This window comes from Lactobacillus kalixensis DSM 16043, from assembly GCF_001434335.1.
GTDB lineage: Bacteria > Bacillota > Bacilli > Lactobacillales > Lactobacillaceae > Lactobacillus > Lactobacillus kalixensis.
Genome location: NZ_AZFM01000010.1, coordinates 1 through 57,671, shown reverse-complemented (window position 1 = coordinate 57,671; position 57,671 = coordinate 1). Strand labels below are relative to the sequence as shown.

Sequence of the window (57,671 nt, the reverse complement as noted above, 5' to 3'; positions counted from 1 at the left end):
TCGCAGGCTTGTTTGATCCTAAGAAGACCGATGTTGTGCAATTGACCAAGTCATACCGTTCAACTAAGGAGATTACTGACTTCACCAAGCAAATTTTGCGTCAAGGTGAAAAGATCGAAGCCTTCAACCGTAAGGGACCACTTCCTGCAATTTATGGTCGCAAGACTGATCAAGAAGCTTTAACTGCTCTTCAAGAAATTTTGAAGGAAAATGACGCTAACAACTTTACTACTGCCATTATTACTAAGGACTTGGCAGGGGCTAAATATGTCAAAGAAGAGATGGAGAAGTTAGGTCAAAAGGTTAACTTGATTGCGACGGCTAACCAGCGCCTGATTCCAGGGGATTTAGTTGTGCCATCATACCTAGCTAAGGGACTTGAATTTGACGCCGTTGTTATGTGGGATGCTTCTAAGAAAACGTACCACAATTTAGATGAAACCCAATTGGTTTATACCATCACTTCAAGAGCAATGTATAAGCTCGATATCATCTATACCGGTGAAAAGAGTCCACTGCTTGATGTAAAATCTGAAACTTATACTGAAAAATAATTGACAAGCTTTTAATAATCGTTTAAGATAATTTCAAACTTGAAAAAACGATGAAGTAGAAAAAGTAGTTTAGGTAAAGTTAACAGAGAGTCCTCGGTTGCTGTGAAGAGGATAACAGCCTAAATGAACACACATCTACTAGTTGTCTTCCTGAATCTTAGTAGGGAAGCCCGGGATAGCCCGTTATAGCTAAAGGTTTATTAATAAACTTAGCGAGGCAACTGACGTGAGGCAGTTGTGAAGACGAGGTGGAACCGCGACGCAGATCGCCCTCTTAGATCGATTGATCTAGGAAGGCGATTTTTTTTATTAATAAACCTAGCGAGGCAGTCTGTGCAAATAGACTGTGAAGCTGAGGTGGAACCACGATAATCTCGTCCTCTTGGAGTAATCCAGGAGGACTTTTTGTTTAGAAAAATATTTATGAAAGTAAGTGGGTGTCTTAATGGAATATGTAATGCAAATTATGCCAGCACTGTTGTCTGGTAGTTTAATGACTTTGAAAATTTTCTTTTGGACCTTAATTTTGGCTTCGCCACTAGGTGTATTAGTGGCACTAGGTGAAATGAGTAAGTTTAAGCCGTTAAAATGGCTAGTAGAATTTTATGTTTGGATTATGCGGGGGACACCCTTGCTACTTCAATTAATCTTTGTTTTTTATGGTTTGCCAATCGTCGGTATTGTCTTTCCAAGATATTACGCTGCACTTTTTGCCTTTGTACTAAACTATGCCGCATATTTTGCAGAAATTTTCCGGGGCGGCTTGCAATCAATCAGCGAAGGTCAATTTGAAGCAGCTCAAGTACTTCAATTAAGCCGCGTTCAAACAATGATTCACGTCGTGATTCCGCAAGTGGTAAAAATTGTCTTGCCATCAATTGGAAACGAAGTTATCAACTTAGTTAAAGATTCTTCATTAGTTTACGTCATCGGTTTAGGCGATCTTCTTAGAGCCGGAAATGTGGCAATGGCCCGTGATGTTACCTTAGTTCCATTGATTTTAGTTGGGGCAATCTATTTACTCTTGATCAGTATCTGCGTTTTCGCACAAAAGAAAATCGAAAAGCACTTCAGTTATTACAAGTAGAGGTGAAGAACTATGTTAGAAGTTAAAAATTTAGCCAAGGCTTACGCTGGTAGACAAATTTTAAAAGATATTTCCTTTACATTGAAAGATGGCCAAATTATGACCATCGTTGGTCCATCAGGTGCAGGAAAGACAACTTTACTTAGAATTATTGCTGGGCTTGAAAGTAAAGATAGTGGTGAAATTCTAATCGACGGTAAAGAAGACTTAACTCAAGTCGGAGTCGTTTTTCAAGATTATAATTTATTCCCTAACTTGAATGTGTTAGAAAACATCACTTTAGCGCCAAAACTTGTTCTTAAAAAGAGTAAGGAAGAAGCTGAAAAAGAAGCAATGACCTTACTTGATCGGTTGCAAATGAAAGGGCGCGAAAAGCAATACCCATTCCAATTATCAGGCGGGCAAAAGCAGCGTGTGGCGATTGCTAGAGCTTTGGCGATGAAACCGAAAATTTTATGTTATGATGAACCAACTTCGGCTTTGGATCCTAACTTGCGTGTAGAAGTTGAAAAGTTGATTGTTAGTTTGAAAGAGACAGGCTTAACGCAATTGATTATTACTCACGATTTGGCTTTTGCGGAGAACGTTGCCGATCAAATGCTCAAGGTCAAGCCGCTTAGCGAGGCATAGTATGAAAAAAATCAAGATAATTTTGCTCATTCTTTTGACAGCTATCAGCGTATCGGCTTGTCAAAGTGTGCAGAGTAGAGCTAAAACTCAAGATAATTGGAAAAGAAGTGAAAGACAAAAAAGAATTGTTGTCGGTTTAGATGATTCCTTTGTTCCCATGGGCTTTGTTGAAAAAAACGGTACTTTAACCGGATATGATATTGATTTAGCTAAAGCAGTTTTTAAACGTTATGGCATCCACGTTGACTTTCAAACTATCGATTGGTCAATGAATGCAACAGAACTTCAAAACGGTACGATTGATCTAATTTGGAATGGCTATAGCATTACTAGTCAGAGAAAGAAGAAGGTCGCTTTTTCTGAGCCATATTTGAGAAACCGCCAGGTTTTAGTTGTGAAGAAAAAGAGTGGGATCAAAACGTTTGCTCAGATGAAAGGTAAAACTCTAGGGATGCAAACTGGTTCAACTGCTGAGCAATGGTATGAAAGTAAACAAAAGGTCATCCATGCCCAAAGTACGGTCTTGTATGATCAGATTCCGAATAGCTTTTTAGATCTAAATGCTGGACGAATTCAAGGAATATTGCTAGATGAAGTCTATGCCAACTATTATTTAGCTCATCTTAAAGATCGCGATTCTTACCGGGTGATTGAAAATAAGGACGTACCGCGCGACTTATTTGCAGTAGGGATGCGTAAGGGCGACAAGACTTTAAGAAGAAAAATAAATTCCGCATTAAAAGCCCTCCAAAAAAATGGCGAGCTTGAAAAGTTAAATGAAAAATGGTTTGGCAAAGATAGTAATTATCTAGGCAAGTAGGGTCTTCTTAATGACCGGTGTGATCAAATTAAGCAATTTTTGATTGCCGTAGTCAGTTAGGTGTAGCCCGTCAGCTTGATAAAGTTTGTCCACATCTTTTTCACCATCTGTTAATTTCCACAAATCGATGAAAAGTAAATTGTTCTTTTGAGCAATAGTTTTCGCCAATTTGTGGATTTTTTTGTGGTTTTCAGGGATGAAATTTGCGGCAGTTTCACTATTTGGGTTAGCTTTCCAAGGACCCACAATGATAATTTTTCGGTTTTTACAAAAATCGATCATTTTTTGGAGGTTTTTGGCATAGTTTTCTGGAGTAATTCCCCACACGGTCGCGTCATTAGTGCCATATTCAATTACGATTAGGTCAAAATCTGGCGGCAGTTGCGCTAAATAGTCTAGTCCTTCCACAGTAGTAGCGCCACTTTTGGATAAATTATCCACCTGTGCAAAATTATTTAAACGTTCATTTAAACCGGCTGTAATGACAGTGGTATTATGATGATTACGAAAACCATTGAATAAAGAATCACCAAAAAGGATAATTTTTTTCATATCTTAACTTCTTTCTACTATAATTAACTAGATTGATAATTTAGAAATGGGCAATAATTATGAAGAACTATTTGACGATTGAGCGAGATGAGTGGGCTAAATTGGCGCCTGATCATAAAATTGAAATTACTAAAGAAGAATTAGCTGATATTAAAGCCTTGGGTGATGTGATCGATCTAACTGATGTGCATGAGGTATACACAAGTTTAATTTCATATTTACACATTATGTATAAAAATAAAAGAGAAAAGCAGCAGGCTACGATGAACTTTTTAAAAGAGCATGTTAGCGTTTCTCCTTTTGTGATTGGAATTTCTGGGTCAGTGGCTGTAGGAAAATCTACGACTGCGCGACTTTTGCAATTGCTGCTGAGTAGGGCTTATCCAGAATTAAAAGTACATTTAATGACGACAGATGGCTTTTTATATAATAATGCGGAATTAAAAAGACGCAATTTAATGTCACATAAAGGTTTTCCAGAAAGTTATAATATGAAATTGCTAAGTGACTTTCTTGAGGATGTATTCAGTGGTAAGAAAGATATTGTCTATCCACTATATTCCCAGGAATTAAGCGATATAGTTCCAGGAATATACGGTCATGTGAAGCGCCCTGATATTTTAATTATGGAAGGAATTAATACCTTACAATTGCCAGAGAGTGGTCAAGTGGTGACTAGTGACTTTTTCGACTTTTCAATTTATATTGATGCGGATGAAGATAAAATTGAAAGTTGGTACATGCAGCGCTTTGAAAAAATTATGGCTATTAATAAGAATAAGCCAGATAATTACTATTATGAATTAGCTAATGGTCCAAAAGAAAAGGCGTTACAATTAGCTGAAGAAACCTGGCAGATGGTTAACTTGGTTAACCTGCGGCAATATATTGCTCCTACTAAGTCACGTGCTAATCTGATTCTACACAAGACAGATCATCATTTAATTGATCGTATCTTACTTCAGCGCTTTTAATTTGGTATACTAGATAATATGAAAACGATCTATTTATTTTTGATAAAGAAATTTGCCTTGCCTCCAGCGTATTAAAATTGAAAAAACTAGTCACAATTTTATACACAAAGGAGAAAAAAACATGGTGCAAGCAATTAATTTGAAAAAAGGTATGGTATTTAGTCAAGATGGTAAGTTGATCAGAGTATTGGCAGCTAACCACCACAAGCCTGGTAAGGGTAACACTGTTATGCAAATGGATTTGCGTGACGTTAAGAGTGGTGCCGTTGTTCACAAGACTATGCGTCCAACCGAAAAGGTAGACTTGGTAGAAATCGCAAAGAAAACTGCGCAATACCTTTATAACGAAGGTGACATCTACACTTTCATGGATACCGAAACTTATGAACAATACGAAGTTTCAAAAGATCAAATTGGTGATGATGTTAACTACTTGATTCCTAACATCAATGTTGATTTGGAATTCACTGATGCGGGTGAATTGATCGGTATCGAATTGCCAGCAACTGTTGTCTTGACTGTTAAGGAAACTCAACCTGAAATTAAGGGTGCTACTGCTGCAGGCGGTGGTAAGCCAGCAACTATGGAAACTGGGTTGGTGGTAACTGTTCCTGACTTTATCAAGGAAGGCGAAAAGTTAGTTATCAACACTGCTGAAGGTACGTACAAGTCACGTGCTAATGACTAATTAGTTTAATATAGAAAAAAACACCAGTATTGGGATTAATTTAACCCAAGCTGGTGTTTTTTCTAAAGCAAAATCAAAATAAGTGCGATCAAAGCTGGCAACATTTGTATTGCGAATATTTTTTTAGTTGCAGTAAAACCACCGAAGATTGCAACTACAACGATAAAGCTGAGAAGAATTGCCCAGACGTTAGTCAAAACAACGCCAGAAAACATGAAGTAGGAAAGAATAATTACTAATCCAAGCATGGCGTTATAAATCCCTTGGTTAGCCATTGAAACTTTAGCTTCTTTTTGCTTAACAAAATTAACAGTCATATCAAATGCTTTAGCTTGAGTCTCAGGCTTACCAAAAATTTCAAGTCCAGCAATTCCGAGGTGTTCGATTGCAACTATGAAAGTTAAAATCACACCGATAATATGTAATGTATTCATTATTACCCTCTCAATTTATAAATTATAGGAATTAACTATACCATTATTTTAGGCAAATGAAAAACCATCACTTAATAAAGTAATGGCTCATACGCTTAATCAACTTCGATTACTTTTTTGGTAACCGCATCAATCTTAACATCAGTATCGTTTGCGCCGTTTTCAACTTGTACTTCCCAAACTAAGCGACCGTCATCATATTCTAAAGTCCACTCAGTGGCGGTGCCTTTAGCGTGTTTTTCTGCAATTTGACTGGCCTTCTTGCGGCTAATAACGTTGTCTAAGTTAATTGGCTTTTGATTACGTTCATCAAGTTCGAGTTTTTGAGAAAAGCTGCGCAGAACCTTCCCAGTTTTCGCATCAATTGAAACTATGTATTCTTTGGAGTGGTCGAAACCTTCAATTTCGTAGACGTATTGCTGGTGCTCCTTCTTCAAAGATATTTCCTTTAATTCAGTTGCCTTGAAAGTTTTCTTGTATGTGTCAATAGCTTCTTTTTGACTGATTTTGATTGCCGGTGTCTTTTTAACAGAATTAGATGATGATGTAGTCTTATTTTCTTTAGTATTTGTAATTTTTGACTCTGGCTTAGTTGCTACGTTATCTTGAGAGTTAGTATTTGAGCAAGCAGCAGTAGTTAATAAAGCGGTAAAAATAGCACCGATAGAAAGAATTTTATTAACATTAGTTTTTTTCATATATGTACCTGCTTTCTGTATTTATATTTAAAAGTTGATACATATATTATATAAAAATATTGACGCTGTGTCATAACAAGCTGAATAGTTTATTAATTCTTAATTTTAGTCAAAAAAAGGCCGGTAAAACCAGCCTCAATTTCAATTATTCACCTTTGAAAGTGCCGTTTTCTACTTCACGGATGAAGTCAGCTAAGTGCTTGTAGTACACATCTGGATTATCAACCATATGGTGGTGGCCTCCATCAGGAGTGGTAACTAAGCGTGAGTTAGGAATTTCCTTTTGCATAGTCTTAGCAGTATCAATTGGCATAGTTTCGTTTTCACCAAAAGTGAGCAAAGTAGGAACCTTAATCTTGTGCAATTGATCTCTGAAGTGCCAGTCCTTAAGCTTACCAGTAATGACGAATTCATTATCGCCTTGGAATGCGTTATAAACGGCACTGCCGCCCAGATCCTTCAAGTGGTAAAGCTTAGAAGGCTGCTTACGGTCAACGAAGTTAATGTTCAAAATCTGAACATCGTCTTGATAACGTTGATTATCGTAGTCATTATTCTTTTCGCATTCGTGCATGAAGTCAATCTCGGTTTGTGGAAGGACTTCTTGACGGCGGCGATTTACTGCTTCAACGTATTCGTCAATTTCGTCAACCATTGAAGAAATAATAGCACCCTTTAAGTGTTGACCGTATTTAACAGCGTATTCTTGAACTAAAAGTCCGCCCCAACTTTGACCGATCAAGTAGAAGTTGTTGATGCCGAGTTTTTCACGAACTTCATCAACTTCGTCTAAGAAGTATTCATAAGTTAAATACTTATCGGCAATTTTGGGATCAGAGTAGTCAGGTTGGTCTGAATATAGTGAGCCAAGTTGGTCGTACATAGTAACTTGAACGTCTAAACCTTGCTTCTTAAGTTGTTCGGCAGTGTCTTCCCAATATTCGTGGTTGCCGCCAGGTCCGCCGTGAAGAGCTAATAAGTGGATATCGCCTTGACCTTGAGTGTTGGTCCACAAGTGATAACCGTTATCTAAAGTAATGATTTTAGTACCAGTTTTCATAATAATTTCCTTTCAAAAATAGTTAAGTTCATTCTACCATTTTAGCGCTAAGATTGAGAAAATGTGAATGTTTCGCGTATAATAGGGCAGTAAGACTAAATGAGGGGAAAATATGAGTTTAAAATATGCCAAAAAAAGCAAGGTGATCTGCTTTGCCATTCTAGCTGCAATTAAAGCCTGCAATATTGTCTTTGTAGCTTACATGATTCAAATTATGCTTAATGTTGCTTCATCAGGCTCGCGCGACTACATGCATTTGATTCGTTTAGCGCTTCTAACGGGTCTTGGACAAATGTGTTTTATGGCTAGCAACTTCGTCTATGAAACAGTTAAGATGGGGATCGTTAGAGATGTGAATCTGGTATTTAAAAGAGCCAATCTTGCTTACTTAGTAGACCAGGGAGACAGTGATATAAAAAATGGCTTGTCTTTAATGACAAATGACCTAAAGCAAATTGAGACTAACCGTATCAATGCTCAATTAGACATGATTTTGCAAGGCTTGTCATTTATCGGAGCTATCAGCTTTGCCTTTTATTCTTCTTGGCAAATGACAGTTGTCTTTGTTGTAGCAATGATTGCACCTGCCTTAGTACAGATGATTACTAGCCCAATAATTACTAAGAAGTCGAAGATCTGGGCTGATAAAAATGCTAATTATACACAGAACGTTTCTGATTCATTAAATGGTGCCCAATCAGCTAAGTTATATAATGTTAGCTCTAATGTGGTTACTCGTGCTGCTAAGGCTGCCCAAGATATGGAAAATGCTTTGCGAAACATGTCATTAACTCAGGCATGGGCGCTTGAATTAATTTATTCAGCAGCAGAAGTTTTCTGTTTCATCATTCCTTGTACAATCGGGGGAATCTTAATGATGCAGGGGCAACTTAAGGTTGGTACCTTAGTTATGATGGTAGATTTAGCGATGAATTTCATCACACCAGTTGTAACTTTGTTCAACGAATTCAATCAGGTGAAGTCAACTGTGCCGATGTGGGAAAAGACCAAAAAGGCACTGGACTATCAAGTTGTTGTGTCGAAGGAAAAAGTTGACCACTTCGATGGAATGTACATTAAGAGATTGTCTTATGTAACTAATTCTGATCACAAGCGTATTTTTAAGAATGTAGACTTGGAAGTAAAGCCGGGTGAAAAGGTTCTACTTATGGCGCCAAGTGGTTGGGGGAAGACAACGTTACTCAGATTGATGCTGGGAATTAAGAAGCCAGATGTAGGACAAATTTTATTAAACGACAAAGATGTGTCTGGAAATTGGGATAAGGCACATAATTTCTATTCCTATGTTAACCAAAAACCATTCATGTTCGATGATACCTTACGCTTTAATATTACTCTTGGAAGAGAAGTATCTGATGAAAGATTAGCAACTGTAATTCATGAAGCTGGGCTAGATGATCTAGTAAAGCAGCACGGGTTGGATTCTTCAGTTGGTGAAAATGGTAATAACTTGTCAGGTGGGCAGATTCAGCGGGTGGAAATTGCAAGAGCGTTATTATCCGGACGCCCGATTTTGCTAGCAGATGAAGCAACTAGTGCGCTTGATCCTAACTTGTCATTGGCAATTCACAAGACTTTGCTTGAGAATCCGAAGGTGGCAGTAGTGGAAGTTGCTCATAAGATTTCACCTGAAGAAAAGAAAATGTTTGATAAGATTGTCCATTTGGATAGTCGAACTGTTGAGAAAAAGATGTAAAGAAATAAGCATGTCACTACAACGTTGACATGCTTATTTTTGTGAAGATATTTAATTATCACTCTTTGTTTTTACTCCAAAGAATGTTGCAAAGGCGACTAAAGCTATGCTGAGTAAGCCAAATATGCTAGTAGCTTGTTCTTGCTTTCCCCCAGCTGCTGGTAAAGTAGTATTATCAGCTTTGCTTTCTTGAGTAGATTTTGAACTAACTTTTTGAGCAAGTGGAGCAATAGTTTCTTCTTTGTTAGATGAAGCAGTATGCACTGCAGAAGTTACTTTCTTTGTGTCTTCATCATGTAGTTCAACTTTTTCATGATCAGTTGAGCTTGAGTTAGACAGAAGATTCATGTATGGATTCGTTGGAGCCTGTGAAGTAGGCGGCTGGAGCGAATTTTCAGGATAAGTAGTATCTTCTGGAGTAGAAGGGGTTACCGGATTCGTTGGCTCTTCTGGGTTAGACTGTTCAGGCGCTGATGGCTGAACTGGTGTAGAAGGCTGCGGAATAATTGGATAGATCGGCAACATTGGAGAAGTTGTAGAATCAGGATTAGTGATTTGAGGCTCTGAAGGTTGTGGATTTGTAGGTTCTACTGGTTCAGTAGGATTTTCCGGCTTTTCAGGTTCCGATGGGTTCTCTGGCTCTTCTGGCTCACTTGGTTGTGGTCTTGGTGGAATCGGCTTGATCGGTGTAGTTGGTACTTGATCAGGCTTTGAATTAGTTGGGGGATGAGTCAAATCCCAACGATGTGTTTCTCCACCATCGACAATTACAGTTTGACCAATAATATTACCATCCACATTAACTTTAGCAGTAATTGTAGCATTAGGAGCTAGAATACTACCCATAAAAGGCGATTGGTTAGCAATTGTCACTTGACTGACATTAGTACCAAAGTTCCACAAGACTTTATTATGAAGTGGATTAGTTTCAGAACTACCGTGACTTGAGCCGTCTGCATAGGTTAACTTAACTTGAGTTGAAACGTTTAAATCTCCACGACTTGTGTTAACCACATTCAAAACGATATTTGGTCCGCCAGCTTCTGTGCTAATTCCCTTAATATGAATTGGGCGGTCAGAAGTAATGTATTGTGCATCAATTGTCACATAGACAGTGTTTTCAGTTGCACTAACATTACTGATGTCAATGTAGCGATTATTTTGGTCACTAAAATCTGCCACTACACCTTCTGTTTGAGTTTGAGAGCTAAAATTATTTGCTTTATCGTTTAATTTATCTAGCTCTTTTTTGAAGTCAATTAATTCTTCAGCTTTGATTACTTGATCGGCTTTAACCTGATCAAGCGTTACCCAATCGCCATTAACCATTACTTCTAAGCGGTGTGACTCGTTTGGTTTAGGACGATATTCAATTTCTGGGCCAAAAACTACGATTTTGTTGTCAGCAGTAAAAGCACCATTAGAAATTTGGTCAATTGAATTGACATAGTAAATATCGCCATAAGTTAAGTTAGTATTGGCGTTGTTGTTTGTACCAAAGTTACTACCATTAACATTTAATTTGTCAGCGGCAACGTTGCCGGCAACATGAGTTCCGTTTTGGATTGAGACATTTTGCCCAAACAAGTGGAAGGCACCGGCAATTCCTAAAAGATGATTTTTGTCGAGATCTTCCATAAATTGTTTGATTTCATCAAGTGAATTGGTATCAACTGTTGGCTTCTTTTTGTTTTCTTCTGAATCTACTGCTTCTTGACTAGAAGAATTATCTGTTTCGATTGTAGGACTAGAGGCTGGTGTGTCCTTTAGTTCTACCTTTTCTTCAATAGTCGTTTTATCCACAGATAGTTGTTCATCGCTCTTTGACACGTCTACATCTATATCTATATCACTTGTTTGAGAGTTATCTTGAGTATCTGAAGTTACTATTTCAGGATCAGTTCCAGCAACTTGCTCACTTGGAGTTTCTTGAATTGCTGCAGAAACGATCGGTAGAGCATTATTGGAAAGAATTCCTAAGCTTAGCAATACTGCAGCAGTTCCTGTAGTTAACTTACGAATTGCAAATTGCGTCTTTATTTTTTTAGACATTTGTTTCACCTCTTAATGTTCTATCAAAAAACAAATTTATATAGCATATTTTAAATGACACAATGTCACTTTTCAAGATAGAAAACTCATTTTTACCAAAAGTAAATAATTAGTCAGAATTAACTATAGCTTTTTTCTTGCGTTCAATTTTTATATATATTAAATTTATTATACGGTGACGTAGTGTCACAAACTAAAAGCTAAAATATAGACAGATGCTACATATAGATATAGGGGGCATTTATCATGACTGATAGAAAAAGGAAGATGAATAAACAAAGTAAAAATGATCAATCAAGAGTTGAGCGCAATGCTAAGAAAGTAGCGACAGGAACAGCTTCAGTTTTACTTAGTACTGGCTTAATGATGGGAAGCAATGCACGATCAGTTAAAGCTGGTTCGCGTCCGGAAGATGAAATCGTACAAGTTGTAGATAAGTCTGAAGAAAGCCCGCAAGAAGTTATTAAAGAATTTGCTAGTGAAGAAACGGCTGTTGCAACTGAAGCACAAGATGCTGCAGCTGAGGAAGTGCAGGTAGATACTGCTACTGAAGAAGCTCCAGCAGATGTTGCAGTAGAAGAAGTAGAAGTTGAGACGCAAGCAGCTAGTGAAAATGTTGAAGAAACTGTTTCAGACGACAAAGAAAATGTAAATGCTGAAGTGATTCAAGTTAAAGCAGCTCAGATTGAAGCAACTGGTGATAGCGAAAGCGGAACTGAGGTTGAAAGCCCAGTGGAATCTGCTGATTCAGGAGTAAAGTCAGAATGGACCGAACAAACTGATAAATTTAATGACCTTAGTAGCCAATTTGATACTAAGCTAAATGAACTTAAAGAAACTAAGACTGAAGAAGATTGGAAAACTAAGTATCAAGAAACTCAAGATCTTTGGAAGCAATTAGAAGACCAGTTGAAGAGTATCAATGATATCAACGTAACTGAGATCGATGGTACTAGTGGTGTTAGTTTAGATCAATGGAAAGAAAATAAGGATGATTTAGTTAAAAAGATTTCTGATTTTTTATCTGAGAGAAATAAAAAATTAGAAGACTATATTAAAGAACTTGATGCTATGGGCTTAAATGATAAAGATGCGATAGATCCATCTACTTTGAAACAAGATTTCCTTTTGGAACATCAAGATCCTGATAATCCTAAGTCATCGGTGAGTGTAGATTTTAATGTAGTTGGAGATAATGCTGTTGAAAAATTATCTGAGTCTCAATATGCTTCAACCTTAGGTAAAGATAAGTATATTTTTTATTTAGGTGGTGGGGCTGATAAGTATAAAGATAAAGAAGTTTTAACTATTACTTATATCACTGAAGATGAAACTATTTGGCACTACGGAAATACAATAATTAAGAGTATTAAAATTGCATTTTCGAATCCAGAGAATAATACCTGGAGTAGCTCTATTATATTTGGTACTGATCCGACAAATGGCTGGTGGTATTCAAATATGTCTGGTATTACAGCTAAGATGACTTTCTATGATAAAGATGGAAAACAGGTTACTTTTGAGCAAAATGCATATGTGACAATTTCATCACTTAATTCATATGGGCCAAGTAAAGGAAATACCTATAATAGCCAAAATCACGAAGAAGACTTGGGTTATGAAGGTGCCGAATTAAAAGTTGATAAAGAAAATGGTACTGATGGTGATTCAATCAAAATCCTTGAAAGTACAATTAAGCCAGAAGATGAAAATTCCAAGATAATACACGCGACTCCAGGTAGTAACAACTCTGAAATCTTTAATAATGAGATGGCTGGAGCGAATAATAAATATGCTGGCTGGGATGTTCGTGATAGTAAAACTGGCATTTATGGTGCAGGAGTATTTTGGATTAGTGGTAATTCAATTACTCTTCGGAGTTTTAAAGCAAACTCTGATGGTACGCCGTTTGAACGGGTCAGAGATGAAAATGGTAAACCTTTGGGTAAAGAGGGGAATAGCCAATCAGCCTGGTTTGTTTGGACAACCAAAGTACCAAAACTTACGATTGATACTGAGAATCCAGACGAAGATAAACTAAATGTGGACTGGAAAAATTACTTTATTCCTAGTGCAGTTGTTCACTACGTTGATGAAGAAACCGGAAAAGATGTAGATATTTCTTCTATCCTAACTGGTGAACCAGGTAAAACAATTGATTACTCATCTAGTGAAGTTTTAAAAAAACTAGAAGAACAAGGCTATGAAGTGGTTTCAAATGAATATGATTCAGAGGGCAAGAGTCCAGAATTTGCTCAAAATGATGGCACAGTTCACTACAAGATTGTTTTAAAGAAAAAGGCTGCCCCAGTCGATCCAAAACCTGATCCAGAGCCGACTGATCCAATTAATCCACAGCCTGATCCAGAGCCAACGCCTGCTCCAGATACTCCACAGCCGGATCAACCAACAGATCCGCAGCCTACTACTCCAGCTGCACCAGCTCCTGATAATGAAACTACGGATAGCGAGGATCCAGATAAGAGTGAACCTAGTGATGAGTCAATTTATGATAAAAATGTTCATTCTAACTCAGAAACTGAAAATCTGAAGGCTGATAAAGAAACGGTAGAAATAAATCCTCAGAATGATAGTGTATCTGGTGTTGTAAATTCTACTCAGAAAGAAAACCTCAATGAAGTAAGTTCAATGAAATCTGATGAGGAAAACACCTTACCACAAACTGGCGCAGAAAATGACAGTGTGCGTGAAATGCTTAGTGCATTAATTTCAGCTTTAGGTCTTGGTGGCATAGCTGGAACTAGAAAACGCAAGAAGAAAAATAACAAAAAGTAGAGTTTGTCAAAAATAAATAACGGTATTTAAAAAAGTGGCTTAATTTAAGCTGCTTTTTTTGCTACTAACAAAAAATAAATAAAAGTCAATGCTTGTATTGAAAAAATAGGCTGGTACACTAGATATCGATGTTTCTTTTTCAAAAGAAGCGGATAAGGCACAATATATTGTGAACCTAGCTAGATAGAGGAGAGTATGATAATGGAAAATAGACATGAGAATTATTTCGTTTGGTTGTTTAATCAGTTAAAGGGGTGGCCAGTTCAAAACTACTGCCTTTGGTTCTTCGCTTTCGGATTTCAATTAGCAATTTTGCTTCAAAATAAGATGGATGCGGTAACTCTAATTACCTTTATTGGAACTTTACTTGGAACACTTTGCGTATTAGCAATCAATGCGACGAAAGCAATCAACGGCTGGCTAGGCCTCATTTCCGCAGCTTGCTTTATTTATGCAGGCTGGTCAGCTAAGAACTATCTTTCCATTTTTGAACAAGTAGCTTACATTCTTACTTTAGATTTACCAGTTATCTTGTCAGTTAGATCATGGAATGACGATACTAAAAATCACCTTCGTAAGTTTGGTGCAAAGGAATGGATTGTCGCAATTGTCGGCACCATTGCAGTTTACTTAGTATCTGGTTACTTAATTGGTCGTTTTACCAACGATCCTCGTCCTTGGATTGATGCCATTAGTTTCGCCGTTTCACTTACTGCTGGAATTATGTGCTTTATGCGTTACAACAATCAATACTTCTGGTGGACTTTCAGTGGTATTTTCCAATTAATCCTTTGGGGAATTACCTTTGCACAAGGCGATGCAACTTTAGCAATGGCTGTTAACTCACTTATTTATGTAATTAACGATGTTTTAGCGTTCACTGTGTCACCATGGTTCAATATGGGTAGACGTCGTGAAGGTTTGAAAGAAATTAGAAATTAATAATTGCAAGTAGCAAATTAATTCAAAAGTTATCGAGAATTCGGTAGCTTTTTTATTTTTAAGCAAAAGAAAAATTTGAAGTTTAGGTATAACGAAAAAAGCTAGTTATCTATTAGAATAATTAAACTTTAAGAAAAATTAAAAGTGACGACGTGTCACTATAAAAAGAAAGGGCTTCCGTGTAAAATTATAATCATAGAGTAAAGTATATGATCATATAGATGTATATAATTTTTGACGGAGACTTTTATTATGACACGAGAAGAAAAAGAGACATCATAAGATTAAAAGAACAAAGAAGATGAGTTCCAGAAGTAAGAAAATTGCCGAAGGAACAGCTTCAGTACTACTTGGAACTGGCATCATGATGGGGGCAAATGTTCGTCCTGTTAAAGCTGCCGGCTCACGTGAAGATGAGATTACGGAAGTAGAGACTGCGAATGTATTATCTAACGAAAAGGCTAGTGTACGAATTGGCGTTAAGCAGATAGCTAAAGATACGCAAACTGAACAATTGAATACTAATGAAACTGCAGCGGATGTTGCAGAGAGTAATGAAGTACAAATTACTACGCAAAGTGATGACGTAGTAAATGAAGGTGCAGTGCAAGGTTCTGAAACTACAAGTGCTAATAATACGCAAGCTGCATCAACAGAGGGAATTAGTGAACAACAAGCAAGTTCTGATAACCAACAGATTTCCAATTCTGTAGGTGAAAGCGATAATAATGGAGCTGATGTAAATCCTCAAACGAACCAAGCTTCTAATTCCGGTGGTTTAGTAGGAGCTAATGAAAAAGTAACTGCTGATAATACTAGAGCAGGCGATGAGGATCATACGGCCATAATTACACCAAAGCCGGGTGAATCTGATTCTGAAAATAAAGCAGAAGAAGCGAATACCACAGAGCGTGAAAAATTAGAAACAAAAGTCAATGAACTTTTGGAAAAAGTTAAGGATCTAGAAGGAGCAACTATTACTCCTACGGATCCAAATACAGCTGATTTTAATGCTAATGTTGATACTTTAAATTCAGTGATTAGTAAGTTATCAGAATATACAGATGATCAAATTTCTAAGTTAGAAACTGCTATAAATAAATTTATTACTGATCTAAATGATTACAATACTAACAAGGCAGCATATGAAAAATTTATGGCTGATCTTGAAAAATACGGTTTATATAACAAAGAAAGTGATATTAATCCAGATAAATTAACTCAAGACCTTGTCTTCGGTAAAGAAACTAACGCTAAAGTTGAAATTGATTCTTTGGACCATAATTATGTGACTATTGGAGATAAGAATCAAGATGCAGATAAGATGAAATTCTTAAATCACTTTGTTGCGATTAAACAAGATGTAGTAGAAGGCGATATCTTTAAGCTTATTTATACTGATCTGAACAACACTAGTTATAATGGCGAAAAAATTACCAAACTTGAATTAACATTTAGTGGTTGGGAACATAGTGAAAACTATAAATCGAATAAAGGGAAGCCAGCAGGTATTTACTTTTCTAATGATCCATCAAAGGGCTTCTGGTATGTAAACACTAAAGGCGTAACTATGGAAATGGTTCTATATTCTGGTGAAGGTGAGAATCAACATGTTGTTACTTTAGGTGATAATGCATATGTTGTTCTTAATTCAATGAATAGTGAAGGTAATGAAGGTGCGCAATATGAGTACATTGAAAAGGCTCAGATTATTAATGGCTCAGATTACAGCGGATATGGTGTTGCTTTACCAGAATCTGCAGTAAATATTCATGATGGTTCAAGCAGTGGAATCACTGGTGGCGGTGATATTTTATATGCTGATGAGTACATTAATCTTTTGGCTAAAACTGGTAATCTTACAGATAGTGAGAAACAGGCAATTAAAAGAATTTGGGGTGAAGAAAAGGGACAATTCTTAATTGATAATTATAGTGGCTGGGATGCAACTCCTGATGACAAGAACTATGCAAGTCTTGTTAATAGAAAGATCTTTGCTACAGGGATGTTCAAAGTTAGTGGTAATAGAATAAAAATTAGATTTAGTAATAATGTCAACGCTGGTTGGTCAACCTACTCAAGCCAACTTCCATCTCTTAACTTTAAGGCTGAACAACCGACTGCTAACTTAACTTACACTCCAGGTGAAATCGTAATGGATAAATCTTCTGTTACTATTCACTATATAGATGTTAATGGTTTATCAGAAACTGAATATGAGCAAAATAGGGATGCTAATGAACTTATATTCCAAGAATTTAATGATTTATGTTTGAACGGAACATATAGCATTAGTAATTTATGGAATTGGGAAGCGCAAGGATACAAATTAGTAAAACAAGATAATCTTGAAAATTTCAAAGTTATTGATGGTACGCAGGATCTATATATTTACTTAGATCACAAAACAAAATCTATCCATCGTGATGGTGCTGTTGAGCAGGTGATTCACTATCGAGTTAAGGGCAATGACTCAATAACATTAAAGGATGACTATAAAGCGACATTAACTTATGGACAAGATGGCATACATGATTTGGTCGATGATGTCGATATTTGGGATAGTGAATGGAAATTAGAGCTTACATTTGCAGGAGTAGATAGTGATGAGGTCATCGATCACTATCACTTAGTTCAAAAGGATAAAGATAAGACTGTAGGGCCTATTTCTGTAATTGTGAATACATCGAATTTTGATAATCCTCCAAAACAAGAGTACACGGTTTACTATACAAATAATCAAATGAGTGATGTTAGTCGCAATAAGGTAGTTCATCAAGTCATTGAATATAAGGCAGAAGATGGCACTGATTTAGGGTATGCCAAGTATGAAGCAGACTTAACATTTACTCAGACTGGTAAGATAGATACTTATACACAAGAGTATATTTGGGATGGAGAATGGACACCAAAGCAAAGCTTTACGGAAGTGCTTAGTCCGAAGTTTATTAATAATTATCACTTAAAAAATGATAGTGATGCTAGTGTAGGTCCATTTGAAATTGAAGTCACTAATGATAATTGTGAAAAAACTCTAGATAAAAATTATGTAGTTCTCTACGTGCCTAACGAAATAGTAGATGCTGAGCGTAAAAAAGAGGTACATCAAACAATTCATTATTATGTAGATGGCACTACAGAAAAATTGAAAGATGATTATACAGCAACATTAGTATTTACTCAAACTGGTAAGTGGGATAAAGACAGAAATACCTATACTTGGGATGGAGACTGGACTCAAACTGAAACTTTTGCTGCAGTGAAAAGTGATGACATCATTGATCGTTATCACTTAAAGTTTGAAATTGATAAAAATGTTGCAGCAATTCAAAAAACAGTAACTAATGCTAACTTCAATGATGATGGGCTAGATGAAGAATATACAGTCTACTATGTAGCTAATCCAACTGAGACAGTCTATCGTGATAAAACAGTTACTGAAACTATTCATTATGTTTATGGTAGTCAAGATGGTGATAAAGTCGCCAATGATTACGTTGCAACATTAACTTGCAAGCAAGACGGTATTAAAGATACTTTAAATGCTAATATGCCCGTGATATGGAATACTAACTGGGGAGAAACTTTGAGATTTGACGCTGTAACGAGTCCCCAAATTACTAATTGTCATACAGAAACTATAGAGGTAAAGATTCAAACCGTTACAGTAACTAATGATACGTTTGGTAACGATCAAAATATAGAAATCTATGTCATCTATGTGGCTAATGGGACAGAAACTAAACAAGAAACAAATGAAGTGCATCGAGTAGTTCACTATGTGGACGAAGAAGGTAATGAAATCCATACTCCTAGTGATGAAGCTACAATTGTTTTTGAAAGAGATATCGTGGTAGATGCAGTAGATGGTCGTACGATTTCAATTGGTGAATGGAGACCAAAAACGACAAATGCATTTGATGCTGTAGAGAGTCCAGATATAACTAATTGGGTTTTAAAAGATGAAAAGGATAAGACCGCTGGAGCACATACAGATGTAAAAGCTGAAAGTGGCACTATTCACGACTATGTAGTCTATGTCCATGATACAGAAACAATCTCCCGTGATAAGACGGTGACGCAAACAATTCACTATGTCTATGAAAACGGTGATCCAGCTCATGAGGATTACACAGTAACGTTAACTTTCACCCAAACTGGTGTGAGAGATAAGGTGACTGGTGTAGAAACATGGGACGAAAATTGGACGCAGACTCAAACTTTCCAAACTAAAGGAAGTCCGGAAATTGCAGGTTATACAGCAGACAAAAAAGAAGTAGGTCCATATGAGATAACTGTGAATGATGGCAATTTTGGTGAAAACTTGGATAAAGAAGATACTGTAACCTATAAGGTAAATTCAGTAACTCCAGATCCAGGAACTGATCCAAACCCAGATCCACAGCCTACTGTTCCAGATCCTACGCCAACCCCAACACCGGATCCAGAACGTCCGCTTCCAGAAGAACCGACTAATCCTTCTAATCCAGCTGAAGATGACAACGAAAATCATGACAATGATGAAAATCCTAGTTCATCTTCACATAAGGTGGAAACAAACAGAAGCGATACTAACAATGGAAAAGTAGGTTCGATTGCTGACACTACTAAGAGCGATAAGCAAACTTCACCACAGAATCTTTCAAATAATAATGGTGGAACTGATCAAGTAAAAACTAATGTAAAACAAGATGATCAGGCAACTTTACCAGCTACTGGTGAGAAGGAAGATGACGTTGCTAAGCTGATGAGTGGGTTGTCCGCTGCATTAGGACTTACAGGCTTAGTTGCAGCTTCTAGAAGACGTAAAGTAACCGCAAAAAGAAATAGAAAAAACAAAAAACATGGTAAATAAGCGTTAAAGATTAACTCTTAAATTTGTTCATAACATACATATTAGGGAGCAAGAAGTTTTCTTGCTCTCTTTTTTTGGTTAAAATAGAACATATGTAAGACTTAACAAAAGAAGGTAAAGCCTATGGTAGATTATGATTTTGACTATATCAAAGATAAATTTATCTCCTACTGCAAGATGAACACGCGCTCATACGAAACAAATAACGATGTTCCTACTAGTCCAGGACAAGTCGCGCTATTAAAAGAATTAGAGCAAGAACTCAAAAGATTAGGATTAACAGAAATTTCTTATTCGGATAAAGACGCTTACGTTGTTGGGAAAATTCCAGCTAATATCTCTAATCCATCCGCACCAATCGGGTTTGTTGCTCATGTTGACACTGCTGACTTCAATGCGGAGAATATCAGACCGCAGATTCATGAAAATTATGATGGTAAGGATATCGAATTAGGTCATGGCTATACTTTGTCCAGCGCAGAGTTTCCATCCCTCAAGAAGGTTATTGGTCACACATTAATCACGGCTTCTGGTGATACTTTGCTTGGTGCAGATGACAAGGCCGGAATTGCTGGCTTACTCGGCATGACAAAATATTTGCAAGAAAATACCAGCATTGATCATGGTGATATTTGGATAGCCTTTGGTCCTGACGAAGAAATCGGCAAAGGTGCTGCAAGATTTGATGTTAGCCGCTTTCCAGTTGAATTTGCCTATACGCTTGATAACGGCGATCCAGGCGATATAGCTTATGAAACTTTCAACGCTGCTAGTGCTAAAGTAAAGTTCAGAGGCACTGTAGTTCACCCTGGTGAAGCATATGGTTTGATGGTCAATGCAGCACTTCTTGCTAACGAATTTATTTCGGGTCTGCCCAAAGATTTCGTCCCTGAAAAGAGTAAGGACTACCAAGGCTACATTCTAGTTTTGAAAAACAACGGCAACGTTGACCACGCCGAAGTCGACTTGATTATCCGCGATTTTGACACCGATCACTTCTTAGCGATGAAGGAATTAGTGACTAACTTGGTTAAGCAGCTCAATGAAAAATATGGCGACCGCGTCGAACTGGAAATGCATGATCAATACCGTTCACCTGGCGATCTTATTAAGAAGAATCCGTACATTGTCAACTTGGTTCATCATGCGTATGAAAAGATGGGGTTGTCTATTCACCATATTCCGTTTCGCGGCGGCACCGATGGCGACTTTATCAGTGAAAAAGGCATCCCTACGCCGAACTTGTTCAACGGCGGGGCTAATTTCCACGGCCGCTACGAATATGCGACTGTTGAAAATATGATTTTGTTAGCTCAAACTTTAACTACGATTGTGACTGAACATGTTAAATTAGATCAAAATCGTGATGAAACGCCACTTAAGCGATAGTTTTTTATAAAAGGACACAAAAAATGACAGATTATTCTACAGCAAAAAAATGGTTTAAAGATAGTGATGCAGTGATTGTAACTGCAGGTAATGGTCTCTCTCAAGAAGAAGGGCTAGACATCTTAAGTGAAGAAGACTTCGATAACCGCTATGGCGAGATTGCCGAAAAATATGATGTTCATACAATTGGCGATGCTCTTGATAAGAAGTTTGATTCTTGGGATGAACAGTGGCAATTCTGGAGTAAGTTGATTAATGATTATTCTTTGAATTATGAAATCAGCCCAAGCATGAAGCGACTTAAGCAGTTGCTTGAGGGCAAGGAATATTTTATCGCTACCAGTACGTTTGCCCATTTCTTTGAAAATGCGGACTTTAACCAAAATCGGATTTTTGATGTTTTTGGTGATTGGACTAAGATACAATGCTCCAGTGGCATTAACCATGGCCAAAAAGATGATCGCGAAGTAGTAAAGAAGTACCTTGAAGGTAAGGGTGAAGTGCCTAAATGTGATGTCTGCAATAGCCCAATGGAATTGCATATGCCACTTAATGCTCATTTCTTCCCTGATACTGATGCTAACACTAGACTTCGCTGGTTCTTGACTGGTAATGAAGATAAGAAGGTTACTGTGTTAGAACTAGGCGTTGACGAAACTAGTCCACAACTACTTGATCCAATGGTTGATTTAGTAAAGCAATTTCCATCATGGCACTATGTGGCTGCGGACTTAGATGAAGAAGACTTGCCCGATGATGTACAAAAGCAGAGTTTAGCCTGTAGTAGCAATATCCACGATTTTTTGAAAGAATTGGTTGATTAATTTATGAGTATTTTAGTTGAAAATGGTGTGTTAAAAGTCTCTGGTGCACAAGATAAATTGCGGCAAAAAGGGCAAGAAAAACCTGATTTTTTGTCAGATTATACCCTAATTGATATTGAAACTACGGGTCTTAGTCCATTTCGTGATCGCGTGACTGAACTTGGCGGCATCAAGGTACGCAATGGTGAAATTGTTGATGAATACAGCCACTTGGTAGCTTATAGCGGCTCAAACAAGGTGCCAGCTTTCATTACTAAGTTAAACGGTATTACTGAAGAAAAAATTGTTAACGAAGGTGTGGCAGTAGATGAAGCAATTCATGATTTCAGAAACTTTATTGGTGATGACGTTATTATCGGCTACAACGTGAATTTTGACTTGAATTTTGTCTATGATTTAGCTAAAAAATACGGTGAAGCTCTCTTAACTAATGACTATGTCGATGTTCTTCGCCTGGCTCGTGCATATTATCCTAAAGAGCGCCACAATCGCTTGATCGATTGCATGCAAAGAGCGGGAATTGCACAAGTTGAACAACACCGCGGTTTAGACGATTCAATTGATACTAAGAAAGTCTACGATGACTTCAGAGAAAATTTCACCCCAGAATTACTTGAAAATGCCAAAAATAAGATCAAAAATTTGAATTTAACTGAAGGCGAACTCAATCCTTGGGAATTAGGCTTCCGCAACCCAGTTAACAATAAGAAGGTCGTTTTAAATGGGCACATTCATATGGATCAAGATGATGCTGAAAAGATGATCAACAACATGGGCGGGCAAGCGCAAGACGATTTAACTGCAGCAACTAACTATCTGATTATGGGCGATCATGATTTCTTCAATCGTAATAATGAAGCCTTAACTAAGGCAAGCGAATTGAACAAAGAAGGCGGACAGATCAAGCGGTTATCCGAGAGCTTTTTCTTAAGTATGCTAGACGATTGGGCAAGGAGTTAATATGGCAAAGAGAAGACGTAAAAAGACTGGCAGCACCCTGATTTCAACATTAGTCTTAATTGTCGTGATTGCTTGGGGTGTTTATACTCGCGGAGGGACCGATCCTAACGGTACTGATAAGTTATTTCAAGGTTTGTCGAACTCGACTAGTTCAATTTCAAATAAAATTAGCGATGCAACTACAGCTAAGAGTAAGTATGGTGGCTTATCTAAAACTGATTACGAAAAACTTGCTAAAGTTGATTTTAAAAGTGGATGCAAGGCATATGTCTATGTGAACCACAATCGTTCAACCTTGATTAAAAATGCTTGGACTGTCAACCGGGTTATCTATTCTAACTTGGATAGTTTAAACCGGACATCGCATTCTAATACCGGTTTTCTTGAAAAAAGAAATGTTGCTAATGATAGCTTGAGAGTAAGGCAGTTCGTTGAACCGACTGCTTGGCATTATAATCGTAGAAATGGTACGCAAATTTATAATCGTGGGCATTTAATCGCTTATTCAGTATCTGCTGGCATCGATCAAGATGGTAACTATAATCCAAATAATCAATCCGGTGATCAAAATAATCCTAAGAACTTGTTTACTCAATCGGCTTTTTCTAACCAAAAGATTCAAACGATTTTTGAAGCAAAAGTCAGAAAAGCTTTGCGAGAAAACAAAAAAGTTATTTATCAAGCTACGCCAATTTTCCGTGGAAATGAATTGATGGCGCGTGGGATCAACCTGCAAGCTATTTCAACTGATGGAAGTTTAAACTTCAATGTCTATTTATTCAATGTGCAACCTGGATATGTTTTCAACTATAATAATGGCCGCGCAAAAGTTGATCGCGCCATGAAGGTCAATGAATAGTAGAATAGTAATTATTAGGATTAAGAAAGAAGTAGCACAATGAAAAAAGATAACTGTACAGCAATGCTCGTTGGTAAAAATGCTTCAATTGACGGTTCAACGATGATCGCCCGTGATGAAGATGGCTACGGAGGCATTAATGAAAAAATTTTCGTCGTAAACAAAGCTCGTCATTATGATGAAGACTATGTTTCTAAATACAACGGCTTCAAGATGCACCTTGAAGGTGATGGCTGCCGCTATACTGCAGTACCTACTGCTGATGATTCAGAAGGACGCTGGGATGAACAAGGGATTAACGAATATAACGTTGCTATGTCAGCCACTGAAACTGAAGCAACTAACGCTCGCTGTTTGGGCCACGACCCATTAGTTGAAGATGGAATTAATGAAGACTCCATGCTTTACCTCGTTTTGCCATTTGTTAAGACTGCCCGTGAAGGGGTTAAGCGCCTTGGTGAATTGATTGAAAAATACGGTACTGGTGAAACAAACGGAATCGCCTTTTCAGATCATGATGAAGTTTGGTATTTTGAAACTGCAGCTGGTCACCAATGGGTTGCTGCACGAATTCCAGATGATTCATATGCAATTTGCCCTAACATTATGGTGATTCAAAATATTGACTTTGATGATCCAGATAACTTCATGTATGCTTCGACTATTCGTGATTTTGTCGAAAAACATCATTTGAATAATAGCCAAGATGGTAGCTTTAACTTCCGCGATATTTTTGGAACCAAAGATGAAGCAGATGCTTTCTACAACACTCCAAGAACTTGGTATGGTCAAAAGTTGTTCAACCCAAGTATTGAACAAGACCCAACCAGTCAAGAAATGCCATTCACTCGTGTTCCTGAAAAGAAGATCGGCGTTGAAGATGTGCAAAAATTCTTGACTAGTCACTACAACGGTACTCCATATGATCCAATGGACACTTATTCTTCTGGGGATGAAAAAGAGCAAAAGATGTTCCGTTCAATTGCTTTAGATAGAAATCAAGAGTCCAGCATTTTGCAAATCAGAAATGATGTGCAAAAGGAAATGGCTGGGATTCAATGGCTTAACATGGGCTTTTATGCTTATTCACCATATGTTCCTTTCTATACTAATATTGAAGACACCCCAGAAAATTATAAGGTGGCTGAACACACTGTTGATCCAGACCGCAGTGCATACTGGATGTACAAGACGCTGCAAGTGTTGGTTGAACCACGTTATCATCAATACGTTTACCAAGTTAATAATTACCGTGATGAATGCCAAGAAGCAGGAATTATCAGCATTGATCATGCTGATGAGAAGGCCAAGCAACTTTCAGGTGATCAGTTGACTAGTTTCTTAACTAGTGCAAATGAAGAAATTGCTAGAGTTATTACAGATAAGACAAGAGCATTGATAAGTGACTTAATTCGGCAAGCTTTAAATAGTTCAAAATATCAATTTGAACGCGGTGACAATTTGTAAAGAGATTGTTCGGAAAAAATATTAGAATATATTAAAAAAATAAAAGAAGACTACAAGAATCGTAGCCTTCTTTTTGTTTGCATAACACAATATCTTGTAAAGACGAACAAAAATCAATCTTATTAAATTATAATCGCGAAAAATAGAGAAAAATATGATTATTTCACAAAATGTTTCATGGAACTTTTACTAAATTACGAATCATTTTTCATAAAATGTTTGAGCTTTTGACAATAATAGCCTAAAATGAGATAAGAAATTAAATTTAAAATCAAGATATTGTGGTGTTAAATATGAATGTCGAAAAATTTGTCGAAGTAAAAAATCTACGCAAGGTCTACGATAATGGACATCAAGCAATCAAAGATGTTAGCTTTTCAGTCAAAAAAGGCGACCTTGTGTGTTTATTAGGTCCATCAGGATGCGGGAAAACTACTATTTTAAACATTCTCGCCGGCCTACTTAATCCAACAAGTGGCGAAATTCTATTTGACGGCAAGTCCGTTGTCAATACTGCGTCAAAGGACCGCCAGATTGGGTATGTTTTCCAAAACTACGCTTTATATCCTCATATGACAGTTCTTCAAAATGTCATGTTCCCATTAACTGTTGGTAAGGATAAGCGTCCAAAAGACGAAGCCGAAGCAACCGCACGTAAATACATGGAATTGACACAAATTACCGAATTAGCTGATCAAAAACCTGGCCAACTTTCTGGTGGTCAACAGCAGCGTGTGGCAATTGCCCGTGCGCTTGTGCAAGAACCTAAGATTTTACTTATGGACGAACCATTAAGTAACTTGGATGCACGTCTTCGCTTGAAGATCCGTGAAGAAATCCGTGCTTTAGTTAAAGAAGTAGGGATTACCACCTTATTTGTTACCCACGATCAAGAAGAAGCCTTGTCAATTGGTGACAAGATCATCTTGTTTAACGAAGGTGTCATCCAACAAGATGATCTAGGTCAAAACTTCTATCTTGAACCAAATAACTACTTTGTTGCTAACTTTGTTGGTAATCCAGTTATTGATAACTTCAAAATTAAGGTTGAAGGTGGCAAGATTGTTGGTTCAAACTTTGAATTAAACATTAGTGACCTTGATTCAGATCGCTTCAAACGTGAATTGACTGATGGTGAATATTGGTTATCAGTTCGTCCAGAAAATATTGTTCCTGCTGAAAGTGGACACATGTCAGCTAAGATTGATGATGTGGAATTGATCGGTCGTGAACGTATTTTGAAATTTAATCATGATGGTCTTCAGGCACGTTCATTAGTTGATTTGGAACAGCCAATTAAGCCAGGTGATCAAGTTAACTTAAAGATGCGTCTTGATCGTGTCTTCATTTTCACCCCAGAAGGAGAGCGTGTTTACTAATGAAGCAGAATCAAAAACGAGCTTGGCTCTTTTTAGCGCCGACCATTATTTTTGTGACTTGTTTTAGCATTTATCCAATTTTGCGGGCCTTTATCATGAGTTTTCAAAGTGGTCCTTTGATTAACCTCTCTTGGAGCGGACTCAGTAACTATCAATATATTTTCAAGGATCCGGAATTTTGGTTGGCAATTAAGAATACTTTCTTATATGCCGTAATTTCGGTGCCAGTTGCTTTAGCAATTTCAATTCTTTTGGCATGGTTGATTTTTAGTAAAGTAAAGAATAAGTCATTTTTTGAAACGACCTTCTTCATGCCTTATGTTACTTCAACTATCGCTATCGGGATTGTCTTTCGTTATATCTTCAACGGTGAATATGGTCTGCTTAACTTTGTTTTAAGAGCACTGCATTTGCCAGCACCTAACTGGATTGATGATCCGGCGATGTCACTGACAACGATTATTCTTTTTGGGATCTGGACTTCTTTAGCTTTCAATATCGTCATCTTGATGGGAGCTTTAAGAAATATCGATCCAAATTACTACACAATTGCTGATATGTACGGTGCCTCTGGGACTGAAAAGTTCTGGCGCATCACTATGCCACAATTAGTGCCAACTATCGCTTTCTTATTAACAATGAATATTATTGCTGCCTTCAAGATCTATACTTCAGTTTATGCCTTATTCAACGGACAAGCTGGGGTCGGAAATTCCGCTACTACCGCAGTGTTCTACATTTATAACAAATTCCAAATCGTTGGAACACCTGGTGTCGCAATGGCTGCAACAGTAGTATTATTCTTAATCATTTTATTCATTACTTTCTTACAACGTAAGATGATGAAGAAGATCGGGGAGCAATAAGATGAAAAAAATTCGTTGGGGCGTAGTAATTGCGTATATTATCCTTGCTTTCTTTGCAATTATTACTGTCTTTCCTTTCATTTATATGATTTTGGGCGGTTTGATGACTTTCCAAGAAACCACTACAATTCCGCCAACAATTTTTCCAAAGAATCCGCAATGGAGTAACTATGCTAAGGTCTTCCAGCAAGCTCCGTTTGCTCGCTATTTCTTAAACACTTTTATCACAGCAAGTGTAACGACAATTGTCAGTTTGTTTAACTCAATTTTAGGTGCATTTGCCATGGTTAACTTGCACTTTAAGGGTAAAAATTTTGTTCAAATTATTTTACTTTCCTTATTAATGGTGCCAGGTGAAGCAATTATCTTTACTAACTACAACACAATTGCTCAGATGGGCCTGCTTAACACCTACCTTGGTTTGGTTTTACCATTTTTAACTTCTATCTTCTACATGTACTATCTTCAAAGTTACTTTGGTTCAATTTCTAAGACAATTTACAAAGCTTCAATGATCGATGGTGCTAATGATTGGGAATTTATCTGGAAAATCTTAGTACCAATGTCAAAGGGTGGCTTGTTCACAGTTGGTTTATTGAGCTTTATTTCAGGATGGAATTCCTTCCTTTGGCCATTATTGGTTACCAACGAAGATACGATGAGATTACTTAACAACGGGTTGACCTCATTTGCTTCTGATGCTGGTAGTTCAACGCAATTACAACTGGCTGCAGCTACCTTAACGGTCTTGCCAATTTTGATTTTGTACTTCATCTTTAGAAAACAAATTATTAGAGGGGTAGTCCGCAATGACCTTAAAGGATAAAACAACAGTAACTTTTTATAATGGCTTAACAACCATTGGCGGTCCGATGATCGAAGTGGCATACAATGATTCACATATCTTGTTTGATCTTGGCGAGGTTTATCGTCCAGAATTAGGCTTGAAGTTAGAAGACGAAGACTTTGAGACTTTGATCAAGTATCAGTTGATTGGGGATGTGCCAGACTTTTATGATGAAAAAGTTACTGGTAAAAAAATCGATACTGATCGCTGGAAACACAGTGCAGCTTACATTTCACACTTACACTTAGACCACAGTAAGGCTTTGAACTTACTTGATCCAAGTATTCCACTTTATGCTGGTCCCAATACTGCATATATGCTTCCGGCATTGAACGAACATGGTGATTTTCTCTTGCCAGCAGCAGGTCATGATAAAACTTACACGCGTGACATTATTGCGGCTGAATACAAGAAACCAATTGAGGTTGGCGAGATCACCATGGAGATTTGGCCAAGTGATCACGATGCTTATGGCGCAACTGGCTTAATTGTAAAGACGCCTGATAAGAAGATTGCCTTCACTGGTGATATTCGCCTTCATGGCTATCATCCAGATTGGGTGCACGAATGGCTCCAGGCTGCAAAAGGAAGCGACATGTTCATTATCGAAGGTACTGGTGTTTCTTGGCCTGAGCGAAAGCAAGAAAGCAGCGAAGAATTCACTGGTCCTAAGAATGAAAATGAATTGACTGAAGAAATTATTCGCTTGCAAAATGCCAATCCAAAGCGCCAGATTACTTTTAATACTTATCCTACTAATGTGGAGCGTCTACTTAGAATTATTTCAGACTCTCCAAGAAAAGTTGTGCTGCATGCAAAACGTGCTCACTTACTTAAGCAGAGTTTGAATAAGGACTTTCCATTTTATTACTTGCCAGGGGAAGCAAAATTTGATGATCTAAAGCCTGAACTTGAGGTGTCTTATGACGACTTGATTGCTGATGATCATCAATACCTCTGGCAAGCGGTTGCAAATTATGATCAACTTCAAGAGGGCGGTTTGTACATTCACTCAAATGCTGAACCGCTTGGTGATTTTGATCCGGCTTACAAGCCATTTGTTGAGCAATTTGCTCAAAGAGGGATTGAATATTTGGCTTTGCGTTGCTCCGGTCACGCAGATGAAGCTGAATTAAAGGAAATCATTAGCGAGGTTCAACCCAAGCTGTTAGTACCGGTGCACACATTGCATCCGGAGCTTGAAGAGAACCCATATGGAAAACGGATTTTACCTGAGCGTGGTCAAATAGTCACGCTTTAGTGAATCAAAAAATGTTATTTAGTTTTATTTTTTTGGGAGGATTTATCCACAATGAAGATTAGTAAAAAGCTTGCTGCTGTTGCAATTGCCGGCTTGGCACTAGTTACTGCTGCTTGTTCAAATGGCGGTAGTAATTCATCAAGTAGTTCTGACAAGATTCCATCAAAGATCACTAAGAAGACTACTGTTGTTTTCTGGCATGGAATGACTGGTGTGCAACAATCAACTTTGCAAAGTTTGACTAAGGAATTCGAAAAGAAGAATCCAAAGATTAACATTAAGCTTGAAAATCAAGGTGCTTACAACGATTTACAAGCTAAGATCAACTCAACCTTGCAATCACCAAAGAACTTGCCAACAATTACTCAAGCTTACCCAGGTTGGCTTTGGAACGCTGCACAAAACAAGATGCTTGTTAACTTAACACCATACATCAACAACAAGAATGTTGGTTGGGGTAGTGCTAAGGCATCAGACATCAGAACAGAACTTCTTGATGGTGCTAAGATCAAGGGTACGCAATACGGTATTCCATTTAACAAGTCTATTGAAACTTTAACTTACAATGCTGATATGTTTAAGAAGTACGGCATTAAGAAAGTTCCTACTACTATGGAAGAACTTAAGCAAGTTTCAGAAACTATCTACAAGAAGAGTAACCACAAGGTTGTAGGTGCAGGTTTTGATTCCCTTTCTAACTACTACACTCTTGGTATGAAGGACGAAGGCGTTAACTTCTCAGACAAGATTAACTTTAGCGGTTCAACTTCTAAGAAGGTTATTAACTACTACGCTGATGGTATCAAGAAGGGTTACTTCAGAGTAGCTGGTTCAGAACACTACTTATCAGGTCCATTTGCTAACCAAAAGGTTGCAATGTTTATTGGTACCTCTGCAGGTGAAGGCTTTGTTAAGCAAGGTGTAGGCAACAAGTTCACTTACGATGTTGCTCCACGTCCTAGTAAATACACTATGCAACAAGGTACTGACATTTACATGTTCAATCAATCAACTGCTGAACAAAAAGCTGCTGCATTTAAGTACATTAAGTTCTTAGTATCTAAGTCAAGCCAACTTAAGTGGGCTAACGCTACTGGTTACATCCCAGTTAACAACGCTGTTATCAATTCAAGTGCTTACAAGAGCAACAAGAGCATCAAGCTTCCAGCTAAGCTTTCAGATGCTATGAAGAACTTGTACAGTGTTCCTGTAGAAAAGAACTCAAACGCTGCATACTCACAATTGAACAGCATTATGCAAACTATTTTGTCTGATGCACAAAAGGGTCAAAATGTTAACAATGCTATTAACTCAGGCAAGGCAAAATTTGATGCTGCTTGGAAGCAATAAAACTAAATAGCAAATTATAAAATCTTAAAACAGACCATTTAGGTCTGTTTTTTTTGCATGATAAAATGTTACTATAGATAAGTTAGATGTAATTGTTTTTTTAAAAGGGTAGAGGTGAGAGCTAGTTGATTAGACAACAAAGTTTTCCAGTAGAAACTAAATATAAATGGTACGACATCAGCAATTTAAGCGAGCAAGACAGCATTAAGTTGCAAGACGATTTCAATTTCACGCCGGATATTATCTCTTATATTTCTGACCGTCACGAACGTCCCCACTATGACTATGACTTGCATACACGCAGTCACTTGCTTGTTTATGATGTTCCAATTTGGCCAACTAACTCAATTAAGCACTTTACTTCTCATCCAATCACTTTTTTGGTAGTAGGAGAAAATGTTTTTACTTTCCATACGGAATCGACCAGTTATGTCTTTGATGAATTCAATGATGATCGCATGCGTTCCCGCCTTTCTGAAGCAAAGGATGTTACCGAGTTATTAATGATTTTTCTTTTGTATGCTTCTCAATACTTCCAGCGTGCAGTAACACAATTGGACGTGGAAAGAAACAGTTTAGATCAAAAATTATCTGATGATATCGACAACAAGGACTTGGTAGAATTATCAAATATTGAAAAGAGTTTGGTCTACTTATCAAGCTCAATTCAAACTGACTTAATGATGCTTCACAGTTTGGATCATTCAAAATTGGAATTTACTAAGGCAGCCCGCGAGCGCCTGGATGACGTTTTGATCGAATCTAACCAGTCCGCAGAAATGGTTACGATTTCTCATCAAGTAACTAAGACCTTATCCGCTACTTCAAACAATATGATGAACAACAACTTGAATGATACGATGAAGTTCTTAACTGTGTGGTCAATTGTGCTTACCATTCCAACAATTTTGACAGGTTTTTATGGAATGAATGTTAAATTGCCAGTTTTGAATAATTCTTTTGACTGGATTGCGATCATCGTACTTATGGTCGTGTTAATGATTTGGCTAGTCATTCTAATGCGTCGGCATCATTTCTTCTGATTGAGGCTAAAATATGAAAAATAAAAAGTTAATTAGCTGTATTTTGGTAACTTTTTTCGCATTTATGTTATATTCGGCCAATTTGCGTCATATTGAAAATGCCAAAATTAAAATTGTTGAACCAAAAACAACTAAGACCGCCAAGAAACAGGAAAAAGAACCAGAGATTACAGCATCTAAGGCTCCAAGCTACACTGATAAAAAGAAGACGAAAACTGCAGACTCTAATGCAGATAAAGGTAGTAATAAGTCATTGGTTGCTGCAATTGAAAAAGCAATGGGCAATCAAGGCAATTACCAAGTTGCTGTACAAGATTTAAATAATTCTTCAAGATATGCAAGAGTTGCAACAAGCAAGAAGAGCCACAATGTAAGTACAGCAATGGAATTATTTTTACTAACAGCTTTATATAAGCAGCGCCAGAGCGGTAAAATTAAGACCGGTACTTCAATCAAGATCAAGAAGAGTGATCGCGCTAAAGGTGAAAAATACTTAACTACTAATATGTTGTACGGAATTGCCTACTTGCGTCAGGCAATGATGACTGGCAATAAGACAGCAGCTAATGCATTACTTAGAAAAGTAGGTAAGGCAAACGTTAATAAGGTTGCAGCTCAATTTGGTGCAACCGATACTGCTATGGTTGGTACTTTTACCAAAAAGCCGGTTGGTCATACAACAGCAAATGATTTGGATTCTGTATTAAAGGGATTATATCAAGGAAAAGTGCTGAATCGACAAAACGCACAAAATGTTTTGATGGCTATGCACGGTCATAATAATCCGCTGATTAATGGGTTAAACGGGACAATTTATTCAGTCGGTGATAAATATTGTGCTACCGCATTAGTACAAAATACGGGTCATTCATATGCAGTTTCAGTTTGGAGTGAATCTGGACAAAACCTGAATAAACTTGGTAAAGCTGTTGAAAAATGGTTTAACAAAGCTAGATAAGACAAACATAAAATAAAGGAAGTTTATGAAAGAGCTTTCTTTTTATTTTTGCATTTATTTACACATTGTAGATTGTATTCTTCATTATGTAGTGATATATTATTAAAGTACTGAAATAAGGAGGGGAAAAGAATTGGCCCAAAGAAGAAATCTTGATTTGAATAAAATCATTGAAACCGCTAGTCAGCTGATCAGTAATGAAGGTTTAGCGGGAACAACTTTACCAGCTTTAGCTAAAGCTCTGGGTGTTAGATCACAATCGCTTTATCATTATGTATCAGGGCGTAAGCAATTATTGTCTTATGTAGGAGCAAGTCGAATTAAGGTATTACATCGCAGACTAGTTGATAATCTGATGGGGTTATCGGGCAAAGATGCTTTGCTTAAATTTGCTGATATAACACGCGATTTTGTCTTAAGAGATCCGGCATTGTCAGCGATTCTGTATCATTTGAATGAATATGATTCAGATGATGCAATCAATCAAGAGATTCAGAATATCTTTACTTTGGGTGAGAAATTCAACTTGAAGAAGGATGAATCTATTTCTTTCCACGCCTTGGTAGGTGCGGTTCTAGGATATGTCTTTTTAGATAAGTCAGCGGCTTTTGCTAACGAGAGTCCAGAAGTATCTAATGAAAACTATCATCAAATGATCCTAAGGTTGGTTGAACCAACAGGAGTATTGCAGTAAGCGTGATTAGGAGGGAAAAAAGTGCAGAAGTTTATTAAAAACCATGTCTTTTCTCTAATTGCATGGATTTTGATTTTACTGATCTCGGTAATTGCGTTGCCTAACGTTAGTCAATTAACTAGCGAACACTCAACAATTACATTACCAAGTGATGTGCAAAGCTCTGTTGCACAAACGATCCAAAATGACTGGGGTAAGAAGAAAAAGAATACCTACGAAGTTGCGGTCGTTTTCAACAAGAAAAACGGCAAGTTAACTGCTGACGATAAAACGGCAATTAATCAAACCGTTGATAAATTAGAAAATAATAAGGGAAAATATGGTATCACTGATACTTTAGCTCCTGATTCTAACATTGCCACAAGAAAGAAACTCCAATCTAAAGATGGAACTACTTGGGTAATGCAGATAAATATTTCTAAGAAACATGGTCGAATCGGTTATGTTGAAGATCAAATTAGAAATGCAGTTAAGACTTCAGGTATCAGAACTTATGTAACTGGTGCTGACATCTTACAAAATGCTTTCTCAACTTCAATCCAAGAAGGAATCAAAAAGACTGAAGCAATAACTGTTGTCTTTATTTTTATTGTTTTGATCATTGTCTTTAGATCGCCAATCGTTCCATTAATTTCATTATTAACAGTTGGGGTATCATTCTTAACATCATTCTCAATTGTTACCAACTTAGTTGAACACTTCAACTTCCCATTCTCAAACTTTACACAAGTGTTTATGGTTATTGTGCTCTTCGGGATTGGTACGGACTACAATATTCTACTGTATGACAAATTTAAAGAAGATCTCGGTAAAGACATGGATAAGTACGAAGCGATGCATGATGCTTTGCACAAAGCCGGAAAGACCATTCTTTACTCAGGTTCTTCAATCTTAATTGGTTTTACTGCATTAAGTTTAGCTAAATTCTCAATTTATCAATCAGCAGTAGGTGTTGCAGTAGGTGTCGCAACCTTACTTGTAGTTCTCTTGACTTTGAATCCATTCTTCATGGCAGTACTTGGCAAGAAGATGTTCTGGCCAGACAAGAGATTCACTGGTGAACACGAAGATAAACTATGGCACGGTATTTCTGCGTCAACCTTAAAGCACCCAATTATCTACTTGGTAGTCTTGGCAGTTGTTGTAATTCCATTTATGTTGATGTATAAAGGTCAATTGAATTACGATGATACTGATGAAATCGCCGATAGTGTTCCTGCAAAGCAAGGTTTGCTTGTTGTGCAAAAGCACTTCTCCAAGGGTCTTGCAGAACCATCATACTTATACATTAAGAGTAACCACCGTTTGGACAATGAAGAAAACTTAAAGTTAATTGATCAATTGACTAAGCAACTTCAAAATTCAAAAGATGTTGACTTTGCAACTTCGGTAACTCAACCATATGGTGAAGCAATTAAACAATTGTACGTTGATAACCAATTGGGGACTGTTAACTCTGGTGTTGACCAAGTTCGTGCTGGTTTAGGTAAATTGACTAAGGGTAGCCAAAAAGCTGCAAACGGTGCAACTAGCCTTCAAACCGGTGCTGAACAACTTCAATCAGGTACTGGTAGATTACAAGCTGGTGCAAACCAACTTCAAAGCGGTACGCAAAGATTGCAAGCTGGTGCAAATCAACTTCAAAGTGGTACTAGTGCCTTAGCTAGTGGTGCAGGTCGCCTTCAAACAGGTGCAGGTCGTTTATCAAGTGGTACTCATGCTCTTCAAAGTGGTACTAGTTCATTGGCCAGTGGTGCTAATAGATTGCAAGCCGGTGCAGGTCGTCTTCAAACAGGTACTAAGAGCCTTCAAACCGGTACTCAACAATTAGTTGCTGGTTTGAATCAATTGAGTAACCAATTATCAACTCAAATGAGTTCTTCTAACCGTGCTCAATTAGCTCAATTACAAACTGCATTACCACAAATCAACCAAGGTATTCAACAATTAAACAGCCAAGTTAGTGGCATTAATGTTGAACAATATCAAACTTTATTGAAGAGTTTGTCAAACTTACAAGCTACTATTAAGCAGCAACAAGAACAAACTGCTTCTAAAGCAAAAAGTGCTTATGAATCTACATTAAAGAGTCAATTAGCTGAAAGTGGCTTGTCAGCAGAAGATCAGCAAAAAGCAGCAAGTGCAGCAAGCGCAGCCTTTAAAGCTGCTATGGGTTCAGTTTCCCAATCAAGCTCACAAGCACAGAACATTGACACTAATTCACTACAATCATCATTGACGCAGATTCAACAACTTCAAGCAGCTACTAAGCAATTAGCCACTGCTTCAAGCAAGGCACTTCCTGGAGCAGCAACTGCACTTAACCAATTAAGCTCAGGCTTAAGTCAAGTTCAAACTGCTGCTCAACAAGGTGCAGCTGGTGCTAACAGATTGAACGCAGGTGCCGCTTCACTTTACAATGGTGCTGCTCAACTTAACACCGGTTTAGGTACTTTGAGTGCTGGTGCAAACCGTCTTAACAGTGGCGCTGCTCAACTTAATACTGGTATTAGTAGTTTAAGTGCCGGTTTATCAAGTCTTGACGCAGGTGCAAACCGTGTTAATAGTGGTGCAGGTCAACTTAGCGCAGGTTTGAACTCTGGTGCTTCTGGTGCTGCTCAATTAGCTAGTGGTATCGGTCAACTTAATAGTGGTGCTGGTCAATTGTCTTCAGGTGCTGGTCGCCTTGCAAGCAGTATGCCTAAAATCACAAACGGTTTGAACCAAGCTAACAACGGTTTAGGCCAAGGTGGTGCTTACCTTCAAGGTTTACAAAACTCAGCTGCAGCTAATACATTCTACATTCCAAAGGAATATCTCAAGAATGAAATGTTCCAAAAGTCAATTGACGTTTACCTCAGCCCAGATAAGAAGTCAGCTCAATTAATTGTTGTCTTCAAGTCTAACCCAAGTGCTGAAGAAGCAACTAGACGCTCACAAGAATTGAGTGCAATGGCTAAGAAGTCACTTCAAGGTACTGCTTTGAAGAATGCTACTGTAGCAATGGGTGGTCAAAGCTCTAAGATTGAAGATACTAAGAACACTGCAAGTGGTGACTTCATTAGAACTGCTACAATTATGCTTATAGGTATCGGTATTGCTTTGATCTTCGTAACTCGTTCACTTCTTCAACCTGTTTACATCATGGGTACTCTTCTTATTGCCTACCTCTGCTCACTTTCAATCAACCAATGGATTGTTAAGGCGGTACTTGGAAGAGACATGCTTACTTGGAATACACCATTCTTCAGCTTCATTATGTTGATCGCATTGGGTGTTGACTATAGTATCTTCCTTATGACTCGATACCGTGAACTTGAAACAGAAGGTATTCATGATGTTAGTGAAAGAATCCTTAAGGCATGTGGTATCATCGGTACAGTGGTTATCTCAGCTGTCGTCATCCTTGGTGGTACATTTGCAGCCTTAATTCCATCAGGTATTCCAACTTTGATTGAAGTTGCTTTAACTGTGGATGTCGGATTAATCATCTTAATCTTTATCTTGCCAATAACTTTAACTGCTGCTGTTAAGCTTACTTATGGTGGGTTCAACTTTAGTTGGGGCAAGAAGAAAGAATAAATAAAATCAATATAATAAAAGGACGTACATTTGTACGTCTTTTTGTTTATTAGGGTAAAAAAGGTGTTAGGTAAAATAAGATAAGATAAAAATATAGTTAACTTAATAATAAAGATAGTTTAAGCTAATACCTGTTTCTTTTATTAGTGTTATTTTAATGCTAGAATACAGATATAGTAAGTGCTGGAGATAAAAATATATATGTAATAAGATAATTAAAAATACAATTTAAGTAGAGAGGAATACTTGATATGGATTTTGAAAAGAAGGATTTCGATAGTAAACAACGGTTTGGTATCAGGAAATTAACCGTTGGCGTATGTTCAGTTTTACTATCGACTCTATTACTGACGACAGTAAATAATAATCAGACTGTTCATGCTGCAACAGAGAATGGACAGCAAGAGACCGATTCTGATCAGGGAGCTAATGCTGACAGAGGCTTAAATATTGTGAAAGAATCAACCACTTCAACAAGTCAAGCAGGCTCTGAGACTGATACAAATGAAAAGAAAGATACCACTTCATCTGAATCTGCTCAAGTACAAACTTCAGGGGTGGAGTCTGCCCAAAAATCTGATGAAAATAGTACAAATGTTGAAAATAGCGCCACAGATACTAAAACTGGTGAGCAAAAAATTACAACTGATCAGTCTAAAGACATTGATACTATTCAGAAGACTGAACCTTCAAAATCTAATTCATCCTCTACAAATGAAACCACTAATGAAGAAAAGTCTACCACTACTGAAACTGAGAGCGAGCAGACTAATACTAATACACTTAATGTAAAAAATACTGCTAAGACTGCAGTTAATGCGCTAGCAGAAAGCAAAGTTGCTGCCAAAGCTGCAACCACTACGAATGGTGGTTACGATTCAGCCACTTGGGGAACATTAGATCTTTCTAATTGGACTGGACAGAATACGACTTTTAATGGAACAACTTACTACCAATTAACTGGCTACACTGGTGATACTACTCACATTATTGTGCCTAACGAAGAAGATTTTGAGTTAGCTGGTAAATCAACCAATGGTAATCAAGTAGCAATTTCTAAAGATTTAATTGGAAGTTGGAAGACTGCAACCAGTATTGCTTTTAGTAAGACTGATGACAAAAAAATCAAGCTGGTAAGTACAGACTTAAATTCGACTTTCCAAGACAATACGAATTTGACTAATTTGGATGCCAATAGTTTAGATACAAGCAGTGTTACTTCGATGAACATTACTTTTGAAGGTGATTCAAAGCTGTCATCTTTGACTGGAATCAGTGATTGGGATGTTTCTAATGTGACCGCGATGACATCTACATTCCGCAGTTTGAATGGCTTGTCTAGTTTAACAGGTTTGGAAAACTGGGATGTAAGCAAAGTTACAAACATGGACCATATCTTCAGTCAGGACAATTGTAGCAATGTTCTAGATCTTTCTGCTATTAGTAACTGGAAAACTAGCAGTGTACAAAATTTAACTGCCGCTTTTGCCAATAACCGTTTTACTAACCTTCACGGTCTGGAAAATTGGGATGTAAGCAAAGTTACGACTATGGGCAGTGCATTCATGAATAATGGTAGCCTGACTGATATCAGTGCAGTTGCTAATTGGAAAACTAGCAGTCTGACCGATATGAATCGGATATTTAATGTTAATCAAGCATTAACTAGCCTTCATGGTTTGGAAAATTGGGATACCAGCAAAGTAACTAATTTTGAGGCAGCTTTTGCAAATGAAGGATCATTAGTTGATGCAAGTGCAATTGCTAACTGGAATACTAGCAATGCTACTAACATGCGTAATTTGTTCGCCAATTCAGGTGTTCAATATCTCGATTTTTCTAAATGGGACTTTAGTAAAGTAACTAGAGCTTCAGACGTCGTACGTAATGTACGAACGGTGGTCTATTTTGGTGATAATGCGACAATTACTGCTAATAATTTGAACACATTGGGCTTTGGTAAAGTAACTAACCCGATTATTTTGGCTAGTGGCGCGCTTTATACGCTCTTATCTGGTAGCAATACGAATACACACACCATCACTATTAATAATTCTAATGGTAGTCAGCTTACGACTATTTCTGTACCAGTTGTTTATGATGCAAGCTCAGCAAGTAACGCAACTGAAGCCATTAATAGTTACAAAGAGATGGTAGATAATAAAATCCAGGATTATGCCACTGCAAATAATTATGCATTGAAATTTGTATCGGCTCCTGGCTCAACTGATGATTTAACTGGTCATAATAATCATTTGATCAACTATGCTGAAGCTAAGTATCAAGTTGTTACTGTTCCGACAGATCAAAAGAAAGATCTTCAAGTACAGGATAAGACTGTCTATAAAGGGAGTAGCTTAACAGCTAAGGACTTAGTTACTAATAGTGCTGATTTCCCAGAGGGAACAACATTCGAGTTTGCTGATAATACTGAGCCAAACTTGAATCAGCTTGGAACATATGATGTTAAAATTGCAGCTACTTATCCAGTTACTGTAAATGGTCAGCAATATACTGCAGTTAGTGGTCCAGTTACAGCGAAAGTCACTGTTACTGATCAAATGCAATTTAATATCATTTACTGGGATGATACTGAAAACAAGGAAATTGTAAAATTTGATATTCAAAATGCAGGTAATGACGGCTATAGCAATAATCTTAAGTTCCCGGCAGGCGTAGAAACAGGTAACTATCAATCGGTTAGTGTAAGTGGGGTACCAACAGGAGTAACTATTGCTGGTAATTATTGGAATTCATTGGATAATAGTTCAACTGATTGGACAGTGCCAAATTATAAATGGACAGCTGCTGCAGCACCTTCTTTATACGGCGCTAACATTGTCATTCACTTAGCCCACAGAACGACAGAAACTACCGAACAACAAACTCGTCAAGTAACAGTAAACTATGTTAAGACAAAGGTAAATGAAGACGGTACTTACACTGAAGATGGTAACGCCTTTGATTCTGCGGTCTTAGATGTTTACTATACTAGAACTGCTACAACAGATAAGGTAACTGGTAAGACTACTTACGGTGCATGGAAATGGGATACAAGTAAAGGCGATACTAATACACCTGGTTACCACGTGGTTTCTGGAACATGGACTAGCCTACCTTCAGAATGGGCAAATGTAACTGCTGAAGTACCTACCTTAAACGGCTACACCGCTTATACTGGTGGTCCTGCTTCAAATACTAATAAAGTTCCTGCTAATCAATTTGTTTTCCCAAGTTGGAATGGTAGTGATGGCAGTACTAGTGAAACAGATAAGGGTTCAACTGCTTATACTGATGCGGCTACACTTTATGAAGCTAAGCCGGTACACACAATTTTGTATGTTCCAGAGCAAACAGAAGCAAGAACTGTAACCACTAAGTTTGTTTATGCTGGTGGAGATAAAGATGGTCAAAAAGTTGCATCCGATACACAAATTCAAGTTTACTTCAAGCGGACAGGGACTATTAATACTGCAACGAATAAGGTGACTTATGGATCTTGGACTTGGGATAAATCAGCTGGTGATACGGATCACCCAGGATTCCATATAATTTCTGGGAATTGGACCATTTCATCTGATGGTCAATTTAGTGTTAAGGCTCCTACTGTTGCCGGCTATACAGCGGCAATGCTCAATTCTAGTGGTTCATATGGCACTACAAATTTTGCAACTCCAACTTTTAATTCAGATACAGTATTTACTAATAATACTGCTTCTCAATGGTATGTACGTAATGAATTAACCACTTACTATGTTCCTAATTCATCAGTGAACAAGACTGTTGTTAGAACGATAACAATTACTCCTCCAAATACTATTGCTGCTCCTACTAGCGTCACACAAACTGCTACTATTAACAGACTAGTAAGAGTGAATAGTGATGATACTGGCGTTGTATATGATGGTTTTAATGGAAGTGGTTGGAGTACTAATACTGGTAGCTGGACTGCTTACAGAAGAATAATGTCATATGCTGGCTACACAACTGTTATTACCCAAGTTGTGACCAATCCAGATGGTACAACTACTGAAACTAAGTTAAAGTCAATTGATGCCCAAACTGTTGATGGTAATACATTGCCAACAACCATTAATGTTACTTATACTGCAACTTCAACTGCTGTCTTAAGCGGTGAAGCTAGTTCTACTTACAACGGACAACCAATTAGTTATAACGATATTAATGGCGGAAGTAGTGATATTTTAGTTCAGGTTTCTGGACCAATGGCTGGCTATTACACTGTGGGTGCTGGTGATCTAGAATTTTCATCCGATGGTGGTAAGACTTGGTCAACTACTCTGCCAACTAATGCCGGTACTTACCAATTGCGGTTGACCACTCAGGGTGAAGACGCAATAAAAGCTCAATACGGTAATAACTCTATCAAGTGGGTAAATGAAGATGGAACCTCAACCATTGGTGGTAGCGCAACCTACATAATTAACAAGACAGATGCAACTGCAACTATCGGTGGAAGTTATGAACGTGATTACGATGGTCAACCAATCAATGGTACAAGTATTTATAATAAGATTACTTGGGCAGGAAGAGATACAAGTAATAACAAAGACTTTACTTTAAATCACAGTATTACTGCTAATGACTATGCTTGGTACACCAAGAGTGGCGACCAATATATCAAGGTTGAAGGTCAACCAGTCAATGCAGGGGTTTACTACTTGATCTTAAACAATGACTACATCACAACACTTGATGAAGCAAATCCTAACTATAGTATTTCAAAAGTTGACGGGGCATTTGTTTACACAATCAATAAGGCTCAAGCTGGTTCAGTTACTTTTGATGCTAGTGTTCAAAAGACTTACGATGGTTCAGCTATTTTAAACGGTGCTAGCTTTAACACTGCACCATCAATCGTAATTAAAGGTGCAGATGGAAAACCACTTGCAGGATTAAACAATTACACTTTCCAATCTGGTGACTTTGAATTTGTAGATTCAACAGGAAATACTATTTCGGCAATCATTGATAGTAATGGCCAAATCGAAGGACCAATTAATGCCGGCACTTATACTATTCGCTTGACCCAAGCCGGTCTTAATCGAATTGAACAAGCTAACCCTAATGTGAACTTTGCTAATGTTCAGTTAGCTGATACTGGTAGCGGTACTTTGACAATTAGTCAATATGTACCAACTCTTAATTTGAGTGGAGAAGGCTCTAAGACATACGATGGTCAAGTAGTAACTTCTGCTGAATTAATCAAGCAAGATAAAGACAATACAATTACAATTAAATTAACTGTGCCAAAGCAAGGTGGCGGAACCACTGAAGTTACCTATGCTTTCAATCCTAATATGGATTACACAGGAGATTATGACTGGTACAGCAATGGCACTAAGATTAATGCGCCAAAGAATGCCGGTACTTATGTCATTCAACTTAAAGCTGACCAAGTAAAGACTATTCTTGAAGATTTAATCAGCCAAGATTCTAACTACAGCTACTTGAAAGGTAATTTGGATCTTGATAAGTTGCAAGTTGCTGGACAAGCATCATATACAATTAATAAGAAGCCACTTACTGTTTACCTGGATGGAAATTCATCAGCTGTTTATACAGGTAGTGGTGCTGAAATGCCATTGCAAGACTTAATCAGTCACTTAAAAGCTAATGGTCTTGTAAGTGGTGAAACTTTAAACACCGATACTTTTGATAAAGCTGACTTCCAATGGTACGTCAAGAATGCTGATGGCACTTATTCTGTCTTCACTGGTAAGGATGCACAAGGTAATACAGTTCAAACTCCAATCAATGTTGGTACTTACTACATTGGTATCTTGCCAGAGACATCAACTAATAGTGGTATTGATACCTTGCGACGTGATAACACCAACTATGATGTAACTATTGACTATAGTAAGTACTATCAATTTGATATTACTCCAGCTAAAGGCACACTTACTCTTAGTGGCAGCCAGACTGATACTTATAATGGTCAAGCAGTTTCGATCAAAGATGGAAATTACTCAATTAGCTTTGGACCAGTTTCTGGTAACTAAAATAGTGGTGTTCTTAGTGGCGATCAAACTGCATTTAATGCTATTAAGTGGGATGCAAGTGACTTTGAATTCGTAAATGGTGCGCCAACAAATGCTGGTACTTACCAAGTGCGTCTTAGTTCTGCAGGACTACAAAAACTACAAGATTTTGCAAATGGAGCCACAGGTAGCAACTATGATTTCAGTTCTGTTGTTACAGTTGATAATGGCAAATTTACTGCTAGTTCAGTGACCGGTAACTACACCGTAAATAAGAATGAATTGACAGTATCTTTGACTAATAAAGATGGCCAAACTCCAAGTTCCGTTATTGGTAAGTATGACTTAAGTGCTGGCAATTACACATTGACAATCACACCTACTGAAACTATTTATGGTGCAGACGGTAAGCCTATTACTTTAACTTATGATTTGAAAGATAGTGATTTAGCTTACAAGAATGGAACACCATCTAATATCGGTACGTATGATGTTCAATTGACTGCTGCAGCCGTTAATGATTTGGAACAAAAATTTGGTACAGCAAACTACACTTACAAGTTATCTCCAAGTGCTACTCATGAGATTACTAAGGGTACTGGTACGATTACCTTATCTGGTGGTCAAACTGAAACTTACACTGGACAACCGGCAGTTTTAAACCATCACAAGTACTTTGTCACGGTAGCAACAAATATTTATAGTGATAGTTCATACTTGAATGCTGGAGATATGCAATACTTGGTCTTCTTTACCAAGAATGCGGACGGAAGCTATACTCAATTAGCAGATAAGCCAACTGACGTTGGTACTTACTATGTTGGATTGAATGACTACATGGTTAAGCTGCTTCAAGATGCAACAGGTAATAATGGTGAAAATTACAATTGGAGCCAAAATTACGCAACTTACGTAATTACTGCTGCTAAGGGTACCGCTACTGGTTCATTCTCTAACAGTAGTTCATACAACGCACAACCAATCGGCAAGCAAGATATTACGGTTAATGTCACCTACCCAGGTGCTAAGAGTAATACTTACACTTTGCAAGATGGTGATTATGAGTATGGAAATAAAGCAGGTTCTGTAGTAACAGATCCAACTGATGCAGGTACTTACACTATTCGTTTAACAACTGCTGGTGAAAATCACATTAAGCAACTCGGTAACGTATTAGACTCTCAAGGAAACATCACAAAGCAAAACGTAGATTGGACTATTAACTTTACAGGTTCATATACGATTAATGCAGTCCAGATGACGGTTACTGTTAATGGCACTCAAAATGAAACCTACGATGGTAATGCTAAGACTATCAATATTGGTAGAGCTAACGGCGTTAACGTAACAATAAGCGCAGATGGTTTGACTGTACCGACTATTCCAACGACAGGTGCCAATGCATTAACCGCTGATGACTTTACTATTAAGGATGCCCAAGGCAACGTAGTAACTAATCCAACTAATGCAGGTACTTACAAGATTTACTTGAATAGCAAGGGTCTTGCAAAACTTGGTAACTTGTCAGCAAACTTTATTGTTCCAGAAAGTTTGGAACAATCAGCTGATTTAATTATTGCGCGTCAAGATGTCAATATTACTGAAGGCTCAACTGGTAAAACATTTGATGCACAATCAGCTGCATTAACAGACGAACAGTTTGCTCAATATAAGAAAGCAATTACTGATGCTGGCTATAATGTAGACGGCTTGACTGTTGATGGTATCGATTGGTGGTTCGATGATACTGTGGACTACGGTACACAAGGTAATCCAACTAACCCAATTAAAGATATTGGTACTTATAACTTAAGATTAAACGCTAAGGGTCAAAAAGAGCTTGATGATGCCAACCCTAACTACAAACTTAAAGTTGGTGATTTCAAGTACACCATTTATCCAGAAGTAGTTCATATTGAAGTTGACGGTACTCAGAATGCTGACTGGGATAACCAAGGAGTATCAATTGATCCAACTAAATTTGTACCTAAGTTTGTCGTTTACGGTGGTGAAAATGGTGATCAATTAATTACTAACCCTGTTCGTGATGATGGTCAGCCTTTGACTCTACCGGCAGGTGTTCAGTTAGTTCCTGGTGATTATGAATTTGTTGATGATGATGGTAATGTCATTAAGTCATTTACGCGTCAGGACGGGACAACTTCTGCTAACCCATTTAAGGTTGGGTCATACAAAGTTCGTTTGACTGAAGAAGGTTGGAAGAAGCTAGCAACCCAATCAACTGATAATGTGAAGTATCAATACGACAATAGTACTGGTACGCTTAACATCAACCAAATTACACCTGATATTACATTGGATGGTGCAAATTGGAAGACATATGATGGTCAACCAGTAAGCTTTGATGAACTAGTTTCTAAAGATCCAACTACCAATCAACAATTGATTTATGTCAGCGTAACTTCTAATGGTCATACCATTTACTTACCTTTAGATCCTGGTACTTATAATTGGAGCAGTAATGGTCAATTGTTGAATACTGCACCAAGCCAAGTGGGTACTTACACTATCACTTTAAATAAAGATAGAGTAATAGAGAGCTTAAACAATTGGATGGCTAACAACTCTGATTACAAGGGTTCAATGAAGATTTTAGCTGACAATATTAAAGGCAGTGCTTTATTTGAAATTAGGGCACGCAATATTGCTGATTTAGTAGCAGATCCTGCTAGCGGTAGTCAGACTTATAATGGACAGACTGCACAGATTGACTTGTCTGCCGTAGTTGGTAGTCTTAAGGCAACAGACAGTGCAGGCAAAGTTTGGAAGCTTAATACTAGCACCTTGACTTTGGATGATTACACTATCACTGATCCAAATGGCAATGTACTTACAGGCTTCCCTGTCAACGTTGGTACTTATACATTTAAGATAAATGAAAAGGGAATTGCTGCTTTAGCTTCTGCTAACCCTAACTTCACAATTCCTAATGAAATTAATGGCTACAGTTACACATATACAATCAATCAAGCCAATGCAAGTGGAAAGCTAGATGGTACTAACTTTGGAACTTACACCGGTAAGGCAATCACAACTGCTCAAGTTAATAGCAATGGCAGAATTGTGGTAACTGTAGACTATCCAGGTATTGCTATTAGTGATAAGACTTACACTCTTCAAGATGGCGACTATACTTGGAATACAGAAAATGGATCCGCTCCAACTGATGTTGGTAAATACACAATTACTTTGACTAAGGCTGGTATTGCAAATGTTGAAAACTATATTCTTAAGTTAGCTGGTACAGGCCAAGAAGGTAAATCCAATGTAGTATTTGCTGACAACGCCATTACTGGTTCTGCAACTTACACTATTAATAAGGCTGCTGCGACAATCTCTATCAGTGATTCACAAAAGCAAACAATGCCTTGGACAGGCAATCCGGCTAAGATTGATCCAAGCAACTTCGTACCAACTATTACAAGTGACGGGCAGACAATTGCCTTTCCAAGTGATTTGAACTTAACTAGCGATGATTACGAATTTGTAAATGACAAGGGCGAAGTGATCACTGCACCAAGTGAAATTGGCACTTACATGGTTCGCTTAACAGGAAATGGCTGGCAAAAAGTTCGAGATGCAGTTGCTGGAAACAGTAACTACACTTGGACTTATGAAGGTCAAGGTAGTTTTGAAATTACTAAGGCTGAAGCTACGGTTGTTTTAAGTGGATCAAGTTCAACTGTTTACACCGGTCAAGGCGCAGTTATTCCATCTACTGATGGTGTTGTAAATGGCATCACTGTAACAGTTGATGGTAAGTCTTACAATTTAACTCCAGATGATCTTGAATTTGTTGACGATCAAGGAAATGTAATTAATCCAGTAGATGCTGGTAGTTACAAGGTAAGATTGAAGAATGATAAGATTTCTTCAATTACCGGTTTAGATCTTACGCACTATAACTACAACTATAGTGGCAATACAGTCCAATTTGATATTACGCAAATGCCATTAACTATCACTGTTAGTGACAAGGACAATGTACCAACAGTCATTTATGGTGAATCCACTACTTTGAATCCAAGTGACTACAACATTAAGGTTACTGATGCTAATGGCAACATTATGGACTACACTCCAGTAGCAGGCGACCTTCAATTCAAGGATGGCGTGCCAACTAGTTCGGGAACATACGAAGTTATTCTTTCTGACCAAGGCTTGAAGAATATTCAAGATAAATTTGGTACTAAGAACTACACTTACACATCAGCTGGTCAAGGTAGTTTTATCGTTAATAAGGAACAGCTAATGTAAAAACTTCTGGTTCATATGAAGCAACTTACGATGGTAAGACACCAGAAATTGATGTTGCAAAGGTTATTAATACAATTACTACCAACAATGGTGCCTCCTTAACTGTAAATAATTTAACAGCAGATGACTTCGAATGGGTTGATGCAGATGGAAACGCAATTACCTCTCCAGTAAATGTAGGTACCTACTACTTGAAGCTCAAGGATTCTAGTCATAGTAAGATTGCAACTAATGATAACTATGACTGGAGCTTCAGCGGACTTGCTAGTGTAACTATTAATAAAGCCAATGCTACTATCAAGTTCAGTGGTAATGACACTGTAACTTATACTGGTAATAAAGTTGCTCCAACTCCAGATGCGTTCACTGTAACTTTGGCTGATGGTCAAACTTATAAATTAACTGCTAATGATATTCAGGTAATTGGCGATCCAGTAAATGTAGGTACTTATCAAGTTGAATTAACTCAAGCAGGTATTGATGCTATCAATAAAGCTAACCCTAACTACAACTATAGTTATGACGGTAGCAAGGGTACTTTGACTATCGATCCTGCACAAGCAACTGCTACAATTAGCGGTTTGCAAACAAGTAAGCAGCCGCAAGTTGATCCAAAGAATTACACAGTTACTGTAAATGGCCAGACTATTACTGGTTTGACTGCAGATGACTTTATCTTTAGTAAAGATGGCCATCCTGTTAAATTGATTGAAGCTGGTACTTATGATGTTGAACTTAGTGGGGATGCAATTGATAAGATTCGTCAAGCAAATCCAAACTACAACATTACTTTTAGTTCAACTGCCAAGTTTACTTTGGAAAATAGTAGTCAAACTATTAATTATGTTGATGGCTCAGGTAATGTAATTAGTTCAACTGAAATTGGCGATCAGCTTGAAGGGACTAAGGTTTCATTTACTCCTGATGTTCCAGCTGGTTGGGCATTGACTGATCCAAATAATGTTCCAAGTGAAATTACTATTTCAAATGGAACAACGACAATTGAGATCAAGCATGGAACTATAGTTGTTACTCCAGATACTCCTGAAGATCAGATTCCAAAGGGGCAAGTACCTGGTGATCCGGATAAGCAATACGAAGAATTAGGTGTTCTTGATCTTAAGCCAACTCGTAAAATTATTATTACGTTGCCTGATGGCACTGTACAAGAAATTTTGCAACAGGGCAATCTTACTAGAACTGCCACATTTGATGAAGTTACTGGTAAGATAACTTATAGCGATTGGACAGCCAAGGATGGTAAAGGCGCGTGGGATGAATATGAACCAACCCAAATTCCAGGCTACACTATTCACATTACTGAAACTGTGGATGGTAAGACGAAAGATATTGATTCAATTTCTAAAGTAACTGTTAGTGCAGATACTCAAGATACAACAATCAATATCACATACACTCGTGATCAACAGCCAACACAGCCTACGCAACCTAGTGATTCAACGAATCCAAGTGTTCCTACTAATCCATCCGAGCCGACTAATCCGGCTCAACCAACAAGCCCAACACAACCAGGTAAGCCAGATAAACCTGAGAAACCAAATAAGAATAAAGATGATGCAAATAAGCAGAATAATAAACCTGCAAAACCTAATAAGAAGAAAAAGAATTCTAAACAAGATAAACGTGGTCAATCAAATAACATGCCTAAGCATGCAGATATGAATAGCAGAAGCCCTAAGCATGCTGCTACTGCGATTGCAAACAAAAAGGGCGGCGTAAACAGTAGTAAATCAATTACAGCTGCTAACGCAAAGAATGAGTTGCCACAAACAGGTGATAAGCAAGAAGGTATTGCTGCTTGGCTTGGATTATTGCTTTCAAGTTTAGGTATCTTTAACTTAATTGGTGATAAAAAGCGTAAGAAGAAGTAATTCTTAACGTAAGAAAGTCATGGATGAAAATTCCATGGCTTTTTTGTATCTTTCGCGCTGTGCTATAATTTTTGTTAGATACTTTTTAGAGAAAGGACAAATCCTAAATGACAACTTGTCCAAATTGTGGAAAATTAGTTGGTAAAGACGATGACGTCTGCAAGAATTGTGGCTTCAATCTGAAAAAATACCGCGATGATTTTTTCACTGACAACTACAACATAGAAAAAGATGATGAACCTGATGCAGCTGGTAAAGTTACCAGTCGAGCAGCTTATCGACGTGAATTTTATCCTACCAAGCAGAATACTGTTGTACAAAAGATGATTGCTTGGGTAAGAGCTAATGCAACAATTGTCTTCTTACTCGGAGTGCTCTTACTTATTATTATGAGTTTTTCTCGACCACTTGGCTGGCTTTCATTTTTCGGCTTAATGGCTTGGCTGTTTATTGTCTGTGAACGTAGCCAAAAGATAGAACAATGCACTGCAGACCGAAGGTTGACTGAGAAAGTTAATCAAGTAGGGTCTAATGTGTTTAATTCAATTGAGTCAGGCAGTAGCAAAATCCGCAGTAAAGGGCAAAAGTTTGAAGAAAATCACCCTAAGGTGGAGAAAGATGTAAAGAAAGTAAAAGAAAGTCGCCTGCGTAATTTCGGTTATGTACAGTTGTCGGTAGTTCTAACTGCTTTTATTAGTTTAATTGTCATGTTTTCAGGATCCGGAGCAGAAGTTGTAGGGGGTTTATACCAACAACGCGTTTCAATTTCTAAATTACTACTGGATTTTGCTGGGCGCTTACTTTCTGGCCAAAATTCTGGCTATGCTGCAGTTGTTTATGTCGTCTGGCTTTTACTTATCTTGTTCCCAATTTGGATTATTTATAACATCTTAAAAAATAATCGTAGTAGTCAATTCTTAGCATTCATTTTGTCGCTAATCGAGACGATTTTCTTGTGCTACTTAATCTACCGCTTATCTAGTGTGCAAAGAGCTGATACCGGCGTTTTAAGCCAATTAACTAGCCAATTGTTAACCTATGCTATTTCAATTGGTGCTTCAGCATATTTCTTAGTGATCTCAAGTATCATGACGACAGTCTTGTCTGCATACAATTTATTTAGAAGACGTCATAACTTAGACAAATAAAAATACGCTAGTCCGTGTATTCACAGGCTAGCGTATTTGTTTTAAAAATTATTGATTATTCTTGGTGGTATCGATAACTAAATGGTCGTTAACAAAGGCCATCATGCCAAGTTCGCTCAGTTCTCTACCATAACCAGAGTTCTTAACTCCACCAAAAGGTAATTCACCTGCGGTAATCCAGCGACCATTAATAACAGTCATTCCAGTTTCGATTTGACTGGCAACTTCTTGTGCATGCTTGATGTCGCTGCTGATGACGGAAGAACCTAGACCGTAACTTGAGTCGTTAGCAAGTTCAATTGCTTCGTCTTCATCATTGACTGAGTAGACAACAGCAACTGGACCGAACATTTCTTTATTAAAAATTGGATTGTTCTTATCAACATCTGTTAAAATCAGCGGTCTAAAGAAGGATCCCTTACTGTTAATTTCAGGATATTGATAGAAGACCTTAGCGCCGTGATCAATTGCTTCTTGAACTTGTTTTTCAAGTTTTTCCTTAGCGTTTTCAGAATTCATTGGAGCTAAAGTTGTTTCAGCTTGTAGTGGATCGCCTGGCTTTAAGCTGTCGAAGATATTCTTTAAGTCATGTAAAACTTCATTATAACGGTTCTTAAGAACGATTATCCGCTTAGAAGAAGTGCAGACTTGACCATTATTGTATGTTCTGGCATCACGTAAAACGTTCTTCAAAACTTCAGGATCAGCATCTTCAAGCACGATGAAGGGGTCATTGCCGCCAAGTTCCATTGTGGATTTCTTAAGATTTTTCCCAGCTTCTTCAGCAACAGCAGAACCGCCACGTTCAGAACCAGTTAAGGCTACACCTTGAATACGAGGATCGCGAATAATGTCAGCTAATTGGTCGTAGCTTGGGTACAAGTTAATCAAGCTTCCTTCAGGAGCACCAGATCTCTTGATGATAGTTTCGATTAACTTAGCAGAACTTGGCACATTGTGAGCATGCTTCAAAATGATTGGATTACCTACGATGAAGTTAGGAGCAAAAACTCTGATTACTTGATAAAGTGGGAAGTTCCAAGGTTCACATGCTAAGACAACACCAGTAGCTTGCTTTAAATAATAAGCGTCACCTAAGTTAGTCTTAAGTGGTTGAGGTTCAAGCATTTTTACACCATTTTCAGCGTAATATTCACAAATACTGATGCATAATTCTACTTCTTCTTTTGCTTCAGATAATAACTTACCCATTTCTAAAGTCATCATCTTCGCCATTTCGTCTTCGTGCTGGCGTAAGCCATCAGCAATTTCCTTTAATTCTTCCGCCCGGGTTTCTGGTTTTTCATGACGCCATTTTTTGTAAAGCATGTGGGCTAAGTTAATTGCTTCATCAATTTGTTCAGATGTTGGGTTATCGAAGCTTGCAAAAGTTTCGTTGTTATATGGGTTAATCGATTGATATTTTGACATAGTTTTACCTCGATTGAATGTATAAATAATTTTTTTCTAATATTAGTTATCTGCTTTTTATTATAAAGCGTTTACAAAAAGTTAGTCTAGTATTTTATCTCATTTTTTGGATAGATAAGGTCACAAAATTAATTTTACATGGTAAAATATGAACGTTATTACATGTTTTTATTTGAAATATACGGAGGAAACTATGACTAACTCAGTCCCAACTGCCAAAATTTATTTAGGTACGCCATTTTACACAGATGCTGAACGTGCTCGCGTCCCTAAAGCTCAAGAATTGTTAGCTAAGAATCCTACAGTTGCTAACGTCTTTTTCCCATTTGATCAAAGCTTCGTTGATCCAGAAGAAGAAAACCCAGAAATTGGTGGCATTCGTAGTATGACTTGGCGTCAAGCAACTTATCAAAATGACTTAAATGGCTTATCAAATGCGACTTGCGGCGTCTTTCTTTACGATATGGACCAAATTGATGATGGTTCAGCCTTTGAAATTGGTTTCTTGCGTGCATGCCATAAGCCAGTTATCTTGGTGCCATTTACTGAAGATCCAAACAAGGATAAGGTAATGAACTTGATGATTGCACAAGGTGTAACTACTATCATTGACGGTAACACCGAATTTGAAAAGCTTGCAACTTACGACTTTAATTCAACTCCTGCAAATCCAGTGATGGGTTACAAGATTATTTAACAAAAAGCAGTCTAGAAAATTTCTAGGCTGCTTTTTAACGCTCAAGTTTATTCAATTCTTGGTGAGCTTTTGTTAGGATATATTGATTATGTGAAAAACGTGCAAAAGCATGAGCATCACGCAAATATTGAATCGCTTGATGATTTTTACCATGGCCCACCATGTTCATGCCTAAACGATAAAGAATCCGACTCATAAAGAAAGTTCCGTTATATTGTGATGCGATTTGATAAGCATAACGGAGCAGGTAGTTAGACTCCTTAATATTGTTTCGTTTACCGTAATATTCACCAGTTTGGTAGAGCATCCACAATACCTGAAATAGTGACATCTTGTTAGTAACTTTGATATTAACAAGTAACTTTTGAATTTGAGAATAATTCTCCTCCGCTTTTTCATAGTCGTGGCGTTCTTCATAAACCAAGCCGCATGCAGTGGTTGCTAAAGCATAGTAAATATTATCTTCTTCTATGAGTGGATTAGTCAAAATTGTGTTGAAATTAAACAATGCTTTGACTTGATCGCGATTATAAAAGAGGGCGTAGATCCCAACAACTAAATGAAAGAGCGCTTGATCATCAACGCGAAGCAGGTCTTCTTCCTTGATTGAAGAGATCAAATCATATGCTCTAGTGAAGTTAGCTTGGATGCAGGCGATTGCTGCTTTTTGCAATTTAATTGAAGCTGGTGTTTCGTCACTTCTAAGCATAATATCGCCTGTTAGGATACCTAGACGGATGCACAACTTCTCCATTATTTTAAAAGAAGGAGGCTGACCTTCATTTTCAAACTTACTTAAGGTCGCCTGGGTACAGATGCCTTTACACAGTTGGGTTTGTGATAAGTTTTTGCTTTTACGAATCTGGATAAATTTTTCAATATTAAACATAGCCTTTATTTCTGTCTTTTAATTGTTTGGAATAAAAAGTCTAATGATTCGTCAATATAATCTTTAGCGTAGTCCATAGCATGGCCGCCACCTTTAATTACCAGAAGTTCAACTTCATGATTTTCTTGAGCTAAGACTTTAATGAAATCTAAAACGCTGGATAAAGGATTTAATTCGTCAGCTGAATTGATCATCATCAACTTATCAAGCTTGTCTAAGTTGTATGAAGCAGCATCCATTTTCTTAAGGACTGCCGGATTATCGCTACCAGCATACGTGGTAACGAAGTATTTGTAGAAGCTATTGTGAATATCGTGTATGTCAGTTAAGCCTAATTCATCTTTTGCATCAACTGAAGGTTTAACATCGTGGTGATTTTCCATCCATTTAGAAAAATCAACTGGCGCTGACCAAGTAACTGTAGGAAAACCAAACTTGCCAGCGACATATAATGCCAAAGTGCCACCTACACTAGCACCGATTTGGACGATATTTTTTTGATCATCTTCATCAGTGTACTCAGAATTTAAGAGCCAGTTAACAAAGGTAATAGCATCATCGTGGGCAGAGGGGAAAGTATTTTCTGGAGCCAAGCTATATTCAGGGATGAAAGCCATGAATCCGGCATTAGCAAAGCTTATTCCCCATGACTTAACACTTTCTTTAGTTCCTCTGAACCAACCACCGCCGTGCCAGAAGATTAAGATCTTAGTGTTAGACGTAGTGTTGTTAGGATAGTAAATATCCGTTGATAAATTCTTATCTTGATCATAAACAATATCGTGCTTAATAATTGTCATTTAAACCACCCTTTCCATAAAACCACTTATATTATATCTTAAATTTATATTTTTCTTAGTCTTTTCGCATCAGGAAACCATTAATTAATGTTTTTTGGTAAAATGAAGCAAACAGTGAAAAACGTTAAATAGTGGTCATGCAAGTAGAGGTGAAAAAGCATGCATTTATCTGAGAAGACTAGTCGAAAATTAATTAATTATGCAACGATTGTTACTGGCATAATTATTGTCCTACTAGTTATTTACTGGTATCAGTTAGGTATTTTTACTAGTCAAGCAAAAATGAAGGCATACCTTGCTAACAAACAGATCATTGGACCCATTGTTTTTGTTTTAATTCAGATTGTTCAAGTTGTTATTCCAATTATTCCTGGTGGAGTTTCGCTACTAGGAGGGGTCGTATTCTTCGGCCCGGTTGCCGGATTTATCTATAATTATGTCGGCATATGTATTGGGTCGATTATCAACTTTTTCTTAGCGAGATATTACGGTAGAAGTTTTATCTTTCATATTATTTCTGAAGATACACTGAATAAGTATATGAAGTGGACGAAGAATCAGAAGAAGTTCAATTGGTTCTTTGCGATCTGTATCTTAGCTCCGGCTGCACCAGATGATGTGCTTTGCCTTCTTGCAGGTTTAACAGAAATGAAGTTCTGGACATATTTCTGGATTATTATTTTGTGTAAACCTTGGACGATCGCAGCTTATAGTTTAGGTTTAGTCTATGGAGCAAAATGGTTAGTGAAATTACTAGGTAATTAAATGTTAAAGGGAAAGAGAATTTATTTGCGGCGCTTTTCTGAAGAAGATGCACCTGTTTTTTTGAAATGGGGATCTAACTCGCGCTATCACAAATTAGCTGGGTTAGAAGAGTTTAAGAATTTAGATGATGCTAAGCGCGGAGCAAAGCAATATTCGCAAAGACAAGATAGTTATGGTATTTGTCTAAAAGAAAATGATCGCTTGATTGGTCTTGTTGAACTTTATGAGCGCGGGATGGATGAGCGCAGTGGATTACTTAAGACCAAAGAGATCGGCTTTTTACTTGATCAAGACTATGAAGGGCGCGGCTATATGACTGAGGCTCTGAAACTAGTTTTTAAAGAAATGTTTGAAAAAAGGGATCAAGTTGAAATTTGGGCCGGGACCTTTGCTGATAATGAGAGATCACAAAAACTCTTAGAAAATCTGGGTTTTAAGTATGTTTATACAGCAGATTATGCTCAAATTACGCAACTTTTTTCATATCAAGAAAAATATTATTTGCTCAAAAAGGAAGAATGGCTTAAAATTAATTCAAACACGAAATCTTAAGACAGCTTCAGAGAGTTCACGGTTGGTGCGAGTGAATGGATGTCGTTTCCGGATTTCATAAATGTGGGCAATTAATAGTTGCACGGCAGGTACCGTTATCACCAACTAATGAGAGCAGCTTTTTAAGCTGAAATTGGGTGGTACCGCGAAGCCGTGTAGAGCCGATTCGTCCCAGCGATAGGGATGAGTCGGCTCTTTTTGTATGGAGGTTTTTTAATGTTAGATATTAAGGTGATTCGTGAGAATCTCGATTGGGCCAAAGATAAGCTTGCAACCCGCGGAATTAAGCCAGAAGAACTTGATGAAGTAGTTGCAATTGATGCTAGCCGTCGTGCAGCTTTGAGTGAAAGTGAAAAGCTTAAGGCTGAAAGAAACGAAGTTTCAAAGAAGATTGGTGAAGCTAAGCGTAATAAAGAAGATGCTAGTGAAGCTATCAAGAATATGAAGGAAGTTAGTGACAAGATTAAGGCTTTGGATGAGCAAATCAAGGACTTAACTGAAAAGCAAACTTACATTTTACTTCGTTTGCCAAACTTCCCAGCTGATTCAGACCCAATCGGTCCAGATGAAAGCTACAATGAAGAAGTACGCAAGTGGAATGAACCAACCAAGTTCAACTTTGAACCAAAAGCTCACTGGGATATTGGTACTGATCTTGATATTTTGGACTGGGACCGTGCTTCAAAAGTAACTGGTGCACGTTTTGTATACTACAAGGGTGCAGGTGCACTTTTGGAACGTGCTGTTTTCAACTTCTTCTTAGATGAAAACACTAAGGAAGGTTACACTGAAATTATTCCACCATATCTTGCAAACGATGAATCAATGCAAGGTACTGGTCAATTCCCTAAGTTCCACGAAGATGTCTACACTATTGTTGATAATGATGATCCAGACAAGCCTCGTGATTTAACTTTGATCCCAACTGCTGAAGTACCATTGGTTAACTACTTCCGTGACGAAATTATTCATGGTGAAAAGTTGCCAATCAACGTAACTGCATTGTCACCAGCATTTAGAAGTGAAGCAGGTTCAGCAGGTCGTGATACTCGTGGTTTGATCAGAATGCACGAATTCCGTAAGGTTGAAATGGTTAAAGTATGTAAGCCAGAAGACTCATGGGATGAACTTGAAAAGTTGACTCACAATGCAGAACACTTATTGCAAAAGTTAGGCTTGCCATACCACGTTGTTGCTTTGTCAACTGGGGATGCCAGCTTTACTAGTGCTAAGACTTACGACCTTGAAGTTTGGATGCCAGCACAAGATAAATACCGTGAAATTTCAAGTTGTTCAAACTGTACTGACTTCCAAGCTCGTCGTGCACATATTCGCTACCGCGATGAAAATGGTAAGCTTCATTTAGCACATACTTTGAATGGCTCAGGTTTAGCTGTAGGTAGAACTGTAGCTGCAATTTTGGAAAACTACCAAAACGAAGATGGTACAGTAACTGTTCCTGAAGTATTGGTTCCATACATGAATGGTATGAAGAAGATTACTAAGGAAGAAAGTTTAATCTAATATAGAAAATGATTGAAGACAAGATGTCGAATTAACGATGTCTTGTCTTTTTTTACCCTCAAAAAAGACAATAATCAGGTGAAAAGATAGAAATTTGAATTTTTTTGAAAAAATTTTGTTTAATTTTTAGGCTGAATTTGGGTAATTTACGAACGAAATTTGATTTTGAAAGCCTAAATCAGTAGAATAGTAGAGTTTTTATGAAAGACAATCATTAGTTTTTGTTACAACGCCACCTAGTGTACCGGAAGTATAGCGAACGAAAAGAAGGATTTGACGAAAAGAGAAAGAGTGTGTAACTGAAACTTGAAAGCTAAGATTCATGCTCTTTTCGCATGTTTCCTGGCTTTTT

At 37.6% G+C, this 57,671-nt stretch carries 40 protein-coding genes, 1 pseudogene and 1 other annotated feature (1 of these 42 running past the window's edge); of the genes and pseudogenes, 32 read left to right on the top strand and 9 right to left on the bottom strand.

What is annotated here, in order from left to right; genetic code table 11:
• The 4 genes from helD to FC46_RS04445 all read left to right on the top strand — a co-directional run.
• Positions 1 to 554, top strand: partial view of an RNA polymerase recycling motor HelD gene (gene helD / locus FC46_RS04460; RefSeq protein ID WP_057798271.1) — the 3' portion only. 1,744 nt of this gene lie to the left of the window's left edge; the window shows 554 of its 2,298 coding nt (coding positions 1,745-2,298); its start codon lies off the left edge, out of view; its stop codon occupies positions 552 to 554.
• A gap of 41 nt (positions 555 to 595) precedes the next feature.
• Positions 596 to 831: a binding site (T-box leader), on the top strand.
• A 168-nt stretch (positions 832 to 999) separates the two neighbouring features.
• Positions 1,000 to 1,641 (top strand): amino acid ABC transporter permease, encoded by a 642-nt coding sequence (locus FC46_RS04455; protein ID WP_057798282.1) that lies wholly within the window; start codon positions 1,000 to 1,002, stop codon positions 1,639 to 1,641.
• A gap of 12 nt (positions 1,642 to 1,653) precedes the next feature.
• Positions 1,654 to 2,271: an amino acid ABC transporter ATP-binding protein gene (locus FC46_RS04450; protein ID WP_057798269.1), complete on the top strand. Its 618-nt coding sequence runs from the start codon at positions 1,654 to 1,656 to the stop codon at positions 2,269 to 2,271.
• A 1-nt stretch (position 2,272) separates the two neighbouring features.
• Complete coding sequence (locus FC46_RS04445; protein ID WP_057798267.1) at positions 2,273 to 3,091, top strand: amino acid ABC transporter substrate-binding protein; 819 nt, start codon at positions 2,273 to 2,275, stop codon at positions 3,089 to 3,091.
• On the opposite strand, the gene FC46_RS04440 is transcribed toward FC46_RS04445, so the two are convergent.
• Positions 3,080 to 3,643 carry an SGNH/GDSL hydrolase family protein gene (locus FC46_RS04440; RefSeq protein WP_057798265.1) on the bottom strand — a complete coding sequence of 188 codons (564 nt, stop codon included), beginning with the start codon at positions 3,641 to 3,643 and terminating at the stop codon, positions 3,080 to 3,082. The genes FC46_RS04445 and FC46_RS04440 overlap by 12 nt on opposite strands.
• A gap of 59 nt (positions 3,644 to 3,702) precedes the next feature.
• Here FC46_RS04440 and coaA point away from each other — a divergent pair, with 59 nt between their 5' ends.
• Entirely contained in the window at positions 3,703 to 4,617 is a 915-nt protein-coding gene (gene coaA, locus FC46_RS04435) for a type I pantothenate kinase (protein ID WP_057798263.1), read from the top strand.
• Positions 4,618 to 4,738: 121 nt separating this feature from the next.
• The gene (gene efp, locus FC46_RS04430; RefSeq protein ID WP_057798261.1) at positions 4,739 to 5,305 is read left to right on the top strand and encodes an elongation factor P; all 567 of its coding nucleotides are present in this window, start codon (positions 4,739 to 4,741) and stop codon (positions 5,303 to 5,305) included.
• Between the two features lie 62 nt (positions 5,306 to 5,367).
• Here efp and FC46_RS04425 read toward each other — a convergent pair whose 3' ends face one another.
• From FC46_RS04425 to FC46_RS04415, 3 genes are all read right to left on the bottom strand, one after another.
• Positions 5,368 to 5,739, bottom strand: coding sequence for a DUF1304 domain-containing protein (locus tag FC46_RS04425; RefSeq protein ID WP_057798259.1), 372 nt, complete (start codon positions 5,737 to 5,739; stop codon positions 5,368 to 5,370).
• Between the two features lie 95 nt (positions 5,740 to 5,834).
• Positions 5,835 to 6,437 (bottom strand): PepSY domain-containing protein, encoded by a 603-nt coding sequence (locus tag FC46_RS04420; RefSeq protein WP_057798258.1) that lies wholly within the window; start codon positions 6,435 to 6,437, stop codon positions 5,835 to 5,837.
• 145 nt (positions 6,438 to 6,582) lie between these two features.
• Positions 6,583 to 7,497 (bottom strand): prolyl aminopeptidase, encoded by a 915-nt coding sequence (locus FC46_RS04415; RefSeq protein ID WP_057798257.1) that lies wholly within the window; start codon positions 7,495 to 7,497, stop codon positions 6,583 to 6,585.
• A gap of 112 nt (positions 7,498 to 7,609) precedes the next feature.
• Between FC46_RS04415 and FC46_RS04410 the strand changes: the two genes are divergently transcribed.
• Complete coding sequence (locus FC46_RS04410) at positions 7,610 to 9,214, top strand: ATP-binding cassette domain-containing protein (RefSeq protein WP_057798256.1); 1,605 nt, start codon at positions 7,610 to 7,612, stop codon at positions 9,212 to 9,214.
• A gap of 51 nt (positions 9,215 to 9,265) precedes the next feature.
• Here the strand turns inward: FC46_RS04410 and FC46_RS04405 are convergent, their stop codons facing one another.
• Complete coding sequence (locus tag FC46_RS04405) at positions 9,266 to 11,266, bottom strand: collagen-binding domain-containing protein (protein ID WP_057798255.1); 2,001 nt, start codon at positions 11,264 to 11,266, stop codon at positions 9,266 to 9,268.
• Positions 11,267 to 11,512: 246 nt separating this feature from the next.
• Between FC46_RS04405 and FC46_RS04400 the strand changes: the two genes are divergently transcribed.
• From FC46_RS04400 to FC46_RS04300, 21 genes are all read left to right on the top strand, one after another.
• Positions 11,513 to 14,062, top strand: coding sequence for a mucin-binding protein (locus FC46_RS04400; protein ID WP_057798254.1), 2,550 nt, complete (start codon positions 11,513 to 11,515; stop codon positions 14,060 to 14,062).
• 201 nt (positions 14,063 to 14,263) lie between these two features.
• On the top strand, positions 14,264 to 15,004 hold the full coding sequence (gene pnuC / locus FC46_RS04395; protein WP_057798253.1) for a nicotinamide riboside transporter PnuC: 741 nt from the start codon (positions 14,264 to 14,266) through the stop codon (positions 15,002 to 15,004).
• A gap of 301 nt (positions 15,005 to 15,305) precedes the next feature.
• On the top strand, positions 15,306 to 19,859 hold the full coding sequence (locus FC46_RS04390; protein WP_057798252.1) for a mucin-binding protein: 4,554 nt from the start codon (positions 15,306 to 15,308) through the stop codon (positions 19,857 to 19,859).
• Positions 19,860 to 19,982: 123 nt separating this feature from the next.
• Complete coding sequence (gene pepT, locus FC46_RS04385) at positions 19,983 to 21,248, top strand: peptidase T (RefSeq protein WP_057798251.1); 1,266 nt, start codon at positions 19,983 to 19,985, stop codon at positions 21,246 to 21,248.
• Positions 21,249 to 21,271: 23 nt separating this feature from the next.
• Positions 21,272 to 22,072: an SIR2 family NAD-dependent protein deacylase gene (locus FC46_RS04380; RefSeq protein WP_057798249.1), complete on the top strand. Its 801-nt coding sequence runs from the start codon at positions 21,272 to 21,274 to the stop codon at positions 22,070 to 22,072.
• A gap of 3 nt (positions 22,073 to 22,075) precedes the next feature.
• Positions 22,076 to 23,032: an exonuclease domain-containing protein gene (locus FC46_RS04375; RefSeq protein ID WP_057798247.1), complete on the top strand. Its 957-nt coding sequence runs from the start codon at positions 22,076 to 22,078 to the stop codon at positions 23,030 to 23,032.
• 1 nt (position 23,033) lies between these two features.
• Positions 23,034 to 23,891, top strand: a complete 858-nt coding sequence (locus FC46_RS04370) for a DNA/RNA non-specific endonuclease (protein WP_057798245.1) — start codon at positions 23,034 to 23,036, stop codon at positions 23,889 to 23,891.
• 39 nt (positions 23,892 to 23,930) lie between these two features.
• Complete coding sequence (locus tag FC46_RS04365) at positions 23,931 to 25,358, top strand: C69 family dipeptidase (RefSeq protein WP_057798243.1); 1,428 nt, start codon at positions 23,931 to 23,933, stop codon at positions 25,356 to 25,358.
• A gap of 293 nt (positions 25,359 to 25,651) precedes the next feature.
• Positions 25,652 to 26,737, top strand: coding sequence for an ABC transporter ATP-binding protein (locus FC46_RS04360; protein ID WP_057798240.1), 1,086 nt, complete (start codon positions 25,652 to 25,654; stop codon positions 26,735 to 26,737).
• A complete protein-coding gene (locus tag FC46_RS04355) occupies positions 26,737 to 27,603 on the top strand; it encodes a carbohydrate ABC transporter permease (protein WP_057798238.1) in 867 nt (288 codons plus the stop codon). Before FC46_RS04360 ends, FC46_RS04355 begins: the two co-directional genes overlap by 1 nt.
• Before the next feature lies 1 nt (position 27,604).
• The gene (locus FC46_RS04350; RefSeq protein ID WP_057798237.1) at positions 27,605 to 28,429 is read left to right on the top strand and encodes a carbohydrate ABC transporter permease; all 825 of its coding nucleotides are present in this window, start codon (positions 27,605 to 27,607) and stop codon (positions 28,427 to 28,429) included.
• The gene (locus FC46_RS04345; protein ID WP_057798235.1) at positions 28,413 to 29,711 is read left to right on the top strand and encodes an MBL fold metallo-hydrolase; all 1,299 of its coding nucleotides are present in this window, start codon (positions 28,413 to 28,415) and stop codon (positions 29,709 to 29,711) included. Before FC46_RS04350 ends, FC46_RS04345 begins: the two co-directional genes overlap by 17 nt.
• A 51-nt stretch (positions 29,712 to 29,762) precedes the next feature.
• Positions 29,763 to 31,061 (top strand): extracellular solute-binding protein, encoded by a 1,299-nt coding sequence (locus tag FC46_RS04340; protein ID WP_057798233.1) that lies wholly within the window; start codon positions 29,763 to 29,765, stop codon positions 31,059 to 31,061.
• A 125-nt stretch (positions 31,062 to 31,186) separates the two neighbouring features.
• On the top strand, positions 31,187 to 32,104 hold the full coding sequence (locus tag FC46_RS04335) for a magnesium transporter CorA family protein (protein ID WP_057798231.1): 918 nt from the start codon (positions 31,187 to 31,189) through the stop codon (positions 32,102 to 32,104).
• Positions 32,105 to 32,117: 13 nt separating this feature from the next.
• Positions 32,118 to 33,062, top strand: a complete 945-nt coding sequence (locus tag FC46_RS04330) for a serine hydrolase (RefSeq protein WP_057798229.1) — start codon at positions 32,118 to 32,120, stop codon at positions 33,060 to 33,062.
• 133 nt (positions 33,063 to 33,195) lie between these two features.
• Positions 33,196 to 33,756, top strand: coding sequence for a TetR/AcrR family transcriptional regulator (locus FC46_RS04325; RefSeq protein ID WP_057798227.1), 561 nt, complete (start codon positions 33,196 to 33,198; stop codon positions 33,754 to 33,756).
• A 21-nt stretch (positions 33,757 to 33,777) separates the two neighbouring features.
• Complete coding sequence (locus tag FC46_RS04320) at positions 33,778 to 37,338, top strand: MMPL family transporter (protein WP_057798225.1); 3,561 nt, start codon at positions 33,778 to 33,780, stop codon at positions 37,336 to 37,338.
• Between the two features lie 251 nt (positions 37,339 to 37,589).
• Positions 37,590 to 43,364, top strand: a complete 5,775-nt coding sequence (locus tag FC46_RS04315; protein ID WP_057798223.1) for an MBG domain-containing protein — start codon at positions 37,590 to 37,592, stop codon at positions 43,362 to 43,364.
• Between the two features lie 42 nt (positions 43,365 to 43,406).
• Complete coding sequence (locus FC46_RS04310) at positions 43,407 to 47,621, top strand: MBG domain-containing protein (protein ID WP_236702290.1); 4,215 nt, start codon at positions 43,407 to 43,409, stop codon at positions 47,619 to 47,621.
• A gap of 47 nt (positions 47,622 to 47,668) precedes the next feature.
• Positions 47,669 to 49,513, top strand: a complete 1,845-nt coding sequence (locus FC46_RS04305; protein ID WP_162253133.1) for an MBG domain-containing protein — start codon at positions 47,669 to 47,671, stop codon at positions 49,511 to 49,513.
• A gap of 107 nt (positions 49,514 to 49,620) precedes the next feature.
• Positions 49,621 to 50,661 (top strand): zinc ribbon domain-containing protein, encoded by a 1,041-nt coding sequence (locus FC46_RS04300; RefSeq protein WP_057798216.1) that lies wholly within the window; start codon positions 49,621 to 49,623, stop codon positions 50,659 to 50,661.
• 48 nt (positions 50,662 to 50,709) lie between these two features.
• On the opposite strand, the gene FC46_RS04295 is transcribed toward FC46_RS04300, so the two are convergent.
• A complete protein-coding gene (locus FC46_RS04295; RefSeq protein ID WP_057798215.1) occupies positions 50,710 to 52,092 on the bottom strand; it encodes an NAD-dependent succinate-semialdehyde dehydrogenase in 1,383 nt (460 codons plus the stop codon).
• Between the two features lie 193 nt (positions 52,093 to 52,285).
• On the opposite strand from FC46_RS04295, the gene FC46_RS04290 reads away from it, so the two are divergent.
• Positions 52,286 to 52,789 (top strand): nucleoside 2-deoxyribosyltransferase, encoded by a 504-nt coding sequence (locus FC46_RS04290; protein WP_057798213.1) that lies wholly within the window; start codon positions 52,286 to 52,288, stop codon positions 52,787 to 52,789.
• Positions 52,790 to 52,823: 34 nt separating this feature from the next.
• On the opposite strand, the gene FC46_RS04285 is transcribed toward FC46_RS04290, so the two are convergent.
• The 3 genes and pseudogenes from FC46_RS04285 to FC46_RS04280 form a co-directional block, all read right to left on the bottom strand.
• Positions 52,824 to 53,498, bottom strand: coding sequence for a hypothetical protein (locus FC46_RS04285; RefSeq protein ID WP_057798211.1), 675 nt, complete (start codon positions 53,496 to 53,498; stop codon positions 52,824 to 52,826).
• 27 nt (positions 53,499 to 53,525) lie between these two features.
• Positions 53,526 to 53,678 (bottom strand): annotated as a pseudogene (locus FC46_RS10450) (helix-turn-helix domain-containing protein); the annotation flags it as partial.
• Positions 53,679 to 53,683: 5 nt separating this feature from the next.
• Positions 53,684 to 54,478, bottom strand: a complete 795-nt coding sequence (locus FC46_RS04280) for an alpha/beta hydrolase (protein ID WP_057798209.1) — start codon at positions 54,476 to 54,478, stop codon at positions 53,684 to 53,686.
• Between the two features lie 159 nt (positions 54,479 to 54,637).
• On the opposite strand from FC46_RS04280, the gene FC46_RS04275 reads away from it, so the two are divergent.
• The 3 genes from FC46_RS04275 (at position 54,638) to serS (ending at position 57,319) form a co-directional block, all read left to right on the top strand.
• Positions 54,638 to 55,243, top strand: coding sequence for a TVP38/TMEM64 family protein (locus FC46_RS04275; RefSeq protein WP_057798207.1), 606 nt, complete (start codon positions 54,638 to 54,640; stop codon positions 55,241 to 55,243).
• On the top strand, positions 55,244 to 55,795 hold the full coding sequence (locus FC46_RS04270; protein ID WP_057798205.1) for a GNAT family N-acetyltransferase: 552 nt from the start codon (positions 55,244 to 55,246) through the stop codon (positions 55,793 to 55,795). It abuts the gene before it with no gap.
• Between the two features lie 216 nt (positions 55,796 to 56,011).
• Entirely contained in the window at positions 56,012 to 57,319 is a 1,308-nt protein-coding gene (serS, locus tag FC46_RS04265; RefSeq protein WP_057798203.1) for a serine--tRNA ligase, read from the top strand.
• Positions 57,320 to 57,671 lie beyond the last annotated feature (352 nt).

Excerpts from the sequence above, each read along its gene's own strand:
- FC46_RS04455 (WP_057798282.1), top strand. The coding sequence starts at position 1,000 with ATGGAATATGTAATGCAAATTATGCCAGCACTGTTGTCTGGTAGTTTA.
- FC46_RS04450 (WP_057798269.1), top strand. The coding sequence starts at position 1,654 with ATGTTAGAAGTTAAAAATTTAGCCAAGGCTTACGCTGGTAGACAAATT.
- FC46_RS04445 (WP_057798267.1), top strand. The coding sequence starts at position 2,273 with ATGAAAAAAATCAAGATAATTTTGCTCATTCTTTTGACAGCTATCAGC.
- FC46_RS04440 (WP_057798265.1), bottom strand. The coding sequence starts at position 3,643 with ATGAAAAAAATTATCCTTTTTGGTGATTCTTTATTCAATGGTTTTCGT.
- coaA (WP_057798263.1), top strand. The coding sequence starts at position 3,703 with ATGAAGAACTATTTGACGATTGAGCGAGATGAGTGGGCTAAATTGGCG.
- efp (WP_057798261.1), top strand. The coding sequence starts at position 4,739 with ATGGTGCAAGCAATTAATTTGAAAAAAGGTATGGTATTTAGTCAAGAT.
- FC46_RS04425 (WP_057798259.1), bottom strand. The coding sequence starts at position 5,739 with ATGAATACATTACATATTATCGGTGTGATTTTAACTTTCATAGTTGCA.
- FC46_RS04420 (WP_057798258.1), bottom strand. The coding sequence starts at position 6,437 with ATGAAAAAAACTAATGTTAATAAAATTCTTTCTATCGGTGCTATTTTT.
- FC46_RS04415 (WP_057798257.1), bottom strand. The coding sequence starts at position 7,497 with ATGAAAACTGGTACTAAAATCATTACTTTAGATAACGGTTATCACTTG.
- FC46_RS04410 (WP_057798256.1), top strand. The coding sequence starts at position 7,610 with ATGAGTTTAAAATATGCCAAAAAAAGCAAGGTGATCTGCTTTGCCATT.
- FC46_RS04405 (WP_057798255.1), bottom strand. The coding sequence starts at position 11,266 with ATGTCTAAAAAAATAAAGACGCAATTTGCAATTCGTAAGTTAACTACA.
- FC46_RS04400 (WP_057798254.1), top strand. The coding sequence starts at position 11,513 with ATGACTGATAGAAAAAGGAAGATGAATAAACAAAGTAAAAATGATCAA.
- pnuC (WP_057798253.1), top strand. The coding sequence starts at position 14,264 with ATGGAAAATAGACATGAGAATTATTTCGTTTGGTTGTTTAATCAGTTA.
- FC46_RS04390 (WP_057798252.1), top strand. The coding sequence starts at position 15,306 with ATGAGTTCCAGAAGTAAGAAAATTGCCGAAGGAACAGCTTCAGTACTA.
- pepT (WP_057798251.1), top strand. The coding sequence starts at position 19,983 with ATGGTAGATTATGATTTTGACTATATCAAAGATAAATTTATCTCCTAC.
- FC46_RS04380 (WP_057798249.1), top strand. The coding sequence starts at position 21,272 with ATGACAGATTATTCTACAGCAAAAAAATGGTTTAAAGATAGTGATGCA.
- FC46_RS04375 (WP_057798247.1), top strand. The coding sequence starts at position 22,076 with ATGAGTATTTTAGTTGAAAATGGTGTGTTAAAAGTCTCTGGTGCACAA.
- FC46_RS04370 (WP_057798245.1), top strand. The coding sequence starts at position 23,034 with ATGGCAAAGAGAAGACGTAAAAAGACTGGCAGCACCCTGATTTCAACA.
- FC46_RS04365 (WP_057798243.1), top strand. The coding sequence starts at position 23,931 with ATGAAAAAAGATAACTGTACAGCAATGCTCGTTGGTAAAAATGCTTCA.
- FC46_RS04360 (WP_057798240.1), top strand. The coding sequence starts at position 25,652 with ATGAATGTCGAAAAATTTGTCGAAGTAAAAAATCTACGCAAGGTCTAC.
- FC46_RS04355 (WP_057798238.1), top strand. The coding sequence starts at position 26,737 with ATGAAGCAGAATCAAAAACGAGCTTGGCTCTTTTTAGCGCCGACCATT.
- FC46_RS04350 (WP_057798237.1), top strand. The coding sequence starts at position 27,605 with ATGAAAAAAATTCGTTGGGGCGTAGTAATTGCGTATATTATCCTTGCT.
- FC46_RS04345 (WP_057798235.1), top strand. The coding sequence starts at position 28,413 with ATGACCTTAAAGGATAAAACAACAGTAACTTTTTATAATGGCTTAACA.
- FC46_RS04340 (WP_057798233.1), top strand. The coding sequence starts at position 29,763 with ATGAAGATTAGTAAAAAGCTTGCTGCTGTTGCAATTGCCGGCTTGGCA.
- FC46_RS04330 (WP_057798229.1), top strand. The coding sequence starts at position 32,118 with ATGAAAAATAAAAAGTTAATTAGCTGTATTTTGGTAACTTTTTTCGCA.
- FC46_RS04315 (WP_057798223.1), top strand. The coding sequence starts at position 37,590 with ATGGATTTTGAAAAGAAGGATTTCGATAGTAAACAACGGTTTGGTATC.
- FC46_RS04300 (WP_057798216.1), top strand. The coding sequence starts at position 49,621 with ATGACAACTTGTCCAAATTGTGGAAAATTAGTTGGTAAAGACGATGAC.
- FC46_RS04295 (WP_057798215.1), bottom strand. The coding sequence starts at position 52,092 with ATGTCAAAATATCAATCGATTAACCCATATAACAACGAAACTTTTGCA.
- FC46_RS04290 (WP_057798213.1), top strand. The coding sequence starts at position 52,286 with ATGACTAACTCAGTCCCAACTGCCAAAATTTATTTAGGTACGCCATTT.
- FC46_RS04285 (WP_057798211.1), bottom strand. The coding sequence starts at position 53,498 with ATGCTTAGAAGTGACGAAACACCAGCTTCAATTAAATTGCAAAAAGCA.
- FC46_RS04280 (WP_057798209.1), bottom strand. The coding sequence starts at position 54,478 with ATGACAATTATTAAGCACGATATTGTTTATGATCAAGATAAGAATTTA.
- FC46_RS04275 (WP_057798207.1), top strand. The coding sequence starts at position 54,638 with ATGCATTTATCTGAGAAGACTAGTCGAAAATTAATTAATTATGCAACG.
- FC46_RS04270 (WP_057798205.1), top strand. The coding sequence starts at position 55,244 with ATGTTAAAGGGAAAGAGAATTTATTTGCGGCGCTTTTCTGAAGAAGAT.
- serS (WP_057798203.1), top strand. The coding sequence starts at position 56,012 with ATGTTAGATATTAAGGTGATTCGTGAGAATCTCGATTGGGCCAAAGAT.